The sequence below is a fragment of the Solibacillus faecavium genome (assembly GCF_014836905.1).
GTDB classification, from domain to species: domain Bacteria; phylum Bacillota; class Bacilli; order Bacillales_A; family Planococcaceae; genus Solibacillus; species Solibacillus faecavium.
In genome coordinates this window covers 1-57671 of the sequence record NZ_JACSPZ010000012.1, presented here as the reverse complement: position 1 = coordinate 57671, position 57671 = coordinate 1, and the positions used below count along the sequence as shown (strand labels likewise).

Below are 57671 nucleotides of genomic sequence, written 5' to 3'. Positions count from 1 at the left end.
TACAGCGCTTTACAATGAAATGACCTTTGAAGAATTATTGGACCTGGACTTAGCTTATGCTCCACCATTTAGTGGCGTATGGGATGCGCTCATGCAGGTACCGAAGCGGTATGGGAAAAAGGATTAAAAAACGTCTCAAGCTCCAGCTATTATTGGGAAATAGCTGGAGCTTGCTTTGTGTTTAAAAGAGGTGTTAGTCAAATTCTGTTCAAATAAATTATCAATAGATAAACGTTCGACCATGCTGGCAGCTATGTTTGATCTGCAAGGTGGAATCATGGAGAAGGCTATCTACTTTTCTTTGAACTTATACATACTATAGCGCAAGTTTATGGAGAAAATGTCATTTTAATAAAGTTGTAAAAAATATGTAAAATAGCCAGTTGCTTATGAAAACCCTTAGTAGCAAGTGTTCATAAGGGTTTTTTTATATATTTTTATTATTTTATATTGTTTTTATAACAATAATGTGACATGTGTGACGAACGTATATACGAATTTAATTGAAAAAATCACTTTGCATAAAAAAATCAAAGAAAAACAAACTAACTTTAATGAGGAATAAGGAGGAAAAAGCATGAAAAATGATAGACATGATGTATTTAATAAAAAGTCCAAAAATGCGTTAAGTTTAGGGAAGATGATTGAAAATACGAAGGAAAATATCGAAGAGGCGGAAATTAGTAAAGAATTCGCATTTCCTGAAGAACTGGAAAATTTAGAGGAAAAAAATGCGCGACGTAAAACGGCCATTGCACAATTGGAAGAACAAATAAGAGAAAAAAAAGCCTTTCAAGCTAGAAAAAATTATTATAAATAATGCTTCAGTCAAAACGTTAATCTTAATGGGATTAACGTTTTTTTATTTAGTAAAAAGGCAGAATTTCAACTTTATGAATTTTTTATTGTGAGATATACATTTTAACAATAAAACTCTCATACAGTGTTCTTGTGAGAGTGCTCATATTTTTCATGCAATAACCAAATAAAGTGGTTATCTATACTTAAAACTTGAAGGGAGGTTCTCATGAATTTATCTGACTATTACCGTAACACCGTACAGGAAGTTATGAAGAAGCTGGACGTAACACCATATGGACTGACAGATTATGAAGTACGTTCTCGGCATAAAAAATATGGCTATAATGAACTGAAAGAAGGTAAACAAAAGAATATCTTTCAAGTTATGCTAGAGCAGTTTCAGGATTTTTTAGTCATTATCTTAATTGCTGCTGCCATTATTTCTATGTTTCTTGGTGATGTAGATAGCTCTATTGTTATTCTAATCGTACTTGTTTTAAATGCCGTACTGGGAACTGTTCAGCATGTAAGAGCGGAAAAATCGCTAAATAGTCTAAAGGAAATGGCTGCACCCGTTTCTAAAGTCATCCGTGAGGGAGCAGTTATTGAAATACCGTCAAGAGATGTTATTGTCGGTGACCTGCTTGTTTTGGAAGCAGGCGATTATATTAGTGCTGACGGTAGAGTAATTGAAAGCTATAGTTTGCAAATAAACGAAAGTTCGTTAACCGGTGAATCATTAGCGATTGATAAAATAGCGAACACCATCCACGAAAAGGAACTTGCTATAGGCGATAAAAGGAACATGGTTTTCTCCGGGAGCTTTGTAACGAATGGTCGTGGAAAAGCGGTCGTTACTTCTATAGGAATGAATACCGAGATCGGTAAAATTGCCACTCTTTTGGACAATGCACAGGAGAAAAAAACGCCATTACAAGTGAGCTTGGATCGTTTTGGGAAACGTCTTGCACTCGGCATTATCATTATTTGTTTAATTATATTTGGGCTTGATATTATTCGAGGGCGTGAGTTAATTGACTCCTTTATGTTCGCCGTTTCGTTGGCGGTTGCAGCAATTCCGGAAGCACTTAGTTCGATTGTGACAATCGTTTTAGCAGTGGGGACTACAAATATGGCGAAGGAAAATGCCATTATTCGTAAGCTGCATGCAGTAGAAAGTTTGGGGAGTGTATCAATTATCTGTTCAGATAAGACAGGGACACTTACGCAAAATAAAATGACGGTTCAAGAGGTTTATACAGGCGATCAAGTTCTGCCTTTTAATGAGCTAAAGCTAGCTAATGAAAACCATAAAAAACTGCTCGAATTGGCCATACTCTGCAATAATTCCGTTGTAATGAAGGATAAGGAAATCGGGGATCCAACGGAATTGGCACTCGTAAAATTTGGACGTGAATATGACTTAAATGAACATATTGTACGTGGCCTTCATCAACGTGTTGGTGAATTACCTTTTGATTCGACTCGTAAGGTAATGAGCACAGTTCACCGCATGGGAAATCGTTCCGTTATGATTACAAAAGGGGCGGTAGATGTACTGCTGCCGCGTGTTAGCCGCATTCATTCAAGTCATGGCGGGTCCAACATAACGACGCAGCAAGTAGAAAAGATAAATTACGTAAATGAAACCTTCTCAAATGCCGGGCTAAGGGTAATGGCGATTACGTATAAAGATGTATATTCTCCTACCTTAACGGAAAAAGAGGAGCATAACTTAACATTTGTTGGATTAATCGCAATGATGGATCCACCACGCGAAGAATCGGCACAAGCAGTGGCGGATTGTATTAAAGCAGGCATCAAACCGGTCATGATTACAGGTGATCATAAAATTACGGCAATGGCGATCGCAAAGAAACTCGGCATTTTAAAAAATCCGAGTGAAGCGATTGAAGGAAAAGAAATCGAAAAGCTTTCAGATAGAGAATTGAAGGCAAAGGTAGAAAAAATCTCAGTTTATGCACGTGTCTCCCCGGAACATAAAATACGGATTGTGAAAGCATGGCAAGACAAAGGACATGTAGTCGCCATGACGGGAGATGGTGTAAATGATGCCCCAGCGCTAAAACAGGCCGAAATTGGTGTAGCGATGGGTACAGGGACTGAAGTGGCAAAGGATGCTTCTTCGATGATTTTAACCGATGATAACTTTTTGACGATCGTCAAATCGATTTCGAATGGTCGAAGTATTTACGCCAATATTAGTAACGCTATTAAATTCCTGTTATCCGGAAACGCTGGTGCAATTATTGTCGTTTTATATGCAACGCTTTTTGCATTGCCTGCACCGTTTCTACCGATTCATCTATTATTTATAAATTTATTAACGGATAGTTTGCCGGCAATTGCGATTGGGCTAGAGCCACATAATAAAAAGCTTATGAAAGAAAAGCCCCGTAACATCAAGGAGCCGTTGCTAAATAAGAAGTTTGTTTCCCAAGTAGGATTTGAGGGAGCAATTATTGCGGCGGTTACAATCATCGCCTTCCAAATAGGATTGTCGACAGGTGATACTGCAGTAGCCACAACGATGGCATTTGCGACATTATGTTTATCAAGACTGGTACATGGCTTTAATTGCCGTTCGGATGAATCCATTTTTAAACTGGGAATCTTCTCGAATTTAGCTGTATGGATTGCATTTTTATTAGGATTTTCCATACTGAACTTTGTGCTGCTCTCTGGATTATTTGAAGTAGCGCGCTTGAATAACTTCCAGTATTTAATTATTTATGGTTTATCATTAGTTCCACTAATTATAATTCAGCTTCATAAACTATTTTTCAGAGCGAGTTAAAGAGAGCTGCTTGAATATAAAGCGCATGCATGAACTTAATTGCATGCGTTTTTCGATTAAATACTACGTGAGATGGCAACTTTTTTAGGCTTTTAACATAACAATAAAGTTAACAAGGTTATGGAAGGGTGACGTCATAAGCACAACAGTTAAGTATTTCTTCGGTCAGGCAATGACAGGGCAGGGCATAAAAAATATATACAAGGATTTAATGAATGAAGCACAAACGGTGTATTTACTAAAGGGTGCGCACGGCTTCAAAATTTCCGAGCTGCTTCAAAACATCGGTGACTACTATGTTAAAAAGGGCGCTAGTATCGAGTATTTCCATGACCCATTATTTGAGGGCACGGTTGAAGGCATCTTTATTCAAGCACCACATCGGATTTTAATTCTTCAGGCAACCAATCCTTCAATAGAGCCTACTGTTCTTGGGGGACGGGATCATGTCATTTCCCTTTATGATTGTGTAGATGAAGAACAGCTTTCGGCGAATGAAGCGTTGTTCTCTTTGAATGAAAAAAAACAAACCTACTATAATCAATGCTTTGCTGCTCTTTCCAAGGCGATTCATATTCATGATGACTGGGAAGTGGAAACAAGGAAGTATATGAATTGGAACGGATTGAATCAGCAATTTGCAGATTTGACGAATCAATTATTCGGTGAGAAGAAATTGGATAAATCGGGTCAGCTGACCCACCGGCTACTCGGAACGTTAACACCGGCAGGAGCACGTGATACCGTTCAAAGTATTACGCAAAACTTGGAAAAGAGGCTATTCATCAAAGGGTATCCTGGCACAGGTAAATCCTCGATGATGAAGCAATTGGCAAAAGAAGCACAGAGTCGTGGCTATGATGTGCAGCTCGTATGGTGTGGGTTGGATTCCAATTCGATTGATATGGTCATTTTGCCTGAATTAAAGTTCTGTATATTTGATAGTACTGAGCCACATGTTTATTTCCCGGATGAGAATCGTCCTGGCGATGAAGTTTTCGACATCGCTCAGCACTGCCATCCAACAGAAGTGGAGCTAAACAACATTAATGAGCTTGTCGCAAAGTATAAAGCGACTATGCAAGAAGCGAAGCAATTTGCCAAACAATATGCCGACGAAGAACGGAAAGTCCGTGAAGCAGTAGATGCAGCATTAAACGTAGATGAATTCAATAAACGGACAGTCCCGTTATTTGATCTTGTGCAAGAGTTAAAAACCATTTAAAAAAACAAAGCATATGATAATAGAATGAATTTTCGAAAGGAATGATAAAATGTATTATCCTTATGGGTACCCATATCAGCAATACCAGTATCCTACACATATACCGGTCAACCCATATGGGGGTACGCCAGGTAATGTAAATTATCCAATGTGGGTAAATACTACAGCCCCATATAATTGGCAGGGCGACGCCTCAAATCATCAGGGAGTAGTTTTAAAAGATTATGGAAAAAATCCGTTTGTCATCAATATTGAGGAAGCGGCGAGACAGAACCAGACGTATCGTACCGCTCTTTGGACAGGAAATCATCTACAGCTTACTTTAATGAGCATAAATCCTGGTGAGGATGTTGGGCTAGAGGTGCATCCACATGTGGACCAATTCATTCGGATTGAGCAGGGCCAGGGGATTACCCAAATGGGGAAAACAAAAGATAACCTGAATTTTAATAGAATGGTATTTGATGGTTCTGCGATTTTTGTGCCTGCCGGAACGTGGCATAATGTTACAAATACAGGACAGATGCCATTAAAGCTTTATACAATTTATGCACCACCAAATCATCCATTCGGGACGGTTGAACCTACTAAAGCGAGCGCTAGGCATGAGGAACACGGGAAATAAAAACAAAGGGAATAAGCGCAACTGACCGATTGCTCTTTTGAAAGAAGAAACAATTATTTTAACAAGTATTAGAAGTTTGTATTTTATAATATAGAAGTTAAAATCAAAAAATTACGAAATGTTTATTCCTATTTCAGCAGTTAGATGTAATAAGTAAAATAGGCGAAAATCGCTAAATCCTTTGGTGAAAAGGATTTGGTGATTTTTTATTTTCCTTCTTCACTTTTAACACTTCAATTTCAGCTTGATAATTCTCAAGATTTACATCATTCGTTTTATGCTACTCACGTTAGAATTGAATCAAAATAACAATCGTGCAATAAATCAGTTTTAGTCAACCGATTACGAACAAAATCAGAATCAAATGGATAATAAAAGAATTAGTACAAAGATACTGATGGATTTAGAATAGGAAAAGTGTAAGGTTAAAGTGTATTAAAATATTTTTTCTGTATTATTTTAACTATAAATTGCGATTTTGAAGTCCAAAAGAAATAAAGAAATAAATAAGGATAGTGCATAAAATATAAATCCATTCTTACAAATGAAAGGAATTCAACATGGAAATTAGAGATTTACAAAATTTTATTCAAGTCATAGATCATGATAGCTTTACAAAAGCGGCTGAGGAAATGTATGTTACGCAATCTTCTTTAAGTAAAAGTATTAAGCGCTTAGAAAAACAATTGGCTTCTGACCTGCTCGACAGAAAATCCAAAAAAGTTAAGTTAACAGATATAGGAATGTTAGTTTACCAACAAGGAAAAGAGATTCTTTATGCGATTGATGATTTACACTTACTTATCAAAAAGAGTAAAAATATAGAGGTTGGGCGTTTGAAATTAGGTATGCCACCTTTAATTGGAACTTTATTTTTCCCGGAAATAGCTGAAACGTTTAATGATAAGTTCCCAAACATAAAAATTGAATTATTCGAACGTGGAGCAAAAAAGCTCGAAGAAATAGTTTTAGATGGAAAGGTAGAAATAGCATTAGTTGTCTCTCCATACTTTAAAAATAACATGTATGATATATACCCTTATATTGAAGATGAGTTCTTTGTTTTCTTACATAAAGATCATGTACTAGCATCTAAAGCAGAAATTTCAATTAGCGAATTAAGAGATGAAAAATTTATTATTTTCACGGAAGAATTCACTTTACATGACTACGTTATTAATGCATGTAAAGAAGCGGGTTTTTCACCAGAAATTGTATATAAAAGTTCTCAATGGGATTTAATTTTAGAGTTAACAGTCTCTAGTAATGGTGTTACATTACTTCCGAGTTCAATCTATAAAAAGAATCTTAATCCTAATATAAAGTTAATTAAAATTAAAGGCGAACCTTTGTTGTGGAAGCTTTCCTTCATAACTTTAAAAGATTCATACAAATCGTTTGTATTAGAAAAATTCATTAGTTTAATAAAAAAATAATTTAATATGCTCATTGGGAATGATTGATATTCCTATTATTCCTTTTACTAATAATGTTGTTTGTAATAGAATTTTCTGTATACAAAGCAGAAAAAAGGAGGGATTATATGGCTTTATTAGGATTTCTAACAATCAGTGTATTTTTAATATTAATATTCACAAGAAAAGTTTCGGTAATTGTCGCATTAGTAATGGTGCCAGTAATATTTGGTCTAATCGGGGGATTTGGATTAGAGCTAGGCGAGATGATGTTAAGTGGATTATCAACGGTTGCGCCAACAGGTATTATGCTTGTGTTCGCTATCTTATATTTTAGTCTGATGTTAGATGTAGGATTATTTGACCCAATGATTAAATTCATTTTAAAGGTTGTAAAAGGTGATCCTTTAAAAGTGGTAGTGGGAACAGCTATTTTAGCAATGGTAGTACATTTAGATGGTAATGGTTCAGCTACGTTTATCATTACAATTTCGGCTATGCTACCAATCTATAAAAAACTAGGAATTAATAGATTAGTTTTAGCTGGTGTTGTCGCTTTAGGTGCGGGTGTAATGAATATTGTTCCATGGGGCGGTCCAACGGCACGTGCCATGACAACTTTAGGTGCGGAAGCTAAAGATATTTTTAATCCTGTCATTCCTGCAATGATAGCCGGAATTGTGTGGGTTATTATTGCCTCGGCATTAATCGGATTAAAGGAAAGAAAACGTTTAGGTATTCTTCAATTAGATGAATCAGATTTGCAATTTTCCGTTAGTGAAGAAGAACAGAAATTAAGAAAACCAAAATTATTTATTTATAATCTTTTATTAACTATTGCACTATTAGTTTCTTTAGTAGGTGCATGGTTACCGATGCCAATATTATTTGTATTAGCTTTTGTAGCCGCATTAATGGTTAACTATCCAAAACACGATGACCAACAGGCGCGTATTGCTGCACATTCTAAGAGTGTACTTTTAGTTGCTACAATGATATTTGCCGCAGGTATTTTTACAGGAATACTTAATGGTACAGGAATGATTGAAGACATGGCACTTGCATTAGTAAATATTATTCCTGATTCTATGGGGCGCTTTTTACCTGTAATTGTAGCAATTACTAGTATGCCTTTGAGTCTTGTTTTTACACCTGATGCATATTATTTCGGGGTGCTACCTGTAATTGCCGAAACTGCTTCTACATTGGGCATTAATCCACATGAAATTGGACGAGCAGCAATTTTAGGTCATATGACAGTTGGATTCCCATTAAGTCCTTTAACTGCTTCAACATTTATTTTAATTGGATTAGCACAAGTAGATTTAGTAGATCATCAAAAATTTATTTTTAAGTGGGCGTTTATGACAACGGTTGTTATGACAATAGTAGCTGTATTGATTGGGGCGATATCTATATGAAAAAAAATACAATTAGAATAGGCGTAGGTACTGGGTTTGCTGGTGATCGTATCGAGCCTGCTGAAATCTTATTAGAAAAAGGTAATTTAGATTATTTAGTTCTAGAATGTTTGGCAGAGCGAACGATAGCGTTAGCGCAAAAAAGGAAAAAAGCTAATCCTTCATTAGGGTATGATGTTCTATTAGAGAAGCGTATGCAAAGCTTACTGCCTAAATTAAAAAACAAAGCAACACGAATTATTACGAATATGGGGGCTGCTAACCCACAAGCAGGAGCGGAAAAAATCTTGGAGATAGCAAAACAGCTAGGAATTCCGATTAAAGTCGCTGTGGTTACTGGAGACGATGTCCTTTCAAAAATTTCATTAGATGAAACGGTGTGGGAAACAGGCAAGTTATTAAGTGAATATGGGGAAATTTTATCTGCAAATGCTTATATTGGCGCGAATGCATTATTGTCTGCCTTACAATCAGATGCTCAGATTATTATCACAGGGCGTGTTGCAGACCCATCTTTATTTTTAGCACCGATGATTCATGAATTTAAGTGGGAGCTTAATGAATTAGATTATTTAGCACAGGGAACAGTAGTTGGCCATCTATTAGAATGTGCAGGTCAGCTTACAGGAGGATATTTTGCAGACCCAGGTAAAAAAGATGTTGCTGATTTAGCAAATCTTGGTTTCCCATATGCAGATGTATCAAATGATGGAACAGCTATTTTTAGCAAGGTTGAAAATACAGGTGGTCAAATTACTTTACAAACAATGAAAGAACAACTGCTCTATGAAGTTTTGAATCCTACTGCATATATAACACCTGATATCATTGCCGATTTCTCCAAAGTGGTTTTTGAAGAAGTTAATCCTGGCACTATTAAAGTAAGTGGTGTTACCGCCGTAGGGAAGCCTGAAAAACTAAAAGTAAGTATTGGCTATAATGCGGGCTTTATTGGTGAAGGCGAAATCTCATATGCTGGAGAAAATGCATTAGCACGTGCTGAGTTAGCTGGGGAGATCATTTCTGAAAGAATTCGTCATTTATACACAGATTTTAGGGTAGATTTGATTGGTGTAAATGCTACTCATAGAAAAGCATTCAGACAAATAGAACCTTATGAAGTTCGACTTAGAGTTGCTGGTAAGACACAGAGTCCAAGTTTAGCAGAATTAATTGGTGAGGAAGTTGAAGCGTTATATACAAATGGTCCAGCTGGTGGCGGTGGGGCGCGTAAAAATATTTTGGATGTCGTAGGTATCGTTTCTACTTTTATTGAGGAGAACCAAATCGAAATTAGTACTGAAAAGAAGGAGGTTCATTTCAATGAAATTATATGAGGTGGCACACTGCAGAACTGGTGATAAAGGTAATACTTTAACTATGTCAATTATTGCTTTCAAAAAAGAGAACTATCCATTGATTTTAGAACAAGTAACAGTCGACAAAGTGAAAGAACACTTACAAGGCATCGTCTTAGGTGATGTTGAGCGTTATGAAATTCCTTCTCTAGGAGCATTGCAATTTATTTGTCACGAAGCTTTAGATACGGGAGTTACTACATCATTAGCAATGGACACGCATGGGAAAACCTTAAGTTACAGCGTATTAGAGTTAGAACTATCATAAGCCTTAAAATTAAGTTCTCAAAAAAATTAGAGTTATCTTTTCAGGGGGGTTGAAATGAAGAAAGTATACGATTCATTTGAACGTGCAGTCGAGGATATTACGAATGGTTCTACTATTATTGCTGGTGGATTTGGTCTGTGTGGTATTCCTGAGAAATTAATTGCGGCGTTAGAAAAAAAGGATGTAACAGATTTAACCGTTGTGAGTAACAACTGTGGAGTAGATGATTTTGGATTAGGTTTATTACTTAAAAATAAACAAATAAAAAAAATGATTGCATCCTATGTTGGTGAGAATAAAACTTTTGAGCAACAATTTATTTCAGGAGAGCTAGAAGTCGAATTAACACCACAAGGTACCTTAGCCGAGAAACTTAGAGCTGGAGGTGCTGGAATTCCCGGTTTTTATACTGCAACAGGCGTTGGAACACCTATTGCAGAAGGTAAAGAAGTGAAAGAATTTGATGGTGAAGTGTATTTATTAGAAAAAGCAATTAAAGGGGATTTTGCTTTAGTTAAAGCATGGAAAGCAGATAAGAGTGGTAATTTAGTATTCCGAAAAACCTCTCGGAATTTTAATCCATTAGCTGCCATGGCTGCTAAAATAACTATAGTAGAGGTGGAGGAATTAGTAGAGGTTGGAGAAATAGATCCGGACTTTATTCACCTACCGGGTATTTACGTTCAGCGTATAGTAGTTGGTCAAAATTATGAAAAACGCATTGAACGTCTCGTTGTAAAGGAGAATGCATAGTGTCTAGAGATGTGATTATAAAACGTGCTGTTCAGGAAATTTCAAATGGGATGTATGTAAATTTAGGCATCGGAATGCCCACATTGATAGCGAATAATATACCTTCAGATTATGAAGTGTTTCTACAGTCTGAGAATGGTTTGCTTGGCATTGGGTCTTACCCTACGGAAGAGCAAGTTGATGCGGATTTAATAAATGCGGGTAAAGAAACTGTTACAGCTAGCAAAGGCGCTTCATATTTTGATAGTGCAGAAAGCTTTGCTATGATCCGTGGAGGACATATTGATGTAGCGATTTTAGGTGGAATGGAAGTCTCTCAATACGGTGATCTAGCTAACTGGATGATTCCAGGAAAACTAGTTAAAGGTATGGGAGGAGCAATGGACTTAGTAGTAGGTGCAAAAAAAGTTGTTGTGATTATGGAGCATACGAATAAACATGGTGAAGCAAAAATTAAACAAACTTGCTCTCTTCCACTTACAGGTAAAGGTGTCGTTCATCGATTAATAACTGAATTAGCAGTTTTCGATTTTAAGAATGGAGAAATGATTCTCATCGAATTACAACCAGAAGTTACATTAGAGGAAGTTAAAGAAAAGACAGAAGCTTCATTTGTTGTGAATATATAAAGTAAATTATTAATTGCACTTTAGAGATAGGCGATCGGCCGTAAATAATACCATCCTACTTCTCCCATAAATGTATCAAATCAGGTTTATAAAGTTCTAGTTTGTAATAAAAACAACAAAAAAACCATCTTAAAAAACCCTTGGAAGCCAATGCTTGAAGGGTTTTTTCTGCGTTCTAGCCCATTTGCTCTACATCGTTAGATACATTTCTAAAAGAACAAACATTTTTTATTAGTTGGCTCGCCTCTTGTTTTTCCATCATCTTACCATATTTAATATTTAGAAAACTAAATTCCTTATTAGAGCTATAAATTTCAGTTAAAAAGAAAATAATAAATTCTGAATGAAGAGCTTTTTATTATAAAGGAGGACAACTCATGAATCGTTTTGAAGAAAAGGTCGTAATTGTAACGGGTGCTGGCTCGGGATTAGGACAGGCTGCAGCATTACAGCTGGCAAAAGAAGGCGCTAAGCTAGTGCTTGTTGATATTAACCAGGCGGGATTAGATGATACGAAGTCAAAGGTACAAGCGGTAGCGCCAAAAGTGGAGACACTCCTAGTTACAGCAAATGTGGCAACGGAAAGCGAAGTAGAGAACTTTGTCAATCAAACGGTGGAACGCTTCGGCAAGATTGATGCCTTCTTTAACAATGCTGGAGTGGAAGGGAAGCAAAATTTAACAGAAGACTATGGGACCGATGAGTTCCAAAAAGTTGTCTCAATCAATTTAAATGGCGTATTTTACGGTATGAAGTATGTTTTGAAGGTGATGAAGGAACAAGGCTATGGAACAATCGTCAATACAGCGTCTGTCGGCGGTATCCGCGGTGTCGGAAATCAGTCCGGCTATGCAGCGAGTAAGCATGGCGTAGTTGGGTTAACAAGAAACTCAGCGGTTGAATATGGTGAGTACGGGATTTCTGTAAAAGCAATTGCCCCAGGAGCAATTATGACCCCCATGGTAGAAGGATCTTTGCGTCAAATGGGCGGCGATAACTGGGAAGAAGCCGGTAAACAATTTGTACAAGGTAATCCGATGAAACGCTTTGGGAAACCAGAAGAAATAGGTTACTTAGTGGCATTTTTATTATCCAATCAAGCTGACTTCATTAATGGTGCTGTCATTCCGATTGATGGCGGGCAATCATATAAATATTAATCAAACGACTTATAAGAGCGAAATAAAAAGCGCTTTTATAGGTTTTTTACTTTTCAGGAAACATCGGTCCCGAATCATTCAATCCTTCAAAATACGACTTTCCAGTAGATAGTTTATTTCATATTTCCGAGCCAATCCTTTTAGTAATTGTAATAGTCCAGTAAAATCTGTTTCCTCCAGCAATCGTTCATACTGCATTTTTTCTTTGGCACTTGCACATTTTTTAAAGTATCCCCACATATGCTGGCATGCATTGCGCATACTCCCGTTTGTCGCTTTTTGGTTATGTGCATCCGTGATGAGCTGAGCCACCTTGTCATACGATAAATTATCCTTCATTGCTTGCCGAATCGCATTATAGTGGTTCTGGCTATGGAACATGACACGATATTTTTCCTCCCGCCATAACTGCTCGGTCTGCTTTTGGTTCATGCAATGGCACCCCCTTCTTATATCGAATAATTTCCATCTTATCGTCATTATATAAGATAAAGAAATGTTTTACATTTGTTAATAAATCGCCTCGATATTAGTATGTAAAAAATTGTATAATAGAGTAAGAACATATTTTTTGAATAGAAACGAAATACATTTTAAATTTACTGAATATACATACAATTTAAAGGGGAGAGGGTTTTCTTATGTTAAATGATCTTGCACCTAATTTTGAACAACAAGAGGATTTATTGAATCTAGAGCAACCAATTATTGAAGCTGCTGAAACATTATTCGTTAATGAGTTTACAGATGGGATACTAAATCCAAATGCACCAATGTTGGGACCAGTAAAGGATGGCGGTACGATTATTGCCAATACAGCACCTGGTTGTTGGGGACCGATGATTACACCAACCATTCGAGGTGGACACGAAGTGACAAGACCTGTGTATGTGGAAGGCGCGGAAGTAGGGGACGCAATCGTTATCCAGATTAAGTCCATTCAAGTGACATCGATTGCTACTTCTTCGGGGACGGATGAAGCACAGCTGGATCGATTTATCGGAGATCCATTTGTGAAGGTGAAATGCCCTGGCTGTGGTAAGTTGCATCCTACAACTGTCGTACAAGGTATTGGGCAGGAGTCGGTAAAATGTGTGACATGTGGCACGGATACGACACCGTTTAAAATTTCGAATGGCTATACGATGACATTTAATTCAAAAGGCGAAATCGGATTGACTGTAGGAAAAGAAGCAGCACGTCGAATCGCCTTGGATGCAAAGAATTTTATGAGAACACCGGAAAAGTCTGTCCAAAATCCAATTACGTCGTTTGGACCAAGTGATTTAATTGGTGTGATGGCAAGAATGCGTCCTTTTGTAGGGCAGCTAGGAACAACACCATCCAAGGCAATGCCGGATTCTCATAATGCAGGTGATTTTGGCACGTTCTTAATTGGAGCACCACATGAATTTACGATGACGGAAGATGAACTTAATATTCACCGTACAGATGGACATATGGATATTAACCGTGTTCGTGAAGGGGCTATAGTAATCTGTCCGGTAAAGGTACCAGGCGGTGGTGTCTATGTGGGGGATATGCATGCAATGCAAGGTGATGGAGAAATTGCCGGTCATACGACAGATGTAGCAGGGATTGTGCAGCTGCAGGTGAGTGTCCTGAAGAAAGCAAATTTGGAAGGGCCAATTATTCTACCTAATGAAGAGGACTTACCGTATACGGCCAAACCGTTTACTAAAGAAGAGAAGCGCAAGGCACGCGAACTGGCAGAGGAGTTCGGTGTGAAGCAGGTGGAGGATAGTTTTCCATTGTCAATTGTCGGTACAGGACAAAATTTAAATATAGCAACAGACAATGCACTTGAGCGTACAGCAAAACTGTTTGAAATGACAGTGGATGAAGTGAGAAATCGAGCGACAATAACAGGTTCAATTGAAATAGGTCGTCATCCCGGCGTCGTAACTGCTACAGTTCAAATGCCGAAATCACTGCTAAAAAAGGCTAGACTCTTTAAAACAATTAAACGCCAGTACGATTAAGGCGCTTAAGTTCTGGAAGTTTTTTTCAATTGCTTTTCGGGAAACAGGATTGTAATAGAAAAACAGAAGGGGTGATGCTATGCAACCATTAATTAGGAAAATAGAAGCAGTTGTCATCTCCATTGGAGTTCAGTCAGGTGTGGGGACTATCGAGGCCGTAAGTGAAAAGGACGACAGCAAAAAGGCAATCTTTCAAATTACGTCAAAAACGCCATTAATGACAAAGGACGGCTATCAAATTGGTATTTCAGCCATCCCGGTGAAGGCAAAAATTATTGTGTTCGTTGATTCTAAAAGTCCATCGCCAATGGTCTCGCCCCCACATATTACGCCACTGCTCGTTATTTATGATCAGTATGATAAAAAAGGAGAAGTATGTGTTGGTGCGTTTGATAAAATGCTCTATTGCGAACAGTTGAATCTCAAGCTCCATATTAATGAAGGAACAGAAATAGTGGATTTAACTGGGAAGCGAGTGGATCGAAGCGAATTGACTGAAAAAATGGTATTCGTTTTCTATGACCGTGCAACACGCAGCATGCCAGTACAAGCAAATCCAACGAAACTCATTGTGACACCTTATAGTGAATACTAAATAGTGAAAGGGCATATCGGTTTTTACCCGCAGTCGTATGAGTTTACTACCATTCTGATACGGAGTTGCGTTAATAGATCGGTATGCTTTTCTTATGGGAAAAAATAAATTTCCTTTTCATGTACTTCTAAATTTTGTTATATTTTTGTATAGAGAAAAGACAAGGGAAGGAGGAGGATATTGTTGTTGCTTTCATATGATGAGCAGCTTTTCCAACAAACGAACGGACAAATAGGGGAGAAGCTTGAGCAAGCTTTGGAAGAACCATCTCTGTTTGATGAGAACCTCCCTATTTGGGGCGCTCCCATGTATAGTGACACTTTTTTGCTGAAGCAGGAGCGTGCGGAGAAAATTTGTTTTCAGCTAGTGAAATATTATTGGGGTAAATTTGATTTGTTTTTTTACGATGCTTTTAGCAAAGCAAATATGAATGTCGATATGGCCAATGAAAAGATGGGGCAATTTTTTGCGCAGCCACAAAACAGAAAACAACTCTTCACATTTTTACATACACAAGGGGAAGTCGAATTTGAACAGTTAATAGAATTTATCTTTGCAAAGGCTATTCGTACACCCCGCCCACAAACAGGGCTTAATAAAATTTATGTTTATAAAGTCAACAATCAATTTTTTGTACAGCCCATCTATTGTGAGCATGAAAAATTCTGGCAAGTGATTGGCGCCAAAAAAATATATTCAGTATTTTTACAGCTTCCTTTGAAGAAAATCTCGCGCCCTGTGGAATTAATGGCAACTTTTAAAGCACTGCTGGCTGAGCAGTTGACCGTTAATCGGGTGGCGACAATCGTTCATAAGCTCATACAGAAAATCGATTTTGAAAATCCGAAATCCGATGAATTAAAGCAGCTCCATCTTTTGAATGTGCGCACGCATTTTACGAGTGGTCGCCGCCATATGTTAAAGCTCCGCAAATGCATCTATGCCCTTCAGCGAAGTTGGTCGACCGGGGAGTTTGCACTCAATAACAAAGAGTACACGCTGCTTGGATATATGCTATTTCAAGAAGCCGTATTTAAAAAGGATTACAGGAATATTTTAATGCAGGGAATGTACTTAATTGAGGAAGAACGATTGAATAACCACGCCATTGAGCTTGTCGTAGAATATACGGACGTTTTAAGTAGCATGAATCCTCAGCCAGATGCACTCGTAAAACATTACCGGAAAAACTATATTGAGCATGTGTTTTATGAACTAATAGATAGCGTAGTAAAAGAGGAGAAATTTGAACAAGGAATCGAGCTTTTGAGAAATTATGAGCTTGCAACTTGTACAACCATTTTCGAGTTGCTGCAGTCTACCGACTATGAGGATATTTTACATAAAATTGAGGCGACGGTTCAGCGTGATATTGCCATTTTAGTAGATGGTTCCATCCATAAAGTTCGTGAATCGCTGGCGACATGGCAAAGTGAATATATGGATCCACGAAGTCCATATAATGCAATTGCTCTGATGACATCCCAGCATATTTGCAATCTGTTGAAAATCCTGTTTTATGCAGAGGAAGATAACTTAGTGGAAAAGTTATTGGCTGTATATAAGAAATATTTACTCGTACCTGCTCATTTTTATAATTTACGTCAGTTTATTGAGCATCGGGTTATGGTAACCCGTTAACAATAAAAAGCAGGATAGAAGAAAGGTGAATCAATGGATTCTTTGGAATCGTGATTCACCTTTTTATTTAAATTAACACACCATTTGCTTTGAGCTTTTCAATTTCTTTTTGATTATAGCCGTATGTTTTTAAAATTTCCTCCGTATGTGCACCCATTTTTGCTCCAACATATTGGTACGTAGGCTCGACTCCGCTAATTTTTAAGGCAGTGCCGATTTGGCGTTGTGTCGAGCCGTCTGATTTTTTCACATCTACGAGCATATTGCGAGCCTGGATTTGTGGATGGTTGCATGCTTCATCAAATGTAAGCACGGGTTCCACGCAACCGTGAAAATCTTCATTAAAAATTTCCAACCATTGATCAAATGTTTTCGTGCAAAAGGCGTCCGTTACTGCCTCTTTAAATCGTTGCTGTGTATAGGAGGAGTCATTGAATGTGCTGTCGATTAGCTCTGGTATTTCAAGCGCTTCACATAATAGCTTACGGAATTGCGGCTCTAGACTGCCGACTGAAAAATACCGCCCGTCTTTTGTCCGGTAATAATCATAAAATGTACCACCGTTTAAAATTTCCTCTTCTGGCTGAGGAGGGCGCCCGCTTCCAAGGTATTGCGTGCCGTACAGCGCGTTCATCGCAAACATGGCATCGGTCATGGATACATCAATAAATTTCCCTTCACCTGATTTTTCGCGATGCAGTGCAGCAGCTAAAATTCCGATGGCAGCATGCATTGTCCCCCCGGCAATATCCGCAATCTGAATCCCCATCGCAACAGGCTTTTTATCCTTTAAACGCGAATGATTCAGCACCCCGCCAACTGATAAATAGTTATTATCATGACCTGGACGTGTTGCGTATGGACCCGTTTGACCGTAACCTGTGATTGCACAGTAAATAAGGCGCGGATTGATCTCACGCAATGTATCATAATCAATGCCAAGACGCTTCATGACACCTGGGCGAAAACCTTCGATAATAATGTCGTAATCCTTCACGAGCTTTTTAACAATTTCAATGCCTTCTTCAGATTTCAGATTTAGTTGCAGTGACTTTTTCGAGCGGTTTAAATGCTGATGAATGTAGGATTCCTTCTCTTCATCATAAGGCGGCATTATACGCATTAAATCCACTCGGCGATTTGATTCAATATGAATGACTTCTGCTCCTAAGTCTGCAAACATCATCGTAGCAAGTGGTCCCGGTAATAGAGAACAAAAATCCAGTATTTTTAATCCATTTAAAATTGTCATGCCCATCCCCCTTAATGATCACACATTGTATTAATACAGTTTAATATAAATTTATTGTATTATAACAGTTAATAAGATAAATTCCTATATTTATCCTTTTTAATACGAAAAATTTTAAAATTTGTTCAGGATGTACATAAGAAAACAACTATCTCTTTACAATAGTATTCTATTATTATATTTTAAATACTCAGAAAATTATAGTGCAAAAATAAGCAAATGCAGCAAAATATGCAGAAAAAAGGGTTATTTTGGACAACTATTTCTTAAATAGAAAGATAAAAGGCCGCATTAAAAGTAACATCACTCTTAATACGACCTGTAGATTATAAGGAATAAAAATTGATGGTAAAGTAAGGCAGGCTTTGGTTATTGAATTCGACGCCAACAAATGCGTGGGTAAATTGCTCACGCAAAATGTTTTCACGGTGAGTTAAGGAATTCATTAACGCTTCATGTGCGTAAATGGCACTATATTGACCACATGCTAAGTTTTCGCCCCACCAATCATATGTCATGCCGCCATTTTTCATGCGGGCACCACCACGTAAGCCTTGCATATCCATATGACCGAAATAGTTGTAAGTGGCCATGCTTAAGCTATGGCTGCGGGCAATAGCGTTATATTCCGGTGTATATTGTAAAGGAAGCAACCCTTCCGAAACGCGCGAAGCATTAATCAGATCCATCATCAAATCTTCAAAGCCGTCTCGTAAAGCTGGTGATGGCGCAGCAAAGAAGCCTACTTTGGACATTTCTGTTTCGGTATCTATTGCCATAATGGATCGCACTTGAAAGTTTTTATGCACATCATAAAAGAATGTTACATATTGATGATCAATTAAATAAGTACCGCTTGTTTCAGCATTGTATTTATCATCATAGTACTGCCTGAAGCGTCGATTGTTTTTTATAATATGGGTTATTGGTTCGCCGTATTGTGCTTTTACTGCCTGACGTGAGTCACCAATGGAAATACCACAGACCGCTTGTCCAATGCGTGTTTCATAGCCGGCTACCGCAATGTTATTTTTAGTGCCAATTAAATGGAACTGGTTATAGTCTAAAGAGGGGATACTCCATTCAAAATCATATTCTGATGCAAAAATTTTGATTGCAGTTGTTTTTGTGACTACCGTAGACTCAGTTGTTAATGGAATAAGAACATCTTGATTCATCGCTTTCCCCTTTGCCGATTTCAATGAATATATCACATAATCTTATAGTTGTATTTGTTATTTCTAGTTCTACTACTCACGAATACTATATTAGCGCAATTACTATGGAACTTTCATGAAAGATGATTTGCTAAGCTTTAAATAAAACGGTAAAGTTATAACAGGTCGTGTGTGAAAATACCTATATTAGGTTTAATTAATTCCATATAGCGGCAGTTTATAAGTTATATGTATAAAAATAACAATTAGAATAAAGGTGCATAAGTTTAAAATATAAATGTATTAAGGAGTAAAATATAACATTATAGTTTATTTTATTGCAACGGAAATTTGAAATTCACATTTTCATCATTTTAAACTGGGTAATTTGAATTATTTTGCATTCAATATATGTGAGGAGCGAACAAATTAATAATAAAAATAATGAAAATAGACAATTTTATATGGCGTCTTGCAGAGACTATCATTTGTTGATTATATGCTAGTGATTAGAACTATTTTTGTGCGGGTAATGTATAAATGGTTGGCTATTTATTATAGAACGGTTTTGCTTTCTGACTTTCGAGTCGAAAAGCAAAACCGTTCCTTTTTGTTTATAAAGAAGTAAAGGATACTTCTTTTAAGTATTATGTGAACGATTTTCCTACTTTAAAAAGAAAAACTATATAAATTTGATACAGTTTTGTGCACTATTGTCCGATATAAAGAGCGTACGTGCTAAAAAGATGTACCATAACTCGACACTTCAAAAAGGGGGGAGTCTCAAACATGGATTCGAAAAAAGGAAAAAAGCTTTCGAAGGCTACAGTCGCAACAGTTTTAGCAGCGAGTGGTGTCATCGTGGCCATGCCGCAGCAGACAAATGCCTATTCATTTAGCGATTTAAATCCATTTGCAGATTATTATGAGCCCATTTTAGATTTAGCCAGCCGTAAAATTGCGACAGGTTATTCAGATGGCACATTTAAACCAAATCAAGCCATCACTCGGGAAGATGCCGCTAAAATGCTGGCACTAACGATTGATGTTAATATAACAAATCCAAAAAACCCAGGTTTCAAAGATGTACAGATGAGCAATCCAAACTACCGCTACATTGCAGCATTGGCAGAGGCAGGGGTTATTAACGGGTATTCCGATAAAACATTTAAGCCGAAAGAACCGATTACACGCGGACAAATGGCGAAAATTTTAACACTTGGTTTCAAATTTGGGGTTTCCTCAAAGCTTAACCACGGATTTAAGGATGTTAACACAAAAAATGCGAATGCCTACTTCATCCAAACACTTTATGACCTGAATGTAACAAAGGGGAAGACACCTGTTTCATTTGATCCGTTTAATACTGTAACTCGTGCACAAATGGCAACATTTATATGGCGTGCGGAAAAGGCCGATCGAGGCAATCCTGTATATGCGGTTGGCGATATTACTGGCAATCAAATTTACATAAACGGTGTTGCGCATACGATTGCGCCGCATTTACGGAGCATTTTAAATGCAGCAAATAAAAACGTGTTGCAAGGTGCCTTTATTGAAGGAAATTTTTCAGGAAATACAGTTCAGAACATTACGAAGCTGACAATTAATGCGAGCGGAAATTCCTCTCGATTATTAGCGCTTGATGGAGGCTATTCTTCTTTTGCAGGGGAGCTCATCGTACATGGTAGCTATGTGCGCTTTAAAAATATTAACTTTACTGGGCGTGTGGAAGTGGCGGAAGCGCCGAGACGTTCGCTTGCTTCATTAAGCAATACGCGTATTGCAAGCGTTGGCAATATCGCATCATTCATCGATTGGGGAAAACCGACTGTTCCAAAAAATGAAGATTTCCTGAACCCAGTTGATAAAGAAACATTACAAGAGAAGCCCGACCCAACAAAGCCACCTCATTTACAGAAGTATACAGACCGTATGTCGAACTTAAAGAAATATGTGGACTTTGAAAACGCGGATATCCTTCATTTATATGTAACGTCCGATCGTACATTTGTAAAAGCCAATTACGAAATTGACCGTCTGACATTACAAGGAAATGTGGCAAATGTTGAGCTATATGCAAGTCCGAAGGCGATGTACATCGACACAGACTACAATGTATCGGTTTTTGGAGTACATGATATCCAGTATGTATACAAAAACACGTTAAAAAATGTGTCCTTAAAAACAGATAGTACATATGACTATTATTACATCACTTCAAGTAATGGCTTTACGGATATTGGCACACATGCTTATATTACAAACGCAATTATTCCGCCGAACAAAACAGTGAATGATGTTTTTGATGATTATAAAACGGATGATCCGAACATTGGCTATGTAAAGGACGAAAATGGAAAGGCAGTCGACCGTGATCCGGTGGAAAATACGATTATACCGGATGTTACTGGACCGAAAATTACACAGTTGGATGTGGCTGCTGGCGGATCGACAGCGGACGTAACATTAACGGCTGATGAAGATGGAACTTACTACTATGTTGTAAAACCGGCTAAGGAAAAAGCGCCAACGATTAACGAGATTAAAACAGGCGGCACTAAATACAACGGCAACGGCCCACTTGTAATGGATGAGCCAGTTAAGTTTACAGTAAGCGGTTTAGAAACAATGACGGATTATGTTATTTATGTCATTGTCATCGATAAAATGGATAACGTATCGGAAAAAGAGGAGCAGGAGTTCTCGACAATTGATAATCGACCACCTACATTCCGCTTGGACAAAGGGGAAACGATGTACGGCGGGAAACGTGTGCAGTTTGTCATTAAAGGAATTACCGAGCCTGGCGAATATTACTACTATATCCGTGAGAAATCACCAGTGGCAATGCCCGATCCGACTGTTGATGAAATTATAAAACGTTATACAGGAAAAGGGACGATAGCAAAGCCTGATGATGTTGTCATTACCGAAACAAAATACGGTGCAACCCCAGCCATTGGCGACATTAAGCCAAATACAGAGTATGAAATTTATGCTGTCATGGTGGATAAGTCAGGGAATAAAATGCGCAATCCCGCTCCGAAAATTACATTGAAGACGGAAGCGCCTGATACGACATATCCGTATGTACTGGATCCGCCAGAGCTACAATTGGCGGATAAGGAAAAAGGCTATTTCTACATTAACGTAAGTGAAGAACTGGACAAGGCAACTGCTGAAAATCCGGATAATTATTTACTATCCGGTACAGGGATTGTGAATATATCCGGTCATAAGGAAATGAAGCCAGTCGAGGTGCAATATTCGAATAAGCGAATTCGTTTAACGATTCCTTCAGTAAGCTCTTTAGTTAACGGGGATACGATTGTTGCGACAATATTAAAAGGTGTCAAAGACTTAGCGGAAAACGAATTTGAAAACAAAGACGTTATTCCTGTAGGGATGTCACCGCGTAACTATGCACAGTACAATCACTCGGATGCACTGCTGCCAAAAATTGATATTAAAAATGTTGTAACCGGTACATCTCAATATGAAATTGAAGTAAATACAAATAAAGCGGGTACGTACTACTACATGATCTTACCATCAGATTATGATCAAATAATTGCGGACCGCGGGATTACAAGCCGTCATTTCGTTGATGAATTTTCTACGGATCCGAATGTAGTGAAAGGGAAATTCCAAACGACTACACCAGCGGGTACAACAGATGATTATATTGCGGATGGGCAAAACCCGGCTCAATTGGGTGCCTTTAAATTTAATGTAACAAAGCCAACACCACCAAAGCTGAATCCATTTAAAAATTATAAAATTTTTATGGTGCTAAAAGATCGTTCGGGTCAACTTTCGAAAATTGAAAGCAGACCATTGATCAGCGATTCAAAACCACCGTTAGTTTCCGGATTTAAAGTAGAAAAGGTGGAAGGCAGCGATACAAGAATTCGCGTATCGGCAAATGTTGATGAAAAGGCAAACTTCTTTGCATTAGCTGTCCGCAAATACATTAAAAAGTCGGATGGATCCTATGAATTAAACCGTGACTACTTTGATGCTTCCGGTAAATTAAAAGATTTGGCAACGGTACTGAATACGACACCAAATGCACCTGATTTGTTTGATACATTCAAAAGTTTGGGAGCAAGGGATATTGGTCAATCGACTGGTCAAGGATCTTTTAGCTTTACACCAAACAACCTGAATTTAACAGCACATGAGGCGTACGGAATTTATGTAGGTGCGGTTGACTCGATTGGAAACTTTACGGTTTTACAGCGCAGCTCCGAAGCCAGTCTAGAAGCAGACGAGCCAAAAGGTGCACCAATGCAGGAAACGTTTTATACGGATGGGATTAGTCCATTTATAATGTCTAGTAAGGACAATCCATATGCTTCTATAACTACTGAAGCCATAATTTATCGAACACCAGATGCTAAATTTGAAATTACTTTTAATGAAGCTATTTTACGTCAGGATGAAACGAATTTAACAAATTATAATAAGTCGCAAATTAAAATTGCCAATTCATTAAATCTCTCTTCCATACTGAAAATTACAAACTCAGCTGGGGAAGATATAACGGGGGAATTTGCATTTGATGGCTATACGTTAGGTGCTAAAACTACCGATGAATCTAAATTGGTAATTAAACCTAATAACCCAAGCGATGCTGATAAATCAATTACAGTAACTCTAAGAGATAATTTAACGAATGCGTATGATTATAAAGGTAACCGTACATTCGATATTTCTAAACTTGGTAAATATATTTACCCTTCAAATAAAATAAATATTATGTCTAACGCTCTGTTAGGAACGAGAATGGCGGACCCTAACAACTCGAAAGAAATTATTATTACACCACAATTAAGTGCTTCAGATGTTAAAGAGGTATTCTATGTTGTTGTAAATGATGGCGTAACATATGCTCCAACAGAAACAGATATCTTAAATGTTGTGAGATACGGCCGACAGCCTTCAGCAGTCACAATTAATCTATATGGCAAAATAATGATTGGTAGCCCAGCCGACACAAGTAAGCAAATTACTTTAGTTGCTAATGGAGCATCCAATGTTTTCCGTAAAGGTCAAAAAGTATATATGATTACGTTGGATAGATACGGCAACCTTAACTGGGTTATGAATGAAAATATACGAACTCAAAATTACAGTACAGTAGTTGATACGCATTAGTTATATGCATTGAAATCATGTAATTTACGAAAACCTCAAGCTAATCCCACAATGCAATTGCAGAGTGGGATTAGTTTTTTTTAGTGTAAATTACTTTTTAATAAATTTTAATAAAGTTCAATCATTTCGTTATGGATTAATTACAATTTTTGTATTATTCTAGGAGTATAGGTGTTTATAACTAAGGGGGATATTAGGTGAAATGTGATAAATGCGGCTTTCAAAATGAACCGCAAGCAAACTTCTGCTCTTCTTGTGGGAAGCAATTTAACCAAGCAAAGACCCCGACATGGATTTATGCTTTATTAGTAGTGCTGATTATTGCTACTGGTGGAGTAGGTTATGGTGTATGGGAAGTGTATCAAAGAATCTCACAACCGGATTCGAAAAATATTACGGCAGAAGCTACTTCAGATGACGCCTCTATTGAACAAGTTGTAAAAGATATAACAAATAGCATCGATGAAAAACCAGTTGACCGCGTAACACTTATTAGAGATGTACAGCAAAAAGTATTTACGGTGATTACCGATTATGGGCGGGGGTCCGGCTTCCTTTATGCAAAGGGAGGTTATGTCGTTACAAACGCACATGTTGTGGATGGGGAAGTTGATGTATTGGTACGGAATTTCAATGGTCAAGAATTTGAAGCGAAAGTTATTGGTATTTCAGAAAGCTTTGATATTGCATTACTTCATGTACCGGATTATCAAAATGAATCTCCATTACCAATCGAGTCCAAAAAATCACCAACTGGTCTTGAAGTTATTGCTTTTGGTAGCCCACAAGGGTTTGATAATACCGCATCGCCCGGCTTTATTACAGGACATGACCGGGATATGGAAGTGGGTCGCTTTATTTATAAAGAAATTTACCAGGTTGATGCACAAATCGATAAAGGGAGTAGTGGGGGAGCGTTAGTAGATGCCACAACTGGTAAGGTAATTGGCATTAATTCTTTACTTTATACCTCTGAAACTAGTACAAATTTTGGGTTTTCAATTCCGCTCTATAGCATGACTAAGTATTTTGATGAATGGATTCAAGCACCTATGTCCCGTGATAGAGTACTGGCAGTTGCAGGTATTTATGAGTCTTATGATCTGTACGAGGAAAATTACGATGAGCCTTCTGAGAACGAAATTGATTCCGTTTTAGCAGGTCAATTTGTCCAATCATTCCGAATGTATTATGAACAAGCGCTTAACGAGAGCAATTTTTCCTGGATTGCGGATATGATTATTGATAGTGCCTATATAGAACTGGAAGAATATATTGCCGACATTTCATATGAGGGACATACTTTTGATTTTTTAACAAATGATATTTTGGATGTTATATATGAAAATGGTGAATATGCCGTCAATATGAATGAGACATTTGATTTTTATAGTGCATCGGGAGACTACGAACATTTCGATCGTTACAAAACGTATACAGTTGTGATCGATCAAAACGGTGCATTTAAAATTTCACAAATTAAAATTCATTAAAGTATTTAAACTGGAATCCTATTCTCTAAATAAAGAAACAAAGAAGCCCTTTACTTGTATTTGAAGTGAAGGGCAATTTTGTTGTACTGGATCCTATTTACGCGCATTAATCTAATTTTGTTAATAGTTCTATGTTCTTTATAAAAATAAAAAAGCTATTAATATTCTAATATATTTTTCTAGGGGATTAAATTGAGCCTTCCATTTTTCAAAATCATCCCTTGTTGATCGTATCAAATTTGATTTGTCAGACCGTCACAACTCGTCCGATCAAAAAGATTTAATAAATTTTAAGTAAATTAAAATATATATTGTCGTGTTAAAACACGACGGTATGTATTTTTTTATTTTAAGAAAATTTTAAAATATGTCCCTTTTTTTATTTAAATCTGACATATATAGAGCAACAGATTATAGCAGAGGGAGGTTTGAAAAATGAGCTTATTATTAGAGCATCAATATTTCTTTGTATCCAAAAAATTAGGGACCGTGATTGGGGCTGATCAAGCATTACTGTTGCAGCAACTCCATTATCGTTTGGAAAACCAAGGTGTAATGAAAGAGGGGCAGAAATGGTATCGCCAAACTTATAAAAATTGGTCAAAGCAACTCGGCATGTGGAGTGCTCCAAAAGTGAAAAGCTTGTTAATCAAATTGGAAAAAAATAAAATCGTTATCTCGACCGACAAGTTTAACCGTTTTTATGTCGATCGCTCGAAATGGTACCGGATTGATTATGAAAGAGTAAATCAGATGCTTCATACGCAGTTTCCCGAAAAAAATGAGTATGTACGTATAAATAAAGATACTGCTTTTAATTGATTGACATGGAGCTAACTCCATCTTTTAAAGTGAACGTATGAAAAGAATGGAGTGATATAAATGGCAGTTGTGACAATGTTGATTGGGTTATATGCATTTTTAACGGGTATTGCAGGGATTAAACAATGCAGGACAGAAGGATTTCAAGTTAGAAGCTTCATGTTTGTCCTTGTATCAATAGGTATCATTGTAAGTCTATTCATCCCAAATAAAGAGTGGCAGTTTTTATTGCTTCTTGTTGCCTTTATCTTGTTGCATCTATTGGCGATTGCCCAGGGGATCGCAACAAATGGCCGTATTAATTATAGACATCATATCATTCGATTCATTTTCCATTGTATAATTATTCTAATGGTTTAAAAATTTATAAAATAGTGGGTGATATTGATGAAAATAGGCGAATTCGCAGAGTGTACTGGCATAAGTAAAGATACGATTCGATACTATGAAAAAATAGGTTTATTACAGCCAGAAGTAAAAAACAAACATCGTGAGTATCAAAATCATGACATCATTTTAGTTGAAACCATTATTAAACTTAAACAAACCGGATTTTCATTACAGGAAATTAAAATGCTTATTGAATGGTCGAACAATACAGATCAAAACAAAGAATTAACACAAGAGGAAGTTCAAAATGTTCTCCAAATAAAAGAACTATTTCAAAACAAATACGAACAGAAGGTACAAAGGGAAAATAACATTAAACAAATAAAGCAGGTATTACGAAAGGTAGATTATAAAATTGAACAACTACTAGAAAGAAATGAAGGTTAGAGATATTGAACTTTTTATTTTTACAATAAATAAATGAATAAAAAACTCAACAACAAAACAACATGTACACCCCCTCTAATCTAAGTAGCTATATGCTAATTTTTCTCTTTAATAAATTTAAGTTCAATAACAATTTGCTGAACGATGAACCCGATTATGAAAATAAATGTCCAATCGGGATGTACATTAATTCTTTTTTCGTATGACGAATTGACGAAAATATTAATAAGAACAAGAAACATCATTATAAGAAAAAGTATTCTTATATAATTTTGGGTGAACTTTATTGATAGCGGAATTAATGAGCAATGGCACGTAGTTTATTTTAAAAATTTTGCTAGTAAAAATAGCTACCAATCTATCAATCACCAATAAAGTAATCAGGAAAATATAAATACTCAAATCTTACCCCCTTTAAAATTTCTTAACATTATTATACAATATATTCCAATTCCGAAAAGCAGAGTTAGCTAAATTAATAAATGACACGTGTCATCTGGATTTATTGACGCCTGTCGATATTTTCGTAAGTATCCTCCAATGTACGATAAAGGTAAGGAATTGGAGGGGGATTAAGATGAAACGTATCGCTTTAATCGATATTTTAAGAGGAATCGCTATTTTAGGGACACTTGGAACGAATATTTGGATTTTTGCTCATTTAGGGGATCTCAAGTATATAACGACGACGGATTTTAGCAGTTGGTCGAATATGAATGATATTTTACGCATGCTTGTACTGTTTGTATTTAACGGTAAGCTGCTCGGCATGTTAACGATTATGTTCGGAGTAGGAATGGCGATAAAATACGAGCAGTCCATCCGACGTAATAAGCCGTGGATTGGGGTGTATAAGTGGGTCATCGTATTTTTAATGGTGGAAGGCCTTCTGCACTATGTATTTGTAATGGAGTATGATGTGCTTATGAGCTATGCCGTCACTGCAGCAATTATCGCTGTCATTCTAAAGCGCGGAGAACGGGCGATGACACGGGCGTTATGGGTTGCTGGAGCAATACATTTAGGGATGATTGCGCTCATTTTCACTTCCATGTTGCTAGGGCCAGCGTTTTCTATGGCAAGCTCTCCGGAACTGATTGCGATTTATGCAGAAGGAACATGGCTGGAGCAGGTACAGAATCGTCTGGCGAATTTTATGTTCTTTAGAACAGAGGCAATTTTTATTATCCCTTTAAATATCTGTTTATTTATTATCGGTATAAAGCTTATGCGAAGCGGTGCTTTCTCCTTTACAGAGCGCGGCATTGCTATTCAGCGGAAATTGCTCACTTGGGGTCTAGGTCTTGGTTTGCCTTTGAATGTATTGACGTTTGTACCAGGCGGTCTCTTTGATTTTCCTGTCCGATATATATTTGCTCCTGTGCTAGCATTAGGTTATATAGGACTGATTGCCTTTATTGTTCGGAAGTGCAGTACCTGGGGGATGTGGAAGTGGCTTGAGAAAACGGGGCGTATGTCTTTAAGCTGTTACATTTTGCAAAACCTTACTGCCACAGCTATTTTCTATGGCTGGGGTTTAGGTCTTGGTGGTAATGTAAATAGCGTGGAAATTATAGGTATTTTTTGTATGATAGTAATAGGACAAATTATATTGGCAAATATTTGGTTAGCTAAATTTCCGTATGGACCAATCGAATGGCTAAGGAAAGGAATGCTGCAGAGGCTGGAAAGATAGGGGGGCGACATACTGGAATGGTATCCTAAAAGTCAGGCAAGATATTATTTAATCATTGATGTACTGACGGTACTGCTGTTCAGTTATGCTGTTGCCGTCTCGGAGCAGATACCGTCACTTGTTTTTAAGATTTTATTTATAGCCTTTTATTTAGGTGCCTATTATATAGCACTGTGGCATCAGGATGGTCTATTGCTTCCTGCTACAGTGCTTGGTTTTGTCATTACGGCATATTTAGCTTATATAAGTGGACCTCAGTGGATCTTCTTTCAGTTTGCCTTTGCAGACTTTGTTGGGCGAGCTGTCAATCGGGGTATTTTATGGATTGCAACGTGTATAAATTTTCTCCTACTTGCTAGTCTTGTATGGCGCTATCAGGATGTGCTGTTTTCAAACGCACAGTCCATTGTACTGGCAGCTATGGTTTGTATTTTGCTGTTGCCGTGGTTACGGTACTATATTGAGAAATCCAAGTTGCTTCAACGTGAGGTTGATGAAGCAGCAGTACATATTGCAATGCAGCAGGAACGTCAGCGAATCGCCCGTGATCTGCATGACACTTTAGGACATACGTTAACGATCATAAAGGTGAAAACAGAGCTCGTTTCCAGGCTAGTACCACATGATGATCAACGGAGCCATAAAGAGCTCGATGATATTATACTGACAGTCCGCACAGCCCATAAGCAAGTGCGTGAAATTATATCGGAAATGAACTTTTTATCGTTGGATATTGAGCTGAAACATTGTGAGGAGTTGCTTAAGAATGCTGAGATCCGTGCACAGATTGAGCATCAGCTTAAAAACACTCTGCTATCCAGTGTGCAGGAAACGATGCTTGCCTATAGTATTCGGGAGGCGGTAACAAATGTTGTGAAGCACAGTCACGCATCTATGTGTAAAATACACCTTTATCAAACAGAGGACCGAGTGGAAGTAGCTATTGTTGATAACGGAGTAGGTTTATCCGATAAGCGGCATGGCAATGGACTATTTACAATGAAGGAACGGATGAGGTCATTAAAGGGAAATGCAGAAGTGACGTATGACACGGAGGGGACGAAGGTGTTTCTGACAATTCCACTGTACTCAATACAGGAGGGGGAAAAATGATTAGAATTTGCATCGCCGAGGATCAGCAACTGCTAAGGGGAGCTTTAATATCGATTATGGAGCTTGAGGAGGATTTACAAATTGTAGGTGAGGCAGCAGATGGCAAAGAAGCATGGGCTTTAATAGAAAAGGAAATGCCGGATGTATGCATTTTGGATATTGAAATGCCGCATTTATCCGGATTGGAGGTAGCTGCGAACATTCGCCGTCATAATTATCCTTGCAAAATTATGATTATGACAACTTTTGCAAGGTCCGGTTATTTGCAGGAGGCAATGGATCTTCATATAGATGCATATGTCCTGAAAGATGAGCCGATCCAATATGTAATGGGTGCTGTACGTAAAATAATGCAAGGTGAGAGGGTAATCAGTCAGGATCTTGCTGCTGCTTTATTTATGAATGAAAAAAATCCTCTAAACGAACGGGAAATTAATGTGCTAAAGCTCGTGAAGGATGGTTATACGACGAATGAAATTAGTAAGCAGTTATTCCTGACTAAAGGCACAATCCGCAACTACCTATCTTTATCCATTCAGAAGCTCGAAGTTGAAACAAGGCAGCAGGCTGTACAAAAAGCGGTGGAAAAGGGCTGGATTTAGTCGGAGATGAGAACGTAAGCGACTTTTCCCAAAAAGACAGTTCAGTTAGAGAGCTACATCATTAAAAGAAAATCGCATGTGGTATGGTGAATTTTATAATAAATAGAGACAGATTTACATATATTTTTCTAAAGTAATGACTTTAAAAGAATATTTTATGCCAAAACTAAGTAAAGTCATTAAATGGCTTTACTTTTTTAGTGATTGTAATTGGAAAATTACTCATTATTTATATAATGAATTGTAAAAATAATAAAGTTATTGAATAATATTAATATGATTGCACTCTAAGCTGCGCATAGACAAGAGTTGGAGAAAGTTGTGAAGTCAAACATATTCGTATAAGAAAATAAAAGTGTGAATAAGAAACCTCATAATGATATTACTAAAATTTTCATAATCACATATTTAGATAATCAAGTAATTACAAAATGATTATAAGGAGGAAATCACATTATGAGCTATAACTTTGTACTTTCAGCAATTCTAGTTCTTTTCAGCTTTTGTTTCATAGTGTTGCTCTACTATTCTTGGCAAAATAGAGACACCCCAATTTCGATTAGTTATGGCTTAGGTGTGTTAGCCGCTTCTTTTTATACATTTGGATATGCTTTTCAACTCGTAAGTACGACAGTGGAACAAATGCTTTTTTGGATACATGTTCAGTATATAGGTATTCCTTTTGGGCCGTTTATTTGGATAATTATGATATTACAGTTCACAGGTAATCAGAGGATTTTAACAAAGAGGAACATTGCTTTATTATCAATTGGTCCACTTTCCACATTAGTTACCCACTTTACAAATGAGGGGCATCAATTATTTTATAGAAGCATGACTTTAGATTATTCCCAAGGGTTCCCACTTATCTTTTTGGATAGAGGTCCGCTTTTTTACTTACATATTGGTTACGCTTATAGTTACTATTTAATTGGTCTATGTCTATTAGTCCATATGTTCCTTAAGTCAAATAAGGAGAGGAAAAAACAGGTCGCGCTAATGATGATTGGTTCTTCATTTGTATTTGGTTTTCCATTCATTCATTCAATAGGTGTAATAAAAATACCAATCGATATATCTCCTTTTGGACTTGTTTTTTCGGCTGTATTTTATTTATGGGGAATATACCAATTTAATATGCTTAAATTATCTCCTTTAGCGATGAAAAAAGTTTTCGAATCTATAAATGATGCTGTAATTATTTTCGATATAGATAATACTTTAAAAAGCTATAATAAATCCTCCAATATATTGTTTGAACAGTTACCCGATAAAAAGTTAATTGGTAGCTTTGCATCACAAGTTCTATCTCATTTCCCGCCTCTATTGACATTTATTGAACAAAACCCGGAAATAGACAAACTAACAACCCAATCAATGCAATTAGGAGAAAAATTTTATAATGTTCATTTTTCTTATATCAATGGAAGTAATAATAAACCAGTGGGCAAAATGCTAATATTACATGATATTACAGAATCGATAAAGTACGAAGAAAGTTTACTTCAGCAATCCAAACAATTTGAATATTTAGCTCATCACGACATACTAACAGGTATATATAATCGTACTTATTTCGAGGAAGAAGTAAAACGAAAATTGGCGCAGTCCGGAAAAAAAGACGGCGCATTAATGATATGTGATTTAAACTTTTTTAAAGAAATCAATGATAAATATGGTCATCTAACAGGAGATAATGTGTTGATTTTTACGGCGAACTGCTGGCATGAGAATTTACCAAAGCCACATATACTAGCACGTTTAGGTGGCGATGAATTTGTCATGTTTTTTGAACAAATCGGGTCGAAGGATAAGTTTTTAAAGCAAATAGAAAAGGCCCGTGATGTATTCCGAGTTAATCTGTATAAGCAGGACAACATCGAAATCGAAGTTGTACCAAGTATTGGCATTGCTTTTGTTGAAGAAGAGGGTACTAATTATGAGCATCTCTATCATACTTGCGATGTGCGTATGTATGAGGATAAAAGATATATAAAAGAACAGACTCAATCGTACAATAAATTCGGCCCTGTTCAATCGATTGCCTACGAAGAAAGTTCCAATAATAAAAATTGAAATTGACATTATATAGTTAGAAAAAATAGGCCGTGTTTCTATAAAAGAAAACCGGCCTATTTTATTTAGTTATGCTTCAAGTTTTAATACTATTTTCGTGAAATCTTTAAAATCGTCAATGTGCTTGTCTAAAATTGCTTCTAAAATATCAAGATCTAATGCTTGGTAATCGTGGACAGCGATGTTACGAAAGCCTACCATATTCATAAGCGTTTTCGCTAATTACATAGCTAAAGGCTCGAGCCGTGCCCCTAGGAAAGCGTCCGCCGTAACGGAGAACAACGGCTACGAAGTATACACAATAATAAAGCCGTTCAAATTTTACGATTAGTAAAATTTGAACGGCGTTTGATTTTGAGGCAGGTTTTGTCCTAGCCCCATATATTTTTATCGGTGGTGTTTCTACTTCATTAAGCCTGTTGATATTCCTCTTTTAATATAGAATAATACACACTGTCCACTAGTGTTCCGCGGATCATATGATTTTTTCTCATTGTACCTTCATGGGTCATACCTAAACGACTCATCAATTTTGAAGATGCTGCATTTCTAGTATCAGATTCCGAAAATACCCGTTCTAAGCCTAGCGTATTGAAAGCTAAATTAAGTATTAAGTTTCCGGCTTCATTCATATAGCCTTTTCCCCAGAAATTTCTGTTCATTGTAAAGCCGAGTTCACCACTTTTGTTCCATTCGTGCACGCGGAACTCGATTGCCCCGATCATTTTATTGCTTTCCTTTAACACGAGTGCATACTTGCCAAGAGGTTCTTTCAAAAAATAATTGTCGATCATTTTCTTCGTTTGAGTCAGCTCTTTATGGGGTTCGAATAGGAATTTAACTGTTTCCTCATCCGCCATATATTCATACATATCTTCGGCATCCTCAAGAGAAATCGGACGTAAAAAGAGACGTTCGCTTTTCAATTCGCTGTGTTCTTCTAGTAATTGATTAATATTTTTCATAGTGTTTTCTCCAATTATTATGTCTTTAATTCGAGAGTGTTTTAGGCTTACTTATCATAACATAATATACATTTATTAACTATATGTTCTCTGACCAAATAAAAATAGCATCATTCGATTATAATCCGAATGATGCTATTTAAAATTAGATATTTGTTTGTTCAACGTTCGAAGCCGTCGTTTTATATTCTCTTCTTACATTCGTCTTTCTTGTTAAAGAGAAGACTGCACATGCTAGGGCTATAAGAACAAGGGCACCACCATACCAGGCAGCATGAGAGATCGTACTTGTTTGATTTAAAACAATTCCCCCAAATCCAGAACCCATTGAAATACCGATTTGTAACGCTGAATTGTTAAAGCTTTGCTGAATATCCGAAGTAGCTGGATCTGTTTGAATCAGGTAGCTTTGCTGAGGTGGAGATAGACTCCAACTTAATGCACCCCAAATCATCATTACCGGTATAAATACTATAAGTGAAAAGGTCGTGAATGGTAGTATGAACAGTACGACAGCAAACGAAATGATGACAATAATAATACTTTTAGGAGCACCAATCTTATCTGAAAGTGTGCCTCCAAATGCGCCACCACTCACTGCAGCAATCCCGAATAATAGATAACAAAGACTGATCCAGCTTGAATTCAAATTAAGCTCCGTTTCCAAAAATGGAGTGAAATATGCATATATTGTATAATGTCCTGCCAGCATAAACATCGTGGCAAGATGGGCAGTACCAATTTTTGAACTGGCAACTGCCTTTAATTGTTGTGAAAGTGGAACGGCCATTTCACCAGGAATGCGCTCTAAATATATAGAAATCAGGATAAAAGAGCCTACCGATAGTAGAGCAATCCCTAGGAAAATAACACGCCAACCGAAATAATCGGAAATTAAAATTCCAAGTGGTACGCCTAATACAAGAGACGAACTAATACCCATATAAATAAGACCTAGCGCCTTAGCTCGATGCGTTGGTGCAACAACTTTTGCAGCGATTATTAAAGAGAGCACAGTAATCAGTGATGTACTCATGGCACTTAAAACACGGGCAATCATCATAAAGGTATAATCCGTACTGAAATAAGTCATGATATTACTGATGAAAAATATAAACAACGAAATAAGGTATAACTTTTTCCGTTCGACCTTACTCGTTAAAACTAATAGCACTGGACCGGCAATCGCATAAATAAGGGCAAATACCGTAATTAGTTGCCCGGCTGAGCTTATTGAAATATTCAAATCCGTTGCAATAATTGGAAGAATACCGCCAACGATTAATTCAACCAAACCGACAGCAACAGTTGATAATGCGAGTATAATAACTTTGAAATTCATAATCTGTTAAACATCCTTTCTGATGAAAAATTTAGAAAATAAAAAAATCCTGATTACAAAAAATGAGATTAATCATTTTCTGTAATCAGGATTTTAAGGTTCCTGGTAGAGACCCTCAAGCCGTATCCTTGAGGTTATACAGTACTATATTACTATATTGTTGTGTAATAAAACGAGCACTTGAATAGTTTACTAGCTTTCATTTGATTTATCAAGTTTTAACTTTGAATTCGACTTCACGCTGCTATCAGTAAAGCTATCTTTCCTATTTTCCTCATAATGACACGGCAGAGGAAGCCGCCACTTATAATAAATGGCTGACAAACGTACGGCAACTACAATAACTACGATAAGTGTAAGTGCTAGAGGTGAGCTCCAGCCTAGCCAAATAGAGAGGGCACAGAGAATCGTTAATATCGCGTGAATTTCTTCCTTCAACGCAAGTGGTTTTCGACCAGCGATCACATCCCGCATTACTCCGCCACCGACACCTGTAAACAGGGCAGCCAAAATCATCACGCCTAAATTATTGGAATAAACTGCACTTGCGAGCATAGCGCCTTGAAGGGCAAAGGAAGCAAGGCCAATTGAATCGAAAAACATTCCCCATCTTCTCCAATGATCAATCCATTTTAGTGGAATTAACACAATGATAATTAATGTTATGAACACTGTTAAAATAGTGGATTGCTCCCACAGTTCAGTAACAGGAATCCCTATAATTACATTTCGAATCAGCCCTCCTCCAAACGCTGTAATAAAACCTAAAGCAAATACACCTATAAAAGAAAATCTCGCTTCAAAAGCGACAAATGCTCCCGTTGCTGCATATGAAATAATTCCGATAAAATGAAGAACAGCCCATGACATCCTTTTATAACCCCCTTTAAAATACAAAAAACTCCACCACAAGACGTCTTTTAAAAAGACCTTGTAGTGGAGTAATAAATTAGCAATACCTACTAACGAATCAATCCATTTTATAAAAAGCAAATAGCATTCCAACAAAAAATTTTATTGGAATTCCATTTATTTCTTTCATTATACTATTTTGTTTTAAAAGAACAAGATAGAGAGAGAAGAGTTTATTTTTTTAAAAGTTATATTGTATAGTTTGAATAAACTAGGGGGTGTGTACAAATGGGGAAGAAGGAGACTGTTTTTAATGAAATCGTACGAAAAGTACGTAAAGAGCTATATGGGAAAGGACCGGATAGAGTTTATACGCATTTCGTGGAGAATATGGCTGTCACGACGATGTACGGCATTTTGACACCTACTGAAAAATTTATTATTCAATCAGAAGAAGGAAAAAAGGTTATTCACAATGCGAGAACCCAAATGATTCAGGAAATTTATAAGCAACAGGTTCCCGAAGGATTGGAGGAGCTCGTCGATTCAAAACTGCTTCATTTATTTTCGGATATAAAGGTGGAAGAAGATATGGCAGTATCGGTTTTTATATTTGAAAAGCCAATAGTGTAGGATGGTAGGTACCATATTTTCAATTATTTCTTTACAATGGACTTTATTTCTAATAGAATGAGGAAAGATTAAAATACCTGAGTTGTTCAGGAGAGGTTCATAGCTGATACCCTCTATAAAAAACTATGGATACATGCATATTATGCCATGTCCATATCGGACGTGGCTTTTTTTATTGCATCCGGTAGTTTTTTATTGATGATACGCTTACCCCTCCTTTGGATACTTTGGTATGAATGAAGGAGGGGTTTTTCATGTCTAGTAGACACGAAAAAGATGGTTTAGAGGATTTAACGTTATTAGGAAATCAAAATGTAAAATATGCTTTTGAGTATGCACCAGAAGTGTTGGAGTCTGTTGATAATATGCATGTTGGCCGCGATTATTTTGTGAAATTCAATTGTCCGGAGTTTACGAGTCTTTGTCCGATTACACAGCAGCCGGACTTTGCGACGATGTATATTTCATATATTCCGGATCAAAAAATCGTGGAGAGTAAATCATTAAAATTATATTTATTTAGTTTCCGTAATCATGGCGATTTCCATGAAGACTGCGTGAATATTATTATGAACGATTTAATCAAGCTGTTAGACCCACGCTACATAGAAGTATGGGGTAAATTTACGCCGCGTGGAGGCATTTCAATTGATCCTTGGTGCAATTACGGTCGTCCGGGCACGAAATATGAGGAAATTGCCAACTACCGTTTAATGAACCATGATTTATATCCAGAAAAAATCGACAACCGTTAAAAATTAAATATACCTTGCAGGTGAAAGAGGTTATTAGCGACCCTCTATAAAAAACTAAGATTAAACAGCACATAATCTTAGTGCTGTTTTTTCGTTTAAAAGGAGCAAAAAGATGAAGGATGAAAAAGCACTCGTCGTATTTAGCGGCGGACAGGATAGTACAACATGTCTGTTTTGGGCATTGAAAAATTTCAAAGCAGTGGAAGTAGTAACATTTGATTACGGACAACGGCATGCATTGGAAATTGAATGCGCTAAAAAGATTGCCGAAGAACAGAATGTACGACATCATATTTTGAATATGGAGTTACTGAATCAGCTCGCACCAAATGCCTTAACACGTGATGATATTGCGGTTGAAGAAGGGGAAGAGGGCGGATTGCCATCAACCTTTGTACCAGGGCGCAATCTATTGTTTTTATCATTTGCTGGTGTATTGGCAAGCCAAATTGGCGCGAAGCATATTGTCACAGGTGTATGCGAAACGGATTTCAGCGGTTATCCGGACTGTCGCGATATCTTTATAAAATCGTTGAATGTGACACTGAATTTATCAATGGATAGTTCCTTTGTAATTCATACACCGCTCATGTGGATTGATAAAGCCGAAACATGGGCATTAGCCGATGAGCTTGGCGCATTTGAGTATGTAAGAGAGAAAACACTCACTTGTTATAACGGCATTATCGCAGATGGATGCGGAGATTGCCCGGCATGTAAGCTGCGATTACAAGGGATGGAAACGTATTTACATTCGAAGGAAATAGGAGGGGTATTATGATAAGAATTTTATTTTATTTAGTATCTATTGTGACGGCAAACGTTGTCACAGCCCGTTTTGCCCCGCTCGAATTGGGAATATTTATCATACCGATGGGTTCATTTTTAATTGGTGCGACATTTATTTTCCGGGATTTAGTGCAAAATAAATTTGGTCGTAAAAAAACATATGGGTTCATCTTACTGGCTTTAGTTTTATCTGCAACTGTATCGTTCTCATTAGGAGATACGTTAATTATTGTAGCTGCATCTGCACTATCCTTTTTAGTTGCTGAAACAGCCGATACAGAAATTTACACACGTTTAAAATTACCGATGGCGTGGCGTGTGTTCTATAGTGGAATTGTTGGGGGATTTTTGGATTCCATCGTGTTCGTTGTTGTGGGGCTAAGTCCTTTAGGAGCAGGTTTTATACCTTGGGCAGCCGTTCCAGCAGCAATTGTGGGGCAAATAATTGTGAAAACAGTAATGCAAATGGTAGGAGCTATGATTTTAAGTCAAGGGCTTGCTTATAACGATCGACGTCTAGCGAAAGCAGCTATAACAACAGTAAGTAAAGGTTAAGATTTTAACAAATGCCATTCATTATGAATAGGGGTGGCGTTTTTTTATAGTGGAATTCGGGTTTAGCTAGCATATGTAAAAAATAAGCGGAGAATTTCCCGTTTTTTGCATGATGCCCTTATTTTAAGGGGAAATAAGGGTGATTTTTCCGCTTATCCATAGAAAAAAATGATTTTTTCTTGTTTTGGAGGGTAATAAGCGGAATTCCTCCCTTTATTTTTCCGGTTTTTAAAGTTTTCCACCAAATAAGCGGAATTTCTCCGTCTATTTTTTGTCTGAAGAAAAGGCTGGGCGGAAAGTCACTTGACCTCCAACACAGCCTTGTTTCAGTACATTTTTTTATACTAGTGGACCTTTTGTATCCTCGTCCACAATGACTAAAATCTTGCCAGCTTTAAATTCCTCATCATAACGCTCTGCTTCCTCTGCGGAAATACCCATTCCTACAAAGGCACCTGCCAATCCGCCAATACTACCGCCAGCAGCTAATCCTGTTAGCCCTGTAGCGATTGGTCCAGCAGCTACGATAGGACCTACTCCTGGAATGGCCAGAGCTCCAAGTCCTAAAAGAATACCACCAATGCCACCTAAAGCCCCGCCAGTAGCTAGACCTGCAGCGGCACCGCCTGCAACATCAGCACCTGTCTCAGTAGAAACGTTATCTATATTAGTTTTGCTTTTACTAATAATTGAAATATCCTCCGAGCGGTAACCTTGTCGTTTTAAATCCTCGATTGCGGCGACTGCCTCTTGTTCTGTATCATAATATCCTACAGTATGCTTTGCCATATCTTTCATCCCCTCGGCTGTATATTTTCAGTAATAATTAATTATAAAATCGGGCCTCGTAAATCTTCGTCTACAATAACTAAAATTTTGCCGGATTCTACATAATCGCTATAACGATTTGCTTCATCTTCTGGAATCCCCATGCCAATAAGAGCTCCAGCTAAACCACCGACACCTGCACCAGCAGCTGCTCCTGTTAAACCGGCTACAATCGGACCTGCTGCCACGATTGGTCCAATTCCTGGTATTGCTAATGCGCCAAGTCCAGCAAGTACGCCGCCAACGCCGCCTACTACTCCGCCGGCAGCTGCTCCTGTAGCAGCTCCTTCTGCAACAGCACCTGTTTCATCTGAAATTGTATCTACATTTGAACTATTTTTACTTACAACTGAAATATCTTCTGAACGATAGCCTTGACGTTTTAAATCTTCAATTTTCATGATTGCCTCTTCTTCAGTATCATAATAACCTACAATATGTTTTGCCATGTTTATCATCCTCTCCTTAGTTTCTTGCACAGTGTAAAAATACCCCTGTGGAAAATTAATAAACATCATGCAATACGTTTTGACAGGCTTTTAAGTGGTTAGCGCATAGAAAAAATCAGTGAGGGGAAGGGGTTTAACCAGCTAACTAAAAGGATTTTAAGGGGAATGAAAGTTCAATGTTCAATAATTATTTGTCACTTATGTCATAACCCCCGATACTTGAATGAGCTGCTGAAATGTGAAATAATTACGTTAACTTAATACAAATACACCTTCTAGGGTTCCGTATGCGCAGGCATAGTCTGGTCCGAGAGAAGGTGCGCGATTTTTTTGCGTCACGGAAGGATAAAAGCCTGGGAGATATGTTGATGAACATTCCTCCTGGCTTTTTTATTTTGAAAAAGCACAGGGTGAAATGAAACCAACACAAGATGTAGAGGAGATGAGGAAAGTGAAATATTGGTTATTGGTTGTCGTCGCTGCGGTATTTGAAGTAGGTTGGGTAATCGGCTTAAAGCATGCCGCAACCCCTTTGGAATGGTTTGGAACAGTGATTGCCATTATTGTGAGCTTCGGAATATTAATTTACGTGAGTGGGGTACTACCAGTCGGAACCGTATACGCTGTATTCGTTGGACTCGGTACATTCGGTACAGTCATCAGCGATATGGTATTATTCGGCAGCCCGGTTGAGCCGTTGAAAATCCTATTTATTTTTACATTATTAGCAGGTGTCATCATGTTAAAGCTTGCTACACCGGATGACAGCGGTACGGGAGGTGAGCAGTAATGGCTTGGATTTATTTAATTTTAGCGGGATTATTTGAAATGGTTTCTGTTGGATTTATGGGCAGGCTACAGCAGCGTAAGGATATCCTTTCGTTTGTGCTGCTTATTGTGGGCTTTTCTGCTAGCTTCTTTTTTCTAAGCCTTGCTATGAAGGTATTGCCAATGGGATTAGCCTATGCAATTTGGACAGGAATAGGTGCAGCAGGGGGTGCAATTTTAGGAATTGTACTATTTAAAGAACCGAAAAATGCCCTGAGAATTACAGCGATCACTTTAATTATCGGGAGTGTCATTGCGTTGAAATTGATTTCTTAATCATACGAAAAACCAATTCTACGGATTTATGTAGAGTTGGTTTTTCTTTTAATCATAGAAAATATTTTACAATTCCTATAGTAATAGTATAGAATAAAATAATAGAAAATTTAAAATAAATAGAAAATAGTGGGGTAATGATTATGTTAGGAATCAAAAACGATTATTTAGTAATTGGTGATGTGAATGCACCTGTTAAAATGGAAGTATTTTTAAATTATGCATGTCCATATTGTGCTACTTTCTATGAATTAGTTGATCATACACTTCCTAAGTATTTTACAGAAGGTAAAGTGGCTTTAGTTGTGAAGCACTATGATAAGCCTCGTGAAATGCTGCTGCCTGGAACGCTTATAAATGCCAATCTAGATTACACCAATCCGGAAAGAACATTGGAAATCATAAGTGAATTATTTAAAAATCAAGCAACATGGGATAAGTATTCGAGTTTTGAAATAAAGAAATATATTGAAGAAAAATATGACTTAAAAGAAGAGCCTGCTAATATCGACCGTAGCTTACTGATTACAGCTGAAGCGATTGAACGTAATGTAAAAATGGTCCCAACGGTCTTTATCAATGAACACGAATATCAATACCCACGTGAGATTTTTGCAGAGGAATTAGTAGAGGTAATCGAGAACGAGCTAAAAAATGCTGTCATTTAAGTAGCTCCGAGCATAACAAGAAAGAAGGGGGCTATCCGGAAATATATTCTGGATAAGCCCCTTAACTTTTAATTACTCAATACAGCCTTTAGATTTTTCTCCTGATTGGCCTCTGAAACCTGTAATGGCTCTTCTTCACCGTGCATCAGACGATTTAAAATTTTCTCCTCAAGCTCGATGAGTGCCGGATTTGTTAATTTACGCGGGCGTGGTGCATCCACCTTTTCATCAAAAGCAATATGACCATCTTCTATTAGAATGATTCGATCAGCTAATCGAACCGCTTCACCGACATCATGGGTTACAAGCAATGCCGTGAAGTTATTTTTTTCCCAAATATTTTCGATTAGATTTTGCATTTCAATCCGAGTTAAGGCATCAAGAGCACTTAATGGTTCATCTAGCATCAACAATGATGGTTCATGGATTAAGGCTCTCGCCAATGCAACACGTTGCTTTTGACCACCAGAGAGTGTAGATGGCCACTCATCTTTTAAAGGTAATAATCCAACCTTATTTAAAGCTTCTTCGGCCTTTGCTTTCCAGTCGCCAGTCAAACCTAAGCCAACATTGTCTATAACTTTCTTCCAAGGAAGTAAACGCGAATCTTGATACATCATTTTCACATTAGCTTCCGATTTCGTAGCAGGGACGCCATCGAATAATAGTTCGCCGGCAGTAATTTCCTCAAGGCTTGCTACAAGGCGCAGTAGGGTACTCTTTCCACTACCACTTTTACCGATAATGGCAATGAATTCACCTTTATCAAAAGAGATGGAGATATCATGTAAAATTTCTTTAGGTCCGAATGACTTTTTTAAGTTTTTAATATCAATTTGAATTGCTTCCGGTTTCATGCTAAATGACCTCCTTATTTCGTATAGCTTGCATTCCACTTTAATGCACGGTTTTCACCAAACTGTGCAATCAAATCGGCTAGCTTACCAAGCAATGCATAAATGATAATGCTTAAAATAATGACATCTGTCTGCATGAACTCACGAGCGTTTGTCGCCAAATAGCCTAATCCTTCATTAGTTGGGATAGTTTCAGCGATAATTAAAGTCAGCCACATAACACCTAGCGCATATCGTAAACCGACAAAAATAGATGGCAGTGCGCCTGGCAGCAATACATCTTTGAATAGGCTCCAACCCTTTAAGTTGTACATACGACCCATTTCTACTAAGTTCGGATCCACATTGCGAATACCGTGGAATGTATTTACGTAAATAGGGAAGAGCACCCCTAATGCAACCAAGAAAATTTTTGCATCTTCTCCGATACCAATCCATACGATCACAAGTGGAATAAGCGCCAAGTGAGGGATATTCCGAATCATTTGGATCGTTGTATCTAAATAAATGTAGGATTTTTTTGATAAACCATTTAATACACCTAATACAAAGCCAATGACACCACCGATTAACATCCCCGTTAATGCGCGCCATAAGCTTACGCCAATGTGGGTCATTAAGTCGCCATTTACCAGCAAATTCCAACCCGTTTCAACGATTGTCAGAGGGGATGGGAATAATGATGCTGATATTACTTCCAAACGTACAATGATTTCCCAAACCACGACGAGCACCACAGGAATAACCCATGGACGAAAATCTAGTTTCATACTATTTAACCTCCTATATAAAGTAAGCGAGAGCATGATCGCACTCGCTTACTCAACTTCCTATTTAGTCCAAACTTTGTCTTGGATAGTTACTTCTACTGGAATTAATTTCAGTTCGAAGTATTTATCCGCTTGTTTTTGCTGTGTTTCAATAATTTCGTCTGTAATTTCAGATGCACCGAATGTACGACGGTTAATTTGCTTACTAATAACCTCTTCTTTAATGCCAAGTGCTTCAGACATAATCGCGATTACTTCCTCACGATTTTCGTTCGCCCATTTATCGGACTCATCAATTTTTTCTAAAATGAACTCGACTAGCTCTGGATTATTATCAACAAATGTTTCTGTTGCAAAATAGAATGTACGATTCGGGTAGCCGTCGATATCCCCGTTTACTAATGTGATAGAATCTGTTTCAAGTTCTGCCGATGCAAAGAATGGATCATAAGAAGCTAAAGCATCGATTTGCCCTGTTTCAAATAATGCACGCCCTTGTGCTGCATCCTCTGGATATACCCACTCAACATCATCTACTGTTAAACCGACTGACTCTAGAGCAAGTACTGTAGAATAATGGTGGTTACCACCTTTTAAAGCGCCAACTTTTTTCCCTTTTAAATCTTCAAGCTTTGTGATGCCTGATTTTTTTAATACGACAATCCCAACACCTTCTGGATTTGGATTATCTGCCCCTACATAGTAGAAAGGCTTATTGGAAGCTTGAGCGAAAATACCAGGACCATCTGCAGCGTGACCGAAATGAATTGCGCCTGCATAAATGCCCTCCATTAATGTATTACCGTGTGTGAACAATTCCCATTTAATCTCTAAATCTTTTTCTTTAGCAGCTTCATCTAAAATACCTGACTCTTTTAAAATGTGTAATGTATTGCCTTTTTGATAGCCGATATTAATTGTCTTTAACTCTTTCTCTTGTACGTTGCCTGTTGATGCGCCGTCCTTTTCATCGGATGAGCATGCAGTTAACACTGCTAATACTAAAAATAAACCAAATACTGATAATAGCTTTTTCATTATTTATCCTCCATTTTTTAAACAAATCGATAAAGTGCATTTGTAATTTCTTCTACCTTTTGTGTAGCTCCTTTAAATTGAAGCGCGAAAAGTCTTTCACCACCGGCTTCCAGTACGTCTGCAACTACACCTTCTCCAAGTGGCTCATACAGTACAATATCGCCACCTTGCAATGATAGGCGTTGGACTTTTGAATTCCATTCTTCATCGATATAGCTTGCGCCTTTTTCAAGCTGAAATAACGTTGACCAAAGTGCTACAGTCTCTTCAACATTACGGACAGCAAATGCTGCCCCGTCTACTTGAATATCACCTAGTTCATGGGGCGCAATCACTCCGCGTGCTGTTAAATCTTCACGTCGCTCATGATCCTTTTCATCCCACTCAATAAAGAAAGGTAAATGTAAAGATTCATCTGGTTTGCCTGCGAATAATAATTTCCAAGTGACCAAAGTGCCATCCGGGCGAGTCCGACTGAAATCAGTCGGACCATTTACTTCGAGCCCTTGTGCTTTAAAGTGTTCGGCCAGCTCCTGTAAATTATCTGAACGAAGCGCAATACGCTGTGGACCAGATTGTAAATTATTTTCGATAAATGTATCACGTAGGCTGTATTTTACGCTGCCAGCTTCTTTTACAAGCGCTTCATCAAAGATGCCGATTAACTCGACATAACTTAAATCAAAGTAGCTAAGTGTGTTGTAAGTGCCTAAATTTTCATGACGCCCTCCTTGAACAGCGTGTAGGCCTAACTTTTGAAATGCCTCCGCTGCCTTTGTTGGGTCAGGTGTTAAATGAACAAAATGATCGAACTGTAATGCCATATATATCTTCTCCTCTACAATCTAAAGTGGAATTATTTCTAAACGTATTGATTTAGTTGGTTTTAGTTCAAAAATGATGGCTATCTTTCTAACCTAATCATGTAATGAATGGAAATCCACAATCCCTATAAGATTAATACACTTTAACTTAGTAATACTTTAAATATTTTCATATAAAAAGTCAACATAAAATTCAGAAAAATTAAATATTTTGTCGAAATTAGTAGGATTTTCATGACATGTCTCTCAAGAGTTAGATACTTAAATGATTTTGCGAAAAAATATCATACGCTTATGAGAAATGCCGATAAATTATTTGAACACACATTTAGATGTATTAATATGGTCTAACGATAATGACGTATTATGGTAAAATATAGGGTGAAAAGGAGTGTTTTAAATTGGATGGTAAACGATTGGCACAAGGGTTGCTAAATGCGACTGGTGATGATTTACGCCTTGTCTATGCGCTTGTAATGGAAACAAAATTATATGACTTACTGTTAGCAAAGGCGAAGGATGTCATGACGAAAGATTTAAATCACTTTGAGCAAAATTTACAAGAAGAAATAAAGAGATTACATCAATATCCAGATGAGCAATTACAGCTACAACTGTTTTTATACATGCTTGAGCAGCTCGAAATTAAAGGGGCGCATTACAATTTATTGACGGAAATCGAATATGCCTGTACACAAATCGTTGAAAAAGCCCACGCTCTTCAATTAAAGCAAGATAAACAATATAAGCAGTTTGCTGAAAAAAGGGACGAACAGCCATCTGTTTCGCTCGTGTTATATCAAATGCAAAAGATCTTCGAATCATTTGATCAAGGGCGAGCAGATTTAGATGATGAAACAACTGAAAATTTAATACAGCAAATTGAAGCATACATCCAGTCGCTGCCACTGGAAAAGCAGCGGCAAATTAAAGAAAAGCTCAATATTGATGAGCTGACTAATTCAACAATTCAACAGTTGATTGCTACACAAGGGACAGCCGTATTAATGGCGATCATTGTCGAGGTAGCGGGCTTTGCGGCATTTACAACCTTAACCTCTACTATTGCAGCGACAGCAGGTTTGCTCGGTGTAACATTGCCTTTTGGTGCCTATATGTTTGCGACATCAGCGCTTTCTATTTTAACGGGTCCTGTTGGTTTAGCGCTCATTGCTGTTGGTGGGGGAGCTCTAATTAATTATCAAAACAAAAAAGTTCGAAAAGCATTTATTCCGATTGGCATCGTTCAACTATTATTGCCTGCCGTCATTGAAGAAAAGCAACCTGTTCAAGTGGAGCGTTTTATACAAGAATGGCAAAAGCTCTACGACAAGCAACAGAAAATTTTACAGGAAATTGCTACATATGAAATGACCCAACAGCAACAGCAGGCAAAAAAAGACGTATTTAAAGAACAAATGAGGCTGCAAACCGATCAACATGCTAAAAAACAAGCTATGTTAACTAATAAACTGGCCGCTATCGAAAAGTGTAGTGACCTTATTGCGGTGCATGAAAAATCTCCTGCCTATATACAGCTAACGGGTGAGATGGCAAACATCCTGCAAACGATGAACAAAAAGCGAAATGAAATCGAAGCAAATCGTAAGCAAGCAGGTTTGTGGAACACGGTGAAAAATACATTTGCCAATCAAAGCATTACCTCTCAACTAAAAGAGCTTAATGAGAAATACAGGCTAAAAGAACAGCTACGTATAGAAGAAGTGGTCAAAATGAAACCACAGCAACTGAAAGCGCAGTGCATTACTGCAGAAGAGTATCAATTTGAATTGGATCAACTACAAAAAGAAATTCAAATAACACGGACTAGCATTCAACAAACAAAGGACGCTATTTCCACAACGGAACGTCAAATTCAACAGTTAAAGGGTGAATGTAAAAAGCATCAAAAAAAGTGGTACGGCTTGGAACATATAGTGTGAAGGGGCAGACAGGATGATTAAAAATGAACAATTTTGGCATTATTGGCGGGAAGGGCTATTTGAAGAAGCGCTAAACTGCAAGCTGCACGAAGCACCAAAGCGAAAAGGAGCGGCATTATTCAAATCGCCTTCACAAACGACGGTCATTGCTTCGGTAAGTGCAGGCGAATTTTTGTATGACTATATGATGATTGACCCAACTGTGGTCGACGGAATTGACTTTGCTCGAGCAGATGATTTATCGAACCTTTTTTCTCTTTCTCAATTTGCTTCAACGATCGATACAGCGACAGCAACAGGCGATATGGCGCAGCTTCAAGGATATGTAGCGGAACAAATGATGGCTCAGGAATTAGCGGCTGCCGGTCATGATGTTCAATTTCCGGAAACATCAAATCAGGCCGGGTGGGACTTGCTTGTAGATGGTCAACCATTCCAGGTGAAGTGTGCTGCAAATAAACAAGTAGTAGAAGATCATTTGGCTAAATATCCGGAGACGCCGGTAATTGTAAATGCCGAGCTTGGTCCGTATTACGAGCACAATCCGATGGTAATGACCTCCTCAGTTAGCCGTGAACAAGTAATTACCGATACAAAAACGACAATCCATCATTCGGAAGATTTACTCGATTTTGAAATTCCGTGGATTACAGCCGGTGTGAGTGCCTTTTCAAATGCAAAACGTTTACGCCAAACTGAAATTTTAACTTCCACGTTTGTCCGAAACGTAGCAACAGATACGGTAAGCAGAACCGCTTTAGCAGCAACCGGTAGAGTAGTGCTCGGCTCAGTTGGCGCTGTACTGATGCCTGGCGCAGGTGCAATCGTGTTTCCGGTAGTCGGTGCCTACGTTGGCCTGGCACAAGGCGGAAAATTATCGTCGGTCATTAAAAGGCAGTTCGCGAAGCCGGAAGAGGAACGATTAGTTCAAGCTTTGATTCAGCTAATTGACGAAATGATCAGTATCCTCCATTTAAAAGAAGGGATTAAACAGTCAAAATGGAAAGTACTCGTTCATAAACTACCGTCATCTGTATGCCAAGCGCTTGGCAAACAGCATAATGACCGAATTTTACTTCTGGAAAACGTTAGCCGTGAACTGATGGCAATTCGAAAAACAGTAAAGAAAAATCCTGTTGAAGCATTCGGCAGGATAATAACCGTACTTGGTAAATCAGGTATCCATGTGTATACGTTAAAAAAGGAACTTGAACAAGTAGAAGAAGCTATAAAGGCCTATAATAAAAAAATATAGAGTTTTTGATGAGTTAAGATCCGCCGCACTTTCACGGGAGACCGTATGAGTGCGGCTTTTCTATAGATTGAATTAAACAGCAAGCCCATCTTTATTTCCTTATACAATCCCTAAAAATTTCTGTTACACTAAATTTACAGTAAATTCTAACAATTTAAAGGGGGAGCTTTATGGAAGAAGTTAGGGAGATAGCTTTAAATGAAAATACTATTGCTACGCTAGATACTATTGTGGAAACTGTTTTAGGAAGTGACAAAGCAACCGTTACATTGAGAGATCGAGCTTCGGGGGAAATATTATATTCTTATCGCGGGGAGCATTTAATGCGTCCGGCTTCCAATATGAAAATCATTACTGGGGCAGCTGCGTTATCGGAGCTAGGATTGGATTTCCGTTTCAAAACAGAACTTTATATGGACGGGCAAATTGAAGATGGCACATTGTATGGGGATGTTTACATAAAAGGCTACGGTGACCCTACAATAAATGAAGCAACACTTAAGCTTTTTGCACAAAAGCTGTCCGAACAAGGCATACAAAAGATAACGGGGATGATAATCGGAGACGATACATATTTCACAGGAGATACGTTGCCGCCGGGTGTTGACGAGGAGGGAGAGACACACTATTACGGAGCACGGATTTCACCAATTACGATGTCACCGAACGATGATTTTGATGCAAGTACGATTATTGTAGAAGTGACTGCGCGTAACATAGGCGAACAGCCGGACTATGTAGTCATTCCCCATTTGAGCGGGATGCAGATTTTTAATGAGGCACTCACAGTAGTAAATGATAAGGAAAATACACTCGAAATTCGTCGCATTAATAATACAGATCAAATCAAAATCACAGGTGAAATTCCTGAAGGCGAAACTGCAAAAGTTTGGGTATCACTTCAGGACCCAACAAAAAATACACTGCAATTTTTTAAAGTGTTGTGTGAACAGGTGGGCATCGACTTCAGTGAAGAGTGCATGATAGCAAGTGGTGTCATTCCCCAACAGGCGGAACGTATTTATACACACGAATCTCAAACGCTTGAGAAAATGTTCTCTATTTTTATGAAGCTCAGTAACAATAGTATGGCGGATATTTTTGTGAAGACAATGGGGAAACTTCAGCACGGTGAAGGGGATTACATGCATGGTTTGCAAGTGGTACAAGCCTACTTGGAAAAGCATGAAAATGATTTTACAGCATGGCAGTTTGTTGATGGATCAGGGCTTTCGCATGGCATCCGCATTCATTCCAATGGGATTTCACAGCTTTTGTTTAAGCTTCAAAAAGAGCCATACTTCCCACAGTTTTTCGCTTCACTACCGGTTGCAGGAAATACAGATCGTCTCATCGGCGGTACATTAAAGGATCGTTTTTTGGAGCCGGAATTACAAAACCGTATATTCGCCAAAACGGGGTATATTCATGAAGTTAATACATTATCTGGCTATGTGACAGGGGAAAGTGGCCATGACTACATTTTCTCCATTATGCTCGAAGGCCGTGAAGAAGGGATACCGTTTTTGGATAGCGGATTAAAGGAGATGATCGCTTGTCTATAACTATAGCAAGCAAATAATTCTGAAACTTTTTTGTACAACACCCGTAAAACAATGAGGGGGTGCACAATGAAGAAAAGAATTGAAGCTATTGACGCCTTAAGAGGGTTTTCGCTATTAGGAATACTCATTGCGAATATGTTGTATTTTCAATACGGTGATATAACGCAAAATACAATAGATCCGACAACCTGGTGGGATAAAGGGGCATTTTATTTCACAAAAATATTTGTAGAAGCTTCATTTTATCCGATATTTGGATTTTTGTTTGGCTACGGCATTATTTTATTTATTCGAGCGTTGGAAAATCGGGATTTAAAAACAAGAGGGCCATTATGGAGGCGTGCCATTGGTTTAATGATTTTAGGCGTCTTACATATTAGTCTTATTTGGGATGGCGATATTTTATTTACCTATGGAGCAGGCCTTGTCATCATCATGTTATTTATTAAACGTAAAGTAAAAACGATGCTTATATGGGCAACAATCCTGGCCTTACTGATGATGCCATTATTTTTAGTTAAAACAGATTTCATGACCCTTGCGGAATCTGAGAAAACTATAGCTGTTTTAGCAAGCGGTACCTATTGGGAAGTTGTACAACAACGTATCGGAATTACAGAGGATATTCCAGCTGTCTTTGGATTATTAGTTTTACCGATCGCCATTGGATTGGTCGCACTTATATCCTTTTTCGTCATTGGCCCATTCGTATTATTAGGAATGGCTGCAGCCAGAACAGATTTCTTTTCGAATATTAGTGGAAAAACAGCAATATTAAAACGCTTGGTATTACTCGTTCCAATTGGTTTAGCATGTAAAGCGTTGTTATATTGGGACCACTTTGCCGGAAAGCTACTATATGGTGCGGGGACATATATGCTGGCACTTGGTTATATGGCGCTCTTTACGCTCCTTTATTTAGCCAATCATGAAAGCAAGTTATCTAAAGCATTTGCAAGCGTTGGCCGTTTATCGTTAACAAATTACTTAATGCAGTCGCTCATTTTTACAACGATTTTCTATGGGTATGGATTCGGTTTCTTCGGGGAGCTGGGCGTCGCAATAGGATTAGTTCTTGCCTTTACGTTTTATGCAATTCAACTTTTCGCTTCCACTCTCTATGCAAAACGCTTTTCGATAGGACCGGTCGAATTGTTGCTTCGTAAGTTTATTTATCTAGGGAAAGGTTGAAGGAGGATGTTGATAGAAATGCCTTCTGAAATTACTGCCTATAAATAAGCGGAGATTTTCCCGTTATTTGCGGATTGAACCTGTTTTTACAGAAAATAAAGGGAGATTTTCCGCTTATTCAACAAAAAAATAATCATTTCCCTGCTCTTTTAGTATGATAAGCGGAATCTCTCCGCTTATTCTGGTGGTTTTTTGATTAATTTTCATAATAAGGGTAATTCCTCCTTCTAATTTTAAAGAGGGACTGAATCTCCTAAAGAAGTGCCCTCGTAAAAAGGGTACTTTTTTCATTTTAGTGAAACTATTTTTAAATTACACAGGTCTAACGGTTAATCGGGAAAGGAGGCAGCTATGAATTCGCAAACATTTGAAGATATTTTACATACACATGGCGACTTTATATTACGCCTTTGTTATACATATACGAAAGACTGGCAAATGGCGGAGGATCTGACACAAGACACATTTTTACGGTTTTACGGAGCGCAGGAGCAGTTCCGCCATGAAGCGGATGTAAGAACGTATTTATATCGAATCGCTGTCAATCGGTGCAAATCGTATTTGGCAAGCTGGCGGCATAAGCAAACGCAGCTGATAGAGCTTGGTCAAAAGTTAATTGCCAGAGAGGATGTCGCCTTACAAGTAGAACGAAAGGATGAATCGAAGCGGGTGTATAAAGAAATTGAAAAACTCCCTGTTAAGTATCGGGAAGTGCTCGTATTTTATCATTACTTTGACTGGACGACCGCGCAAATTGCGGATCTCTTCGGCTGTTCCGAAAATACAGTGAAAACAAGACTGAGGCGCGGAAGACAACAGCTTGGGCAATTATTGAAGAAAGGCGGTGTACTGGATGAATTCAATTACTAAAGCTTTAACAGATGAGTTAGAAGGAAAAAAGTTATCACCACAAGCAAAGCGGCAAATTCTAAATAGGGAACCTCGCAAAAAACGAAACTTCATACCGCAAATCGCAGCTATCTGCATATGTGCGGTGGCGTTATTTTTATTCTTTACGAATACGGAAAAAGAGACACCGCAAATAATAGCTGCCGATGCAATGTTTGGATCTGTAGACGAAGCGATTGTAGATTATTTTAATAATGAAGCACCGAAGTTACAGGTGGAGTTTGGAAAACAGAAAGATCCGTTTCATAATGGGGATGCCTATTTAATGCGACTCGCGCTTGAACAGAATAGCGGCCGGTTTTATAGCGATTCAACGCTGTCCCAAAGCGATCGCTATGTATTAAGCGAGCTGTTGCATTATGTACAGGAGGCAATCTGGCACAATAATGTACAGGTGGAAATCAAGCCGGTCCAATCAATCGACCAGCTTGTAAAGCAGGCGCCGGCACTAATCTCACAGCTAAAGCCGCATGTTGAAATCCCCTATATGAAAGTAACGGATGAAAAGCAGCGGCAATGGAATTATACTTCGTTTGATACGAAAAGATGGGTAACGTATGTAGTCGTTTTAGCTATGCTGGTGGGGGCTATCATTTATTTAATAAAAAATAAACACTTTATTATCACAGCCTTTGTCATTTTGTTAGCCTTCGTATCCTTTTCACAACCGTTTTGGCAACCTTTCAAAGATGTGAGCGCCTATGATGAAAAGACATTGGTGGAAGCTGTGAAGCGTGAATTAGAAAAAGTGAATGTAAAAGTGGTTGGACAACCGGAACTTCAATATGCCGCCTCGATTCATAAAACTAGAACAGCGCTTGTTTCTTTTGAGGATGGCATGACTGTGCTGGCTGAATTTGATTATGATAATGGCAGATATATAAATCAAGGTATGACATGGCATTCAGGTTTTAATTTCAGTAAGCTAGCGATTGTTGAAACTAATTCTATTAATGTAATGGCCTTTAAAGCAGGTCATCATGTAGAAAAAATCCGTATTGAAAATGAACAGAATTATTTGGCGGAGGCTACATTAAAAGAGCAAAAACCTACAATAATTTATTTTAAAACCCCGAAAGAATTAAGCTCCTATTCTAGAGGGTACTATGATGCTAATGGAGAATCGGTTCATTAAGGGGAAGACAGGTAAGTGGGTCACTTCTATTAGCAAAAAACATCCATTTCTTTCAAAGAGGAGAAATGGATGTTTTCAGTTTTCCTTAGAGGTCTTTTCATCTCATTAATCACTGTTTTTCTAGTACCTTCCGTTCAATCATTTCCACGCCTTTATACATAATAGTAGCCAATACGATAATGATTAAAAGTGCCAAGAATACTAACGTAAAGTTAAATACCTGGAAGCCTGAAATAATTAAATAGCCTAGACCGCTGGATGATACTAAAAACTCCCCTACAATAACCCCCACCCAGGATAGACCGACATTTACCTTTAATGTTGAAATAATTGTAGGAGTAGAGGCAGGCAAAATAACATGGCGGAATGTTTCGTATTTAGAAGCGCCAAAAAGTTGCATGACCTTCACATAGTTTTCATTGACTTGCTGAAATGCGGAAAAAATAACAAGAGTCGAAATAATAACCGAAATCAGCACACCCATTACAAGTACTGCCAGCATATTCGGTCCAAAAATCACGAGAATAATCGGTCCAATTGCTACTTTAGGCATCGCATTCAATACGACAAGATAGGGGTCCATCACATCGGCAAAGGTTTTCGATGACCACAAAGAGATCGCGAGCAATGTACCGAACAATGTCCCTAGTATAAAGCCGACCACCGTCTCAAACATGGTAATCGCAATATGGGGGAACAGTGTCCCATCACTTATTTTCGTGATGAATAGGCTTCCAACTGCACGAGGACTACTGAAAATCAGTGGGTCCAGTATCCGGAAATGTGTAGTAAGTTCCCAAAATAGTAGAAGACCAATAAGGATAACAAATTGAAAGAAGAATATTTTACGCTTTTCTTGACGTCGCTTCTCATTATATTGCTGCTGTAACTGTTCAATATTCACCTGTATCAAGCTCCTTCCATATTTCCTGGAATAGTACTTGAAAAGCAGGAGCATTCCGTGCATCAAATGGTGGAAGTTCTCGAATTTCCTGCGGGATGATAAAGCTTTTTACAATAGTACCTGGCCGTGTGCTGAAGATAAATACTTTATCGCTCATCGCAATAGCCTCACTAATATCATGGGTTACTAAAATGGTCGTTGTGGAAAACTGCTTTAACGTCTCCGATACAAAGTTCTCCAATGACAGTTTTGATCGGAAATCGAGCGCGGAAAATGGTTCATCCAGGAGAAGTAATGTCGGTTTGACAGCAAGTGTACGTGCAAGTGCAATACGTTGGCGCATTCCCCCGGATAGTTGTGGCGGATATAGTTTTTTAGTATGGGCTAATTCGAATTGCTCCAAAAGTTCATCCACTATTTCACGGTTTTCCCTTTTTAAAAGTGTTAAACCGAGTGCCACATTCTCTTCGATTGTTTTCCACGGAAATAAAAAATCCTGTTGAAGCATATAGCCAATTTCTACGTCTCGGTCAGCAAACGCAATCTCCCCGGTCGTTGGGGTTAGTAATCCTGCAAGTAAAGAAAGAAGTGTCGATTTCCCGCAACCGCTAGGACCTAAAAAGGAGACAAACTCACCTGCTGCAACTGAAAAGTTTACATTTTCAATGGCTGTTGATACTTGTTGCTCCTTAAAAAAGTGATGAGTCACATTTTTCACTTCTAAAAATGTCATTTACTTCACAACCGCATCAGCAAATGACCGGTTTACTAGGTCCTCATAGGAAGGTTCAAATTCCAATACCCCAGCCTCCGTCATTACATCAAGTAAATTTTGGAATTCCTTTTCATCGATGATTGGATCTTTCGCAAAGGATTCCTGGTCGCGGTAACGTGTTACCACCTGCTCAATAATTTCTGGCTTTGTATCCTCGAAATATGGAGCAATAGCTTTTGCTACTTCCTCGCTCGATGCACTGTACACCCATTTTTGTGCTTTATATAAAGCTGTAGTGAAGCTTTCCACTAACTCTTTCTCTTCGAACGTGCTTTCCTTTGTCATAAACACTGTGTATGGAATTGCACCAAGTTCTTCACCGAAAGAAGCGACAATCTTTCCAAGACCTTGCTCTTCAAAAATACTTGCAGTTGGCTCAAAAAGCTGTACGTAGTCACCCGTACCGGAAGCGAAGGCATTAGCAATATTAGCAAAATCAATATTTTGTATTAGCGTTAAATCATTTTGTGGATCAATGCCCTGCTGCTTCAGAACAAATTCTCCAGCCATTTGAGGCATGCCGCCTACACGTTGACCTAAAAATGTACTTCCATTTAATTTATCCCAGCTAAAGTCAACATCTTTATCACGCGCGACTAAAAACGTACCATCTGTTTGCGTAAGCTGCGCAAAATTGATGACAGCATCATTAGGGTTTTGGCCTGCTACATAAATGGATGTTTCTGCTCCGATTAAGGCAACATCAATCCCATCGGATAAAAGGGCTGTCATCGTTTTATCTCCACCTGGAATTGTAGAAAGTTTTATAGACAATCCTTCCTCTTCGAAAAAGCCTTCTTCAATCGCCGCATAAAGAGGGGCGTAAAAAATGGAACGAGTTACTTCACCGACTTTGACCTCCTGTAAATCCTTTTGTCCACACCCTGCCAATAACAATAAAAGCCCTACAAAAAGGGCCGTTCGTAGCCATTTCATCTGGTCATCCTTTTCTTAAAATAGTGTTGTAGTATCGTATGCAGCTGGAAGGTGAGAGGTGTTACCTACAATTTTACATTTCACCAAGGTGAAACTTTCATGATACGATAAAGGTAATTATTTTTCGTTATAAGGTGGAGAATGCGATGAAAATAAATCATTTGAAGGGACAACTGGCAAAACCACAACCCCTATTTTTAGGGGAGGAAACGGCTTTTCGATCAGCAATACTGATTCCTCTTGTTGAAAAGGAAGGGGAGTGGCATGTGTTATTTGAGGTGCGCGCGCTAACCATGCGAAAACAACCTGGGGATATTAGCTTTCCTGGAGGGAAAATTGATGAGACAGATGCATCTCCTCTTGCTGCTGCGCTTCGTGAAACGCATGAAGAGCTAGGAGTTGATCAACAATCTATTCAAATTTTGGGACATTTAAGCCCTTACGTCGTTTCACCGGACTTTGTCGTATACCCATTCATCGGTGTTATCGAGCAGACTGAGCTGGATTCATTTAATAGGGATGAAGTCGAGGAACTATTTACGGTACCGCTGAATTGGCTACTGACTCATGAGCCATATGTGCATTATATTCCGGTAGAACCGAAGCCTTCCATTGATTTCCCCTTTGACAAAATTGCGAATGGGGAAAATTATGAATGGCGTAAGAGCCGTATGGAAGAATGGTTTTATGAATATAGAAACTATACAATATGGGGATTAACGGCACGGTTATTAAAGTACTTTGTTGAAAAGATAAAATAAAAAGACGCTCAATCATCGGTGGCAGGCACCATTAAGTACTGGTGTATGATTAAACGGGGAGCTGGACTGATTGCTTTGTATAATTATCCTGGACTTCACAACAAAGGGGATTGTCTAAGTAAGCTTCTACGATCAACATTTCATCAAGCGTTAAGGTTTTTGCAACTTGAACATCCAGTGATTGAGTTGCGCTTTCGTACATGAACTTAATCAATGTTTTATTGTTTGTTCGAAAATGCAGCCTTTGGTTGTTTTTAGACGTGATAATAATAGTATAGCGACTCATTTTATTCCTCCTTTATTTATGTAATATTATAGTTTTACATATAAAAAATGTAAATATTCCAATAATGGATGGAATACCTAGAATGAGAGAGTAAAAAGAAAATAACAGGCGATTTCTCTTGTATATAGAGAATAATCGCCTGTTTTTATTTTATTCGTTCTCAAATAAACACACCTTTTAAAATTCACACGAAAGTCTCTGCAAACATATAGCCGTTTTAGAAACATCTAGGATTTATAAAAAAAATAGCATATGATAAAGGCATCGAAAAAACTTGGAGGCTGTTATGAAAGGAAAAAAATATTTATATTTAGGTATCGGACTAGTAATTGTAGTTGCTGCATTGTTGGACATTGCCTTTAAAGGATTAGGATATCAACTGCTACAAAAACTGTTTTAGTAGCAATTTTCCCCGCTTCATTTATTAATGGAGTGGGGATTTTTTTACTCTAAAAATTTGTAGATGGGGTATTTCATACGAATAGAGAGTTGAAAGTGAATTTTTTTCTGGTTGATATATAAATAAGAAGAAACTAATAGTAAAAAAACATTGTAAAAAAAGTTATTAAAAAGTGTTGACGGTTTATTAAAAGGAGTGTAATATTCTAATAGTCGTCAGCAACGAGCTGATAACAAAACAACAAAATGAACCTTGAAAACTGAACAAGCAACGTTAATGAAACAAGCTTCTTAAATGAAGCAAACAATAGATTTCAACT

At 37.9% G+C, this 57671-nt stretch carries 54 protein-coding genes, 1 pseudogene and 3 riboswitches (1 of these 58 running past the window's edge); of the genes and pseudogenes, 38 read left to right on the top strand and 17 right to left on the bottom strand.

Going from position 1 to position 57671, the window contains the following annotated elements:
• The 12 genes from H9635_RS17785 to H9635_RS17730 form a co-directional block, all read left to right on the top strand.
• Positions 1-127 carry the end of an FAD-dependent oxidoreductase gene (locus H9635_RS17785; RefSeq protein WP_191701652.1) on the top strand. Its footprint begins 1205 nt before the window's first position, so the window shows 127 of its 1332 coding nt (coding positions 1206-1332); the start codon falls outside the window, past its left edge; the stop codon is at positions 125-127.
• 450 nt (positions 128-577) lie between these two features.
• The gene (locus H9635_RS17780) at positions 578-820 is read left to right on the top strand and encodes a spore protein Tlp (RefSeq protein WP_191701651.1); all 243 of its coding nucleotides are present in this window, start codon (positions 578-580) and stop codon (positions 818-820) included.
• A gap of 207 nt (positions 821-1027) precedes the next feature.
• Complete coding sequence (locus H9635_RS17775) at positions 1028-3619, top strand: cation-translocating P-type ATPase (RefSeq protein ID WP_191701650.1); 2592 nt, start codon at positions 1028-1030, stop codon at positions 3617-3619.
• A gap of 211 nt (positions 3620-3830) precedes the next feature.
• Positions 3831-4844 (top strand): nucleotide kinase, encoded by a 1014-nt coding sequence (locus H9635_RS17770; protein ID WP_225231388.1) that lies wholly within the window; start codon positions 3831-3833, stop codon positions 4842-4844.
• Between the two features lie 49 nt (positions 4845-4893).
• Entirely contained in the window at positions 4894-5469 is a 576-nt protein-coding gene (locus H9635_RS17765) for a cupin domain-containing protein (RefSeq protein WP_191701648.1), read from the top strand.
• 560 nt (positions 5470-6029) lie between these two features.
• Positions 6030-6905: a LysR family transcriptional regulator gene (locus H9635_RS17760; protein WP_191701647.1), complete on the top strand. Its 876-nt coding sequence runs from the start codon at positions 6030-6032 to the stop codon at positions 6903-6905.
• A gap of 107 nt (positions 6906-7012) precedes the next feature.
• Positions 7013-8305 (top strand): CitMHS family transporter, encoded by a 1293-nt coding sequence (locus H9635_RS17755; protein WP_191701646.1) that lies wholly within the window; start codon positions 7013-7015, stop codon positions 8303-8305.
• A complete protein-coding gene (locus H9635_RS17750) occupies positions 8302-9642 on the top strand; it encodes an acyclic terpene utilization AtuA family protein (protein WP_191701645.1) in 1341 nt (446 codons plus the stop codon). The genes H9635_RS17755 and H9635_RS17750 overlap by 4 nt, the downstream gene beginning before the upstream one ends.
• Positions 9629-9931, top strand: a complete 303-nt coding sequence (locus H9635_RS17745; protein ID WP_225231387.1) for an AtuA-related protein — start codon at positions 9629-9631, stop codon at positions 9929-9931. The genes H9635_RS17750 and H9635_RS17745 overlap by 14 nt, the downstream gene beginning before the upstream one ends.
• Positions 9932-9985: 54 nt before the next feature.
• The gene (locus tag H9635_RS17740) at positions 9986-10684 is read left to right on the top strand and encodes a CoA transferase subunit A (protein WP_191701644.1); all 699 of its coding nucleotides are present in this window, start codon (positions 9986-9988) and stop codon (positions 10682-10684) included.
• Entirely contained in the window at positions 10681-11313 is a 633-nt protein-coding gene (locus H9635_RS17735) for a 3-oxoacid CoA-transferase subunit B (RefSeq protein WP_191701692.1), read from the top strand. The genes H9635_RS17740 and H9635_RS17735 overlap by 4 nt, the downstream gene beginning before the upstream one ends.
• 377 nt (positions 11314-11690) lie before the next feature.
• Positions 11691-12473 carry a glucose 1-dehydrogenase gene (locus tag H9635_RS17730; RefSeq protein ID WP_191701643.1) on the top strand — a complete coding sequence of 261 codons (783 nt, stop codon included), beginning with the start codon at positions 11691-11693 and terminating at the stop codon, positions 12471-12473.
• Between the two features lie 78 nt (positions 12474-12551).
• On the opposite strand, the gene H9635_RS17725 is transcribed toward H9635_RS17730, so the two are convergent.
• The gene (locus tag H9635_RS17725; RefSeq protein WP_191701642.1) at positions 12552-12905 is read right to left on the bottom strand and encodes a YbgA family protein; all 354 of its coding nucleotides are present in this window, start codon (positions 12903-12905) and stop codon (positions 12552-12554) included.
• Positions 12906-13114: 209 nt separating this feature from the next.
• Here H9635_RS17725 and H9635_RS17720 point away from each other — a divergent pair, with 209 nt between their 5' ends.
• The 3 genes from H9635_RS17720 to H9635_RS17710 all read left to right on the top strand — a co-directional run bounded on the left by H9635_RS17720 (position 13115) and on the right by H9635_RS17710 (position 16712).
• Positions 13115-14476, top strand: a complete 1362-nt coding sequence (locus tag H9635_RS17720; protein ID WP_191701641.1) for an acetamidase/formamidase family protein — start codon at positions 13115-13117, stop codon at positions 14474-14476.
• A 79-nt stretch (positions 14477-14555) separates the two neighbouring features.
• Positions 14556-15071 (top strand): hypothetical protein, encoded by a 516-nt coding sequence (locus tag H9635_RS17715; protein ID WP_191701640.1) that lies wholly within the window; start codon positions 14556-14558, stop codon positions 15069-15071.
• 186 nt (positions 15072-15257) lie between these two features.
• On the top strand, positions 15258-16712 hold the full coding sequence (locus H9635_RS17710; RefSeq protein ID WP_225231386.1) for a Fe-S-cluster redox enzyme: 1455 nt from the start codon (positions 15258-15260) through the stop codon (positions 16710-16712).
• Positions 16713-16779: 67 nt separating this feature from the next.
• Here the strand turns inward: H9635_RS17710 and H9635_RS17705 are convergent, their stop codons facing one another.
• Together H9635_RS17705 and H9635_RS17700 are read right to left on the bottom strand one after the other, a co-directional pair.
• Positions 16780-17964, bottom strand: coding sequence for a CaiB/BaiF CoA transferase family protein (locus H9635_RS17705; RefSeq protein ID WP_191701638.1), 1185 nt, complete (start codon positions 17962-17964; stop codon positions 16780-16782).
• A 326-nt stretch (positions 17965-18290) separates the two neighbouring features.
• Positions 18291-19142 carry a CAP domain-containing protein gene (locus H9635_RS17700; RefSeq protein WP_191701637.1) on the bottom strand — a complete coding sequence of 284 codons (852 nt, stop codon included), beginning with the start codon at positions 19140-19142 and terminating at the stop codon, positions 18291-18293.
• A gap of 768 nt (positions 19143-19910) precedes the next feature.
• Here H9635_RS17700 and H9635_RS17695 point away from each other — a divergent pair.
• The 9 genes from H9635_RS17695 to H9635_RS17655 all read left to right on the top strand — a co-directional run bounded on the left by H9635_RS17695 (position 19911) and on the right by H9635_RS17655 (position 32863).
• The gene (locus H9635_RS17695) at positions 19911-24284 is read left to right on the top strand and encodes an S-layer homology domain-containing protein (protein ID WP_191701636.1); all 4374 of its coding nucleotides are present in this window, start codon (positions 19911-19913) and stop codon (positions 24282-24284) included.
• Positions 24285-24481: 197 nt separating this feature from the next.
• On the top strand, positions 24482-25777 hold the full coding sequence (locus H9635_RS17690) for a trypsin-like peptidase domain-containing protein (protein WP_191701635.1): 1296 nt from the start codon (positions 24482-24484) through the stop codon (positions 25775-25777).
• 435 nt (positions 25778-26212) lie between these two features.
• Entirely contained in the window at positions 26213-26599 is a 387-nt protein-coding gene (locus H9635_RS17685) for a hypothetical protein (RefSeq protein WP_191701634.1), read from the top strand.
• A 60-nt stretch (positions 26600-26659) separates the two neighbouring features.
• Positions 26660-26959: a hypothetical protein gene (locus tag H9635_RS17680; protein ID WP_191701633.1), complete on the top strand. Its 300-nt coding sequence runs from the start codon at positions 26660-26662 to the stop codon at positions 26957-26959.
• Between the two features lie 27 nt (positions 26960-26986).
• Positions 26987-27376 (top strand): MerR family transcriptional regulator, encoded by a 390-nt coding sequence (locus H9635_RS17675; RefSeq protein ID WP_191701632.1) that lies wholly within the window; start codon positions 26987-26989, stop codon positions 27374-27376.
• A gap of 577 nt (positions 27377-27953) precedes the next feature.
• Positions 27954-29072: a DUF418 domain-containing protein gene (locus H9635_RS17670; protein WP_191701631.1), complete on the top strand. Its 1119-nt coding sequence runs from the start codon at positions 27954-27956 to the stop codon at positions 29070-29072.
• 192 nt (positions 29073-29264) lie between these two features.
• Positions 29265-30185, top strand: coding sequence for a sensor histidine kinase (locus tag H9635_RS17665; RefSeq protein ID WP_191701630.1), 921 nt, complete (start codon positions 29265-29267; stop codon positions 30183-30185).
• Entirely contained in the window at positions 30182-30787 is a 606-nt protein-coding gene (locus H9635_RS17660) for a response regulator transcription factor (protein ID WP_191701629.1), read from the top strand. The genes H9635_RS17665 and H9635_RS17660 overlap by 4 nt, the downstream gene beginning before the upstream one ends.
• 456 nt (positions 30788-31243) lie before the next feature.
• Positions 31244-32863 carry a histidine kinase N-terminal 7TM domain-containing diguanylate cyclase gene (locus H9635_RS17655; protein ID WP_191701628.1) on the top strand — a complete coding sequence of 540 codons (1620 nt, stop codon included), beginning with the start codon at positions 31244-31246 and terminating at the stop codon, positions 32861-32863.
• A 69-nt stretch (positions 32864-32932) separates the two neighbouring features.
• Here H9635_RS17655 and H9635_RS17650 read toward each other — a convergent pair.
• From H9635_RS17650 to H9635_RS17635, 4 genes and pseudogenes are all read right to left on the bottom strand, one after another.
• Positions 32933-33085, bottom strand: a pseudogene (locus H9635_RS17650) (HepT-like ribonuclease domain-containing protein); the annotation flags it as partial.
• A 188-nt stretch (positions 33086-33273) separates the two neighbouring features.
• Positions 33274-33828: a GNAT family N-acetyltransferase gene (locus H9635_RS17645; protein WP_191701627.1), complete on the bottom strand. Its 555-nt coding sequence runs from the start codon at positions 33826-33828 to the stop codon at positions 33274-33276.
• A gap of 145 nt (positions 33829-33973) precedes the next feature.
• Positions 33974-35170: an MFS transporter gene (locus H9635_RS17640; protein WP_191701626.1), complete on the bottom strand. Its 1197-nt coding sequence runs from the start codon at positions 35168-35170 to the stop codon at positions 33974-33976.
• Positions 35171-35232: 62 nt separating this feature from the next.
• A riboswitch (purine riboswitch) is annotated at positions 35233-35332 on the bottom strand.
• Between the two features lie 30 nt (positions 35333-35362).
• Positions 35363-36040, bottom strand: a complete 678-nt coding sequence (locus tag H9635_RS17635) for a trimeric intracellular cation channel family protein (protein ID WP_191701625.1) — start codon at positions 36038-36040, stop codon at positions 35363-35365.
• Positions 36041-36310: 270 nt separating this feature from the next.
• Here H9635_RS17635 and H9635_RS17630 point away from each other — a divergent pair, with 270 nt between their 5' ends.
• The 4 genes from H9635_RS17630 to H9635_RS17615 all read left to right on the top strand — a co-directional run bounded on the left by H9635_RS17630 (position 36311) and on the right by H9635_RS17615 (position 38754).
• Complete coding sequence (locus H9635_RS17630) at positions 36311-36655, top strand: DUF2294 domain-containing protein (protein ID WP_191701624.1); 345 nt, start codon at positions 36311-36313, stop codon at positions 36653-36655.
• Between the two features lie 86 nt (positions 36656-36741).
• A riboswitch (PreQ1 riboswitch) is annotated at positions 36742-36788 on the top strand.
• A 121-nt stretch (positions 36789-36909) separates the two neighbouring features.
• Entirely contained in the window at positions 36910-37410 is a 501-nt protein-coding gene (gene queF / locus H9635_RS17625) for a preQ(1) synthase (RefSeq protein ID WP_191701623.1), read from the top strand.
• 112 nt (positions 37411-37522) lie between these two features.
• Complete coding sequence (gene queC, locus H9635_RS17620) at positions 37523-38191, top strand: 7-cyano-7-deazaguanine synthase QueC (protein WP_191701622.1); 669 nt, start codon at positions 37523-37525, stop codon at positions 38189-38191.
• Positions 38191-38754 carry a VUT family protein gene (locus H9635_RS17615; protein WP_191701691.1) on the top strand — a complete coding sequence of 188 codons (564 nt, stop codon included), beginning with the start codon at positions 38191-38193 and terminating at the stop codon, positions 38752-38754. The genes queC and H9635_RS17615 overlap by 1 nt, the downstream gene beginning before the upstream one ends.
• 339 nt (positions 38755-39093) lie before the next feature.
• Here the strand turns inward: H9635_RS17615 and H9635_RS17610 are convergent, their stop codons facing one another.
• Together H9635_RS17610 and H9635_RS17605 are read right to left on the bottom strand one after the other, a co-directional pair.
• Entirely contained in the window at positions 39094-39543 is a 450-nt protein-coding gene (locus H9635_RS17610) for a general stress protein (RefSeq protein WP_191701621.1), read from the bottom strand.
• Between the two features lie 41 nt (positions 39544-39584).
• On the bottom strand, positions 39585-40031 hold the full coding sequence (locus H9635_RS17605; protein ID WP_191701620.1) for a general stress protein: 447 nt from the start codon (positions 40029-40031) through the stop codon (positions 39585-39587).
• 264 nt (positions 40032-40295) lie between these two features.
• A riboswitch (guanidine-I (ykkC/yxkD leader) is annotated at positions 40296-40393 on the top strand.
• Between the two features lie 80 nt (positions 40394-40473).
• On the opposite strand from H9635_RS17605, the gene H9635_RS17600 reads away from it, so the two are divergent.
• From H9635_RS17600 to H9635_RS17590, 3 genes are all read left to right on the top strand, one after another.
• Positions 40474-40821, top strand: coding sequence for a DMT family transporter (locus tag H9635_RS17600; RefSeq protein WP_191701690.1), 348 nt, complete (start codon positions 40474-40476; stop codon positions 40819-40821).
• Entirely contained in the window at positions 40821-41135 is a 315-nt protein-coding gene (locus H9635_RS17595) for a DMT family transporter (RefSeq protein WP_191701619.1), read from the top strand. Before H9635_RS17600 ends, H9635_RS17595 begins: the two co-directional genes overlap by 1 nt.
• Positions 41136-41278: 143 nt before the next feature.
• Positions 41279-41803 carry a thioredoxin domain-containing protein gene (locus H9635_RS17590; protein ID WP_191701618.1) on the top strand — a complete coding sequence of 175 codons (525 nt, stop codon included), beginning with the start codon at positions 41279-41281 and terminating at the stop codon, positions 41801-41803.
• 68 nt (positions 41804-41871) lie between these two features.
• Here H9635_RS17590 and H9635_RS17585 read toward each other — a convergent pair whose 3' ends face one another.
• From H9635_RS17585 to H9635_RS17570, 4 genes are read right to left on the bottom strand one after another with little or no spacing between them, the layout of a single operon-like run.
• On the bottom strand, positions 41872-42660 hold the full coding sequence (locus H9635_RS17585; protein WP_191701617.1) for an ATP-binding cassette domain-containing protein: 789 nt from the start codon (positions 42658-42660) through the stop codon (positions 41872-41874).
• Between the two features lie 14 nt (positions 42661-42674).
• Positions 42675-43430, bottom strand: a complete 756-nt coding sequence (locus H9635_RS17580) for an ABC transporter permease subunit (RefSeq protein WP_191701616.1) — start codon at positions 43428-43430, stop codon at positions 42675-42677.
• Between the two features lie 60 nt (positions 43431-43490).
• Positions 43491-44468, bottom strand: coding sequence for an aliphatic sulfonate ABC transporter substrate-binding protein (locus H9635_RS17575; protein ID WP_191701615.1), 978 nt, complete (start codon positions 44466-44468; stop codon positions 43491-43493).
• A gap of 17 nt (positions 44469-44485) precedes the next feature.
• Entirely contained in the window at positions 44486-45292 is an 807-nt protein-coding gene (locus H9635_RS17570; RefSeq protein WP_191701614.1) for a VOC family protein, read from the bottom strand.
• A 401-nt stretch (positions 45293-45693) separates the two neighbouring features.
• On the opposite strand from H9635_RS17570, the gene H9635_RS17565 reads away from it, so the two are divergent.
• From H9635_RS17565 to H9635_RS17540, 6 genes are all read left to right on the top strand, one after another.
• Positions 45694-47235, top strand: coding sequence for a hypothetical protein (locus H9635_RS17565; protein WP_191701613.1), 1542 nt, complete (start codon positions 45694-45696; stop codon positions 47233-47235).
• 13 nt (positions 47236-47248) lie between these two features.
• The gene (locus tag H9635_RS17560; protein ID WP_191701612.1) at positions 47249-48490 is read left to right on the top strand and encodes a hypothetical protein; all 1242 of its coding nucleotides are present in this window, start codon (positions 47249-47251) and stop codon (positions 48488-48490) included.
• A gap of 170 nt (positions 48491-48660) precedes the next feature.
• Positions 48661-50055 carry a D-alanyl-D-alanine carboxypeptidase/D-alanyl-D-alanine endopeptidase gene (gene dacB / locus H9635_RS17555; RefSeq protein ID WP_191701611.1) on the top strand — a complete coding sequence of 465 codons (1395 nt, stop codon included), beginning with the start codon at positions 48661-48663 and terminating at the stop codon, positions 50053-50055.
• Positions 50056-50121: 66 nt separating this feature from the next.
• Positions 50122-51246: a DUF418 domain-containing protein gene (locus H9635_RS17550; protein ID WP_191701610.1), complete on the top strand. Its 1125-nt coding sequence runs from the start codon at positions 50122-50124 to the stop codon at positions 51244-51246.
• 351 nt (positions 51247-51597) lie between these two features.
• Positions 51598-52116: an RNA polymerase sigma factor gene (locus tag H9635_RS17545; protein WP_191701609.1), complete on the top strand. Its 519-nt coding sequence runs from the start codon at positions 51598-51600 to the stop codon at positions 52114-52116.
• On the top strand, positions 52100-53290 hold the full coding sequence (locus H9635_RS17540; RefSeq protein ID WP_191701608.1) for a hypothetical protein: 1191 nt from the start codon (positions 52100-52102) through the stop codon (positions 53288-53290). Before H9635_RS17545 ends, H9635_RS17540 begins: the two co-directional genes overlap by 17 nt.
• A 109-nt stretch (positions 53291-53399) precedes the next feature.
• Here the strand turns inward: H9635_RS17540 and H9635_RS17535 are convergent, their stop codons facing one another.
• From H9635_RS17535 to H9635_RS17525, 3 genes are read right to left on the bottom strand one after another with little or no spacing between them, the layout of a single operon-like run.
• Positions 53400-54248: an ABC transporter permease gene (locus tag H9635_RS17535; RefSeq protein ID WP_191701689.1), complete on the bottom strand. Its 849-nt coding sequence runs from the start codon at positions 54246-54248 to the stop codon at positions 53400-53402.
• Positions 54184-54927, bottom strand: coding sequence for an ABC transporter ATP-binding protein (locus H9635_RS17530; protein ID WP_191701607.1), 744 nt, complete (start codon positions 54925-54927; stop codon positions 54184-54186). Before H9635_RS17530 ends, H9635_RS17535 begins: the two co-directional genes overlap by 65 nt.
• A complete protein-coding gene (locus H9635_RS17525) occupies positions 54928-55905 on the bottom strand; it encodes an ABC transporter substrate-binding protein (protein WP_191701606.1) in 978 nt (325 codons plus the stop codon).
• A gap of 146 nt (positions 55906-56051) precedes the next feature.
• Between H9635_RS17525 and H9635_RS17520 the strand changes: the two genes are divergently transcribed.
• Complete coding sequence (locus H9635_RS17520) at positions 56052-56666, top strand: NUDIX hydrolase (RefSeq protein WP_191701605.1); 615 nt, start codon at positions 56052-56054, stop codon at positions 56664-56666.
• A 49-nt stretch (positions 56667-56715) separates the two neighbouring features.
• Here H9635_RS17520 and H9635_RS17515 read toward each other — a convergent pair whose 3' ends face one another.
• Positions 56716-56952, bottom strand: a complete 237-nt coding sequence (locus tag H9635_RS17515) for a hypothetical protein (protein ID WP_191701604.1) — start codon at positions 56950-56952, stop codon at positions 56716-56718.
• Between the last annotated feature and the right edge of the window lie 719 nt (positions 56953-57671).

Excerpts from the sequence above, each read along its gene's own strand:
- queC (WP_191701622.1), top strand. The coding sequence starts at position 37,523 with ATGAAGGATGAAAAAGCACTCGTCGTATTTAGCGGCGGACAGGATAGT.
- H9635_RS17770 (WP_225231388.1), top strand. The coding sequence starts at position 3,831 with ATGAATGAAGCACAAACGGTGTATTTACTAAAGGGTGCGCACGGCTTC.
- H9635_RS17660 (WP_191701629.1), top strand. The coding sequence starts at position 30,182 with ATGATTAGAATTTGCATCGCCGAGGATCAGCAACTGCTAAGGGGAGCT.
- H9635_RS17685 (WP_191701634.1), top strand. The coding sequence starts at position 26,213 with ATGAGCTTATTATTAGAGCATCAATATTTCTTTGTATCCAAAAAATTA.
- H9635_RS17545 (WP_191701609.1), top strand. The coding sequence starts at position 51,598 with ATGAATTCGCAAACATTTGAAGATATTTTACATACACATGGCGACTTT.
- H9635_RS17610 (WP_191701621.1), bottom strand. The coding sequence starts at position 39,543 with ATGGCAAAGCATACTGTAGGATATTATGATACAGAACAAGAGGCAGTC.
- H9635_RS17600 (WP_191701690.1), top strand. The coding sequence starts at position 40,474 with ATGAGGAAAGTGAAATATTGGTTATTGGTTGTCGTCGCTGCGGTATTT.
- H9635_RS17585 (WP_191701617.1), bottom strand. The coding sequence starts at position 42,660 with ATGAAACCGGAAGCAATTCAAATTGATATTAAAAACTTAAAAAAGTCA.
- H9635_RS17605 (WP_191701620.1), bottom strand. The coding sequence starts at position 40,031 with ATGGCAAAACATATTGTAGGTTATTATGATACTGAAGAAGAGGCAATC.
- H9635_RS17515 (WP_191701604.1), bottom strand. The coding sequence starts at position 56,952 with ATGAGTCGCTATACTATTATTATCACGTCTAAAAACAACCAAAGGCTG.
- H9635_RS17775 (WP_191701650.1), top strand. The coding sequence starts at position 1,028 with ATGAATTTATCTGACTATTACCGTAACACCGTACAGGAAGTTATGAAG.
- H9635_RS17760 (WP_191701647.1), top strand. The coding sequence starts at position 6,030 with ATGGAAATTAGAGATTTACAAAATTTTATTCAAGTCATAGATCATGAT.
- H9635_RS17700 (WP_191701637.1), bottom strand. The coding sequence starts at position 19,142 with ATGAATCAAGATGTTCTTATTCCATTAACAACTGAGTCTACGGTAGTC.
- H9635_RS17780 (WP_191701651.1), top strand. The coding sequence starts at position 578 with ATGAAAAATGATAGACATGATGTATTTAATAAAAAGTCCAAAAATGCG.
- H9635_RS17635 (WP_191701625.1), bottom strand. The coding sequence starts at position 36,040 with ATGTCATGGGCTGTTCTTCATTTTATCGGAATTATTTCATATGCAGCA.
- H9635_RS17525 (WP_191701606.1), bottom strand. The coding sequence starts at position 55,905 with ATGAAATGGCTACGAACGGCCCTTTTTGTAGGGCTTTTATTGTTATTG.
- H9635_RS17575 (WP_191701615.1), bottom strand. The coding sequence starts at position 44,468 with ATGAAAAAGCTATTATCAGTATTTGGTTTATTTTTAGTATTAGCAGTG.
- H9635_RS17750 (WP_191701645.1), top strand. The coding sequence starts at position 8,302 with ATGAAAAAAAATACAATTAGAATAGGCGTAGGTACTGGGTTTGCTGGT.
- H9635_RS17740 (WP_191701644.1), top strand. The coding sequence starts at position 9,986 with ATGAAGAAAGTATACGATTCATTTGAACGTGCAGTCGAGGATATTACG.
- H9635_RS17595 (WP_191701619.1), top strand. The coding sequence starts at position 40,821 with ATGGCTTGGATTTATTTAATTTTAGCGGGATTATTTGAAATGGTTTCT.
- H9635_RS17640 (WP_191701626.1), bottom strand. The coding sequence starts at position 35,170 with ATGAATTTCAAAGTTATTATACTCGCATTATCAACTGTTGCTGTCGGT.
- H9635_RS17535 (WP_191701689.1), bottom strand. The coding sequence starts at position 54,248 with ATGCTCCTGCTTTTCAAGTACTATTCCAGGAAATATGGAAGGAGCTTG.
- H9635_RS17580 (WP_191701616.1), bottom strand. The coding sequence starts at position 43,430 with ATGAAACTAGATTTTCGTCCATGGGTTATTCCTGTGGTGCTCGTCGTG.
- H9635_RS17705 (WP_191701638.1), bottom strand. The coding sequence starts at position 17,964 with ATGACAATTTTAAATGGATTAAAAATACTGGATTTTTGTTCTCTATTA.
- queF (WP_191701623.1), top strand. The coding sequence starts at position 36,910 with ATGTCTAGTAGACACGAAAAAGATGGTTTAGAGGATTTAACGTTATTA.
- H9635_RS17720 (WP_191701641.1), top strand. The coding sequence starts at position 13,115 with ATGTTAAATGATCTTGCACCTAATTTTGAACAACAAGAGGATTTATTG.
- H9635_RS17540 (WP_191701608.1), top strand. The coding sequence starts at position 52,100 with ATGAATTCAATTACTAAAGCTTTAACAGATGAGTTAGAAGGAAAAAAG.
- H9635_RS17755 (WP_191701646.1), top strand. The coding sequence starts at position 7,013 with ATGGCTTTATTAGGATTTCTAACAATCAGTGTATTTTTAATATTAATA.
- H9635_RS17550 (WP_191701610.1), top strand. The coding sequence starts at position 50,122 with ATGAAGAAAAGAATTGAAGCTATTGACGCCTTAAGAGGGTTTTCGCTA.
- H9635_RS17530 (WP_191701607.1), bottom strand. The coding sequence starts at position 54,927 with ATGACATTTTTAGAAGTGAAAAATGTGACTCATCACTTTTTTAAGGAG.
- H9635_RS17670 (WP_191701631.1), top strand. The coding sequence starts at position 27,954 with ATGAAACGTATCGCTTTAATCGATATTTTAAGAGGAATCGCTATTTTA.
- H9635_RS17520 (WP_191701605.1), top strand. The coding sequence starts at position 56,052 with ATGAAAATAAATCATTTGAAGGGACAACTGGCAAAACCACAACCCCTA.
- H9635_RS17590 (WP_191701618.1), top strand. The coding sequence starts at position 41,279 with ATGTTAGGAATCAAAAACGATTATTTAGTAATTGGTGATGTGAATGCA.
- H9635_RS17675 (WP_191701632.1), top strand. The coding sequence starts at position 26,987 with ATGAAAATAGGCGAATTCGCAGAGTGTACTGGCATAAGTAAAGATACG.
- H9635_RS17745 (WP_225231387.1), top strand. The coding sequence starts at position 9,629 with ATGAAATTATATGAGGTGGCACACTGCAGAACTGGTGATAAAGGTAAT.
- H9635_RS17765 (WP_191701648.1), top strand. The coding sequence starts at position 4,894 with ATGTATTATCCTTATGGGTACCCATATCAGCAATACCAGTATCCTACA.
- H9635_RS17630 (WP_191701624.1), top strand. The coding sequence starts at position 36,311 with ATGGGGAAGAAGGAGACTGTTTTTAATGAAATCGTACGAAAAGTACGT.
- H9635_RS17730 (WP_191701643.1), top strand. The coding sequence starts at position 11,691 with ATGAATCGTTTTGAAGAAAAGGTCGTAATTGTAACGGGTGCTGGCTCG.
- H9635_RS17560 (WP_191701612.1), top strand. The coding sequence starts at position 47,249 with ATGATTAAAAATGAACAATTTTGGCATTATTGGCGGGAAGGGCTATTT.
- dacB (WP_191701611.1), top strand. The coding sequence starts at position 48,661 with ATGGAAGAAGTTAGGGAGATAGCTTTAAATGAAAATACTATTGCTACG.
- H9635_RS17715 (WP_191701640.1), top strand. The coding sequence starts at position 14,556 with ATGCAACCATTAATTAGGAAAATAGAAGCAGTTGTCATCTCCATTGGA.
- H9635_RS17570 (WP_191701614.1), bottom strand. The coding sequence starts at position 45,292 with ATGGCATTACAGTTCGATCATTTTGTTCATTTAACACCTGACCCAACA.
- H9635_RS17680 (WP_191701633.1), top strand. The coding sequence starts at position 26,660 with ATGGCAGTTGTGACAATGTTGATTGGGTTATATGCATTTTTAACGGGT.
- H9635_RS17695 (WP_191701636.1), top strand. The coding sequence starts at position 19,911 with ATGGATTCGAAAAAAGGAAAAAAGCTTTCGAAGGCTACAGTCGCAACA.
- H9635_RS17725 (WP_191701642.1), bottom strand. The coding sequence starts at position 12,905 with ATGAACCAAAAGCAGACCGAGCAGTTATGGCGGGAGGAAAAATATCGT.
- H9635_RS17655 (WP_191701628.1), top strand. The coding sequence starts at position 31,244 with ATGAGCTATAACTTTGTACTTTCAGCAATTCTAGTTCTTTTCAGCTTT.
- H9635_RS17645 (WP_191701627.1), bottom strand. The coding sequence starts at position 33,828 with ATGAAAAATATTAATCAATTACTAGAAGAACACAGCGAATTGAAAAGC.